This is a genomic window from Aeromonas sp. R4-3, from assembly GCF_040908275.1.
GTDB lineage: Bacteria > Pseudomonadota > Gammaproteobacteria > Enterobacterales > Aeromonadaceae > Aeromonas > Aeromonas rivipollensis.
On sequence record NZ_JBFODK010000051.1, the window covers coordinates 1 to 56,556 of the forward strand.

A 56,556-nucleotide genomic window follows, 5' to 3' on the forward strand; every position below is an offset into this window, starting at 1 on the left:
GGTCAGCCTCTCGACTTGCCGCTGCGAGAGGACTTGCCGGGTCGCTTTTTTACGATGGAGACGCCGTAGTCATTCTTCAGTACATCGACGACGGCCTCAAAGAACTGGGCTTTCTGGCTCATCAGCGCCAGCTGCTGCTCGAGCTCCTTGATGCGCTGTTCGGGCGTCTGGTTGTCGGGGTCTGGCATGGTGATGCTCCTGCCGGCGCGCACAGAAGCCCCCTGGCTCCAGTCCTGCCGACCATGTTTACGCAACCATACCAGAACGGTGGAGCGACCCTGAATGCCATAACGGGCCTGAGCCTGTTTGTAGGTGAGCTCGCCTTTTTCAATCTGCTCGACCACGGCTAATTTAAAAGTCAGCGAGTAATCGCGCTGTGTCCGTTTCACACCTTGTCCCATCGGGCTCTCCATTTATTGGGGGGAAAGGTGTAAACCATATTCAGGACGGGACACATATAAAGAAAAGGGGACGGCGTTTGCCGTCCCCTCAAGTCATCTCGTCCAGTCCCTGAACTGCCATGCTCCCTGCAATCCTTGACTCTATCCTTTCCTTTGGAATTTCCCCTTCCCATTCCATTGGGGTGTCCTGTGGCCATCCTAGCCTGGCAATCACTCCTGATTGCTTCACCGTCTCCATCCTGGAGGTGTCCATTACCACATCCCGTGGTGTTCCTTTCATCATCCTGACAGATAACCATCCGGGTCATCTCGCTTCATCCTGAAGCTGTTCCTGCCGCTCCTGCGGGGTTCCTATCATCCTTAAGAGTGACTATCCGTGCCACTCAGCCTCATCCCGAGGTGTCCTGCGACCGCATCCTGCGGTTGTCCTGTCATTCCTTGTGATAACCATCCGGGTTATCAACCTCATCCTGAGGTGTCCTGCCACATCCTGCGGCTTTTCCTATTTATGCGCTGTTCCTGCATCCTGCCGAACCAGCCGTCCTTGTGAGACCCATACTAAGGCAATCATGGGCAGGAACAAGGCATGAGAGGCCATCAGATAGCGTCGGATGATGAATAGGCATCCACTGCCAATCTGATTTTATGATATTTATCAGTACGTTATTTAGTTTCTCAGGAAAGCATGAGGCTCTCGGGATGGCTTCACGTACGGCTCGACACTGAGGGGTCTTACAGGAGGAATGGCGGATCTCTCACAACCAAAAACAGGGAGGAAAACGATGGTACAGAAGGTTCAATCAGGGATGTAAGAGTTAAAAATTAATTGAATAATTATGTGTTAAAAACAGACAGAAGCCGAGCTCATGCTCGGCTTCTTATCATCTATCCGATTGTGCTCAGCTGACCCGGGTACCCGGTGTCGGATATGCCTTGCGCAGGGACTCCGGGGCCAATACTTCCAGGTTGCCACTCATGTTGTTCAACCAGGAGCGGAACTCGGGCGTATCCTGGACCTCGGTCTCCACCACCACGCTGCGCTTGTCGTAGCGGGTCATGCGCGGGTTGTGTCCCGGGATCTGCCCATCTATCAGGGTGGGGCAGTTGGCATCGATGCGTCCGACGAAGCGGATCGGGCCGCTGACGTCCTGATAGCCCTGGTCGCGGATCAGCTTCTGGACGTTGAAATCCTTCGGCTGGGTGGCGCTGAAGTTGGTCAGTTCCACGTTCTTGATGTGATCGAACGGGATGCCATAGACCTTGGGATCCAGCTCGGACAGGGTGCAGAGCAGGATGGGGCCATCGGGCTGGTTCAGGATCCCGAGCGGATTGATGCGGTCATAGCAGAGCCACACTGTGCGCTCCTTGATGACACGCTGGATCTCGGCGCTGAACTTGCGACCACGCCAGAGGGCGTCACGGATCAGGGTGCTGCGGCGGATCTCCGGGTTGCCGGCAAAGGGGCGCGGCGACTGATGCACGCTCTCGAGCCAGCGTTCCGCCAGCTCGCTTTGGCTGTCGCGGATCACCTGGCTGGCCTTGTCGACCAGGGGGTTCAATTCGGTCAATACACTCGCCGGTAGCAGTTGGCTCGCCTGATCACTCCAGGTTTTCAGGGCCACCGCCAGGGAGAGCGGCATGATGTTGGCAAAGTCGTTGAGACCATGGCGCTCGAAGCACCAGCCATGTGGTTTGCTGCGCTCATCCGAGGTGAGGTCGAACAGTCCCATGCCGGACATCTCTTCCAGGTCCCGTTGCACGGTACGCAGACTGACGTGAATGCCTTCCTCTTCCAGTTTTACCTGGAGTTGGCTGGCGGTCAGCTTGTAAGGGCGGTGCGGGATGCAACGCGCCAAGGTCAGTTGTCGTAACAGCTTCTTACTCATGGTGCATGCCTTCACTGGTTTAGCGTTGAGTGTATCCTAGCCATGGTATGCGACAGTCTATGTCGCAAGTTTTGCTGCGACAACTGTCGCCATTTTCATACATAACAATATAAGTAATTGATAAATATCGTTAAACAAAATATGAGTGGAGCTTTTTGGAGCCTTATTTTGCCAAAATAAAGTGCTCTTCATATTTCCCGGTTGTCACGACAGGGGAGAAATGTGTAGGGAGCCAAGGGAGAGGGGGGCGTTCGGCAGGGGGAAAGAGGTGAGGGGCTGGCCCCTCACCGGCAAAGAGAACGTTCAGGCCAGCCAGGACCAGGCCGACTTGGTGATGGCGGCGCCAATCATGTAACCAAATACCGCGAGGGCGGCAACCCCGGCGACCAGCTTCTGGCCTTGGGCAGGGCGCTTGAGCGCCATGACGCCGAGACCTATGTAGAGCACCAGTGCGATCAGCTTGGCCATCAGCCAGGGTTGCTGGCCCGGGCTCATCTGCAGGGTGACCGCCAGCAGCACGCCAAACAGCAGCAACAAGGTGTCGTTGATATGGGGCAACACCTTGAGCCACTTCTGTTGCAAGCGCCCGCTGCCAGCCAGTGCCAGGCTCCAGCGGTAGATGAAGAGCAGCAGGCTGACCATGGCCAGGGTCATGTGCAGGTGTTTGAGCATGGGGTAATAGGCAATCATATTGCTTCCTTGTCGTTGTCGGGCAGACCGCTGTTCCAGTTGTGAGCGTGGGTACGCTCCTGTCCTTCCTCGTCGTCTTGCAGCAGATCGGAGAGGATCTCGCGGTATTGCAGGCTCTTGTTGATATAGGTGTGCTCGTCATCCAGGTAGTTGACCTGTTCCCGCAGCAGCCGGTTGTCATACTGCTTGAACACCTGACCCGCACGCCAGGCCTGGTTGGCCCGAAATCCGAGCTGGGTCAGGGCCTCTACCCCCAGATCCACGGCCGATCCCAGGGTTTCACGGTGCACGCTGTCGACTCCGTGCCGGAGGATTTCGTGGGCATGGGGCCTGTCCTGGGCGCGGGCCAGTATCTTGAGGTGCGGGAAGTGTTTCTTCACCATCTCGATCACCTCGAGGGAGGTCGCCGGATCGTTGATGGAGAGCACCAGCAGCTTGGCCTTGTGGGCCCCGGCGGCATGGAGCAGGTCGAGCCGGCTGGCATCGCCGTAGAATACCTGATAGCCGTACTTGCGCAGCATTTCTATCTGGCTGGCGTCCTGCTCGAGTATGGTGGTGCCTATGCCGTGGCCGTGCAGCAGGCGCCCCACTATCTGACCGAAGCGGCCGAAGCCGGCGATGATGACGGGGTGCTCGACCAGTTCGGGTTGCTCGTGTTCGGGCTGGTCGGCCTGGTTGCGGTAGTCGAACCAGGGCTGGATCACCCGATCATTGAGGATCAGCAGGAGCGGCGTCAGCGCCATGGAGAGCGCCACCACCAGAGTCAACAGCGAGATGGTGTCACCGGGCAGCACCTTGTTCTGGGCGGCGAACGAGAACAGCACGAAGGCGAACTCCCCCCCTTGTGCCAGCGCCAGGGCGAAGGTCCAGCGCTGGCTCGGCGAGATGTGAATGATCAGGCCGAGCACCATCAGCACCCCCCATTTCAGGAGCATCAGCCCTATCACCAGGGATGGAATGAGCAGGGGATGGGCGGCAAAGAGGCCAAAATCGATGCCAGCCCCCACCGACATGAAGAAGAGGCCGAGCAGCAGCCCCTTGAACGGCTCTATGTCCGCCTCCAGCTCGTGGCGATACTCGCTGTCGGCGAGTACCACACCAGCGAGGAAGGAGCCAAGGGCGGGGGAGAGCCCCACCGACTCCATCAACACGGCGATGGCGATCACCAGCAGCAGGGCGGCGGCGACGAAGATCTCCCGCATGTGGGACTGGGCTATGGCACGGAACACCGGCCGCATCAGGTAGTGGCCGCCCAGCACTATGCCGGCGATGGCGGCGACCACCAGCAGGCCGTGCTGCCAGCCCGCCAGATCCGGATTGCCGTTGCTGGCGACCGGCGCTATGGCGAGCAGCGGCAGGATCGCCAGTATAGGGATGACGGCGATGTCCTGGAACAGCAGCACCGCGAAGGCGGATCGCCCGCTCTCGCTCTGCATCAGTTTGCGCTCCTGCAGGCTCTGCAGCACTATGGCGGTGGAGGAGAGCGCCAGAATGAGGCCGATGGCGAGCCCCTGCTGCCAGGGCAGACCAAGGAGATAGCCCACCCCAGTCAGCGCGGCGGTAGTGAGCAGCACCTGCAGGCCACCGGTGCCGAGGATGGGCCCCTTCAGCTGCCACAAGAGGGCAGGGCGCAGCTCGAGGCCGACCAGAAACAGCATCAGCACCACCCCGAACTCGGCGAAGTGCATCACGTCCTTCTGCTCCCCCACTAGCCCCAGCAGGAAGGGGCCTATGATGATGCCCGCCAGCAGGTAACCGAGCACTGAACCCAGCCCCCAGCGCTTGGCCAGCGGCACCGCTATCACCGCCGCCGAGAGATAGATCAAGGCGTCAAACAACAATCCGTGCCCCATCAGCCGGCCCTCCGTTCGTCTCTGTTCGTCAGGGCCGGCTGCGCAAGCCCGATGAAAATCCAGCCTGTCGTCATGACAACTCCCCCAGCAGATCCCGCAGATAGGTGCTGCCCGCGAGCTGGGCCGGGGTGAGCCGCTCATCGCGCAGGGCGCAGATCAGCTGGCGGTAATCCTGGCCACAGCGGCGCAGCGCCTCCGGATCCTTGAGCTTGTGGAAGGAGTGCAGCACGAAGGGGGGCAGCCACTGCATGCCGCACAGCTGCGCCGTCTGCTGGAACGGCAGCAGGAAGTCGAGCAGCGGGCGCTGGTTGTAGCCCTCGCTGCAATATGATTCGGGAGCGCCCCCCGTGGTGATGGCAGAGAGCCACTGCTTGCCGCTGAGGGCGTGGGCCTCTGGACCGTAGGCGTAGCCGTACTCCAGCACCAGATCCATCCACTCCTTCATGATGGCCGGGCAGGAGTACCAGTAGAAGGGGTGCTGGAAGACGATGATGTCGTGCTCTGACAGCAGGGCCTGCTCCCGCTTCACGTCGATGAACATGTCCGGGTAGTGGTGGTAGAGGTCGTGCAGGGTGATGCCCTCCAGGCCGTCGAGTGCCTGCAGCAGCTGCCTGTTGGCCCTGGAACTCTGCAGGGCCGGGTGTGAAAAGATGATCAGAATGCGTTTCATGGGGTCCTAGCCTGAAGAGGGGCCTGGTGCCGATAAAAAAGGGCGGTGAGTTGCGACGTTACCAAGAAGCACCCCGGCTCGCCAGTTCCGGGATCAGGTCGCGCAGCGCCGGATTCAGGGTCTGGTGGGCGGGATAACAGAGCCCGATGCGGCGAAACATCCGGGGTCCGTTCACCGCCACTGTGCGCAGACCCGGTTCATCTTCCACCAGACCGTCGGGCAGGAAGCTGATGCCCACCCCCGCCAGCACCAGCGCCATCACCAGCCCCTTGCTCTCGGCCTTGGCCACCAGATTGAGAGTGAGCCGGTCACAGGCCAGCAGGCCTATGGTCTGCTGATGAGCCTCGCAGGGAGGACATTCAATAAAATCATAGTGTTGTAGCTCTGCCAGCGCGAGCCTCTCGCGACCGGCAAGGGGATGGCCGACCGGGACGCAGAGCACATAGTCCTCCTCCCAGAGCGGCAGGAAGATCTCGTCCTCCCGGCGCAGGGCATCCAGGGTCAGCCGGCAGTCGGCAGGGGTGCCGTAGTCGGAGAGGGTGAGATCCAGCTCCGGCAGCACGCCTTGCACCCGTTGCAGCAGCCCGGCCACCCGGCGGCGGCTCAAGTCTGGCATGATGGCGATGTTGAGCCTGGCGCGCGTCGCTTTCTGGCGAAACAGGGTCGGCAGGCGGCGCGCCTCCTCCACCAGCTTGACCGCGTGGGGATAGAGATAGTGGGCCGGGTCCTTGGCCTCAACCCCCTTCTTGCCTCTGATGAAGAGGCTGTCACCTAGGGCCTCCTCCAGCTGGCGCAGACCCGCCGAGAGGGAGGGCTGACTGACGTGGCAGCGTGCCGCCGCCGCCGTGATGTTCTTCTCTTCATAGATGGCGATGAAGAAGCGCAGCAATCTCAGGTCCAGCATAAAACCAACCATAGTTTTTTCAGATGATAACCAGCGGAAAACAATATTTATCACCGATAGATGTGGCGACTATAGTGATTGAGTCCTGTGCTGGCCAGCCCTTGTTTGGCTCAGTTCCTCAATGAATCAGAAGGAAATACCCATGTCCAAGTCCCTCGTCGTGATCACCGGTGCCTCCGCCGGGATAGGTGCCGCCATCGCCCGCGCTTTCTCTGCTGCCGGTCACCCTCTGTTGCTGCTGGCCCGTCGGGTCGAGCCCATGCAGGCGTTGAACCTGCCCGATACGCTCTGTGTCGGGGTCGACGTCACCGACACCGCCGCCATGAAGGCAGCCGTCCAGCAGGCGGAAGCCAGATTCGGCCCTGTGGGCTGCCTGGTCAACAACGCGGGCGTCATGCTGCTGGGTCAGGCCGACGTGCAGGATCCCGCCGAGTGGCAGCAGATGCTCAACATCAATGTGATGGGGGTGCTGAACGGCGTGCATGCCGTGCTGGCCGGGATGAAGGCGCGCCGCAGCGGTACCATCATCAACATCAGCTCCATCGCCGGTCGCAAGACCTTCCCGAACCATGCCGCCTACTGCGCCACCAAGTTCGCTGTGCACGCCCTGACCGAGAACATCCGGGAAGAGGTGGCAGACGTCGGCGTGCGCATGGTGACCATAGCCCCGGGGGCGGTGGAAACCGAGTTGCTCAGCCACACCACGGACGAGAGTATCAAGGCCGGCTACCACGGCTGGAAAGAGGAGATGGGAGGCGTCATCGCCCCCGAGGTGATCGCCGAGGCTGTGCTCTATGCCTGGAGCCAGCCTGCCAACGTCTGTGTGCGCGAGATCGTGCTGGCAGCCACCCGCCAGCAACCCTGATGACCATGACGGCGGGGAGGGCTTGACCCTCCCCCTGGGCCAAGGGTTACCATAGGCCCTCTTCGATCACTGAGTCATCCCATGGTCCTGACCCGTCGCCAACTCGCTCGCGCCCGCCGCTGGCTCCCCCTGTGGAGTCTGCTGATGGTGCTGATGTCGTTTGGCAGCCGGGCGGCGACCGATCTCTGTACCCTGACTCCCCATTGCAGCCAGAGCGAACGCACCCTGGAAAAAGCCATGCCTTGCGGCAGCTTCACCTCGGCGCTCGCCATGACGGTGCTCACCGGCGACAGCCTGAAGGTGGCCTGGCTTGAGCCCGACATGCCTGCGTTCATTTCCCCCTCCCTCTTCATGCCGGAGGCGCCGCTGGAGCGGCTCGAGCGTCCTCCCCGTCATCCCGGTTGAGTCGAGTTCCCCTTTTTTTTGGGTATTTCTTCTTATCTGAGGTGAGTCATGTACAAGTCCCTGCTACTGGCCGTGCTGGCCGGTACTCTCAGCTTCTCCGCCCTCGCGGCCGAGCAGATGACAGTCTACAAGTCCCAGTATTGCGGCTGCTGCAAGACCTGGATCAAGCACATGGAAGAGAACGGCTTTGCGGTCAAGGTCGTCGAAACCGAGCAGCTCGATCCCATCAAGCAGCAGTACGGCATCACACCGCAGCTGGCTTCCTGCCACACCGGGGTGGTGAACGGCTATGTGGTGGAGGGACATGTGCCCGCCGCCGACGTGCAGAAGCTGCTCAAGGAAAAACCGGCGATCCGCGGCCTGACCATTCCGGGCATGCCCCAGAGTGCGCCGGGCATGGATATTCCGGGTCAGCCCTACCAGGTGCTGAGCATCAGCGAGGAGGGCGCGACCAAGGTCTGGTCGAGCTATCCCGGCTGACGAACACTGGTCATGAGCCGGCACCACTCCATCATGTGAGGCACACCTGAGCGAATCCGTGCCGCTCATGGCCAGAGCAGGAGGGCCACCCTTGTGAGAGGGTGGCCCTTTTTCATGGTTTGGTGCCGAATGTCCGGGGATCACTTGCAACCCAGGGCGACAAGGGGCAGATTGATCGCCAATTTATTTTCTCAGGGGCGATGTTCCGGTTTGCCTGCCTTGTTTCCGCACCGGCGGAGTGAGCGGCGGCGGCTTGATCGTCAATTCATGGCGCTCCCCGCGAGCCTGCCTGCCCTGTTACAGCGCAAAGGATGCGACATGTTCATCTTTCCCCGAGGGTTGCTGCTGCTGGCTTGTCTGGTTGCCGTGCCCTGTACCCATGCCAATGAAGAGCCCGTCATGCCGACAAGCGAAACTCCCATCCTGCCTCCTGTGGCCCCCAAGCACCCCCATACCCTGAAAAAGCACGGGGACGTCCGGATCGACAACTACTACTGGCTGCGTGACGACGAACGGCAGAAGCCCGAGGTGCTGGATTATCTCAAGGCCGAAAACGCCTACACCGAGGCCATGCTCAAGCCAGTCCAGCCGCTGCGCGACCAGCTCTACAAGGAGATGGTGGCCCGCATTCCCCAGCAGGACGAGTCGGTGCCCTATGTGAAGAACGGCTACCGCTACCAGACCCGCTATGAGCCGGGCAAGGAGTACGCCATCTACTCCCGCACCAGGGTGGGGGAGAAGGATGCCAGCCTGATGCTGGACAGCAACCAGCGCGCCGAAGGCCACGAGTTCTATTCGCTGGGGGCCCTGGAGGTGAGCCGCAACAACCGCTGGCTGGCAGTGGCGGAAGACTTCCTCTCCCGCCGTCAGTACCAGATCCAGTTCCTCGATCTGGAGAGCGGCACCTGGGCGACAGACAAGCTGGAGAACACCTCGGGCAACCTGGTGTGGGCCAACGACAGCAAGACGGTGTTCTATGTGCGCAAGCACCCCAAGACACTGCTGCCCTATCAGGTCTATCGCCACGAGCTGGGCAGCGACCCCGCCAAGGACCAGCTGGTCTACGAGGAGAAGGATGACAGCTTCTACGTCAGCCTCTATGCCACCACCTCGGAAGACTTCATCGTCATCGCCCTCTCCAGCACCACCACCAGCGAGGCGCGCCTCATCGACGCCAACACGCCGGTCCAGGCGCCGCGCCTGTTCCTGCCCCGTCAGGTGGATCACGAATACAGCCTGGATCACTACCGCGGCCGCTTCTATGTGCGCTCCAACAAGGACGGCAAGAACTTCGGCCTCTACGAGACCAGGGAGAGCCCGGTGGATCGCTGGAAGGCGGTGATAACCCCCAATCCGGACGTGCTGCTGGAGAGCTATGCCCTGTTCAGGGACTGGCTGGTGCTGGAGGAGCGCAGCAAGGGGCTGACCCGGCTGCGCCAGCTCAACTGGCAGAGCGGCGAGCAGAAAGAGATCGCCTTCGACGATCCGGCCTATGTCACCTGGCTCGCCTACAACCCGGAGCCGGAGACCAGCGCCCTGCGTTACGGCTACTCCTCCATGACCACGCCGTCCTCCACCTATGAGCTGAACCTGGACAGCGGCAAGCGCACCCTGCTCAAGCAGCAGCCAGTGGCGGGTTTCAAGGCCGACAAGTATGCCAGCGAGCGGGTCTGGGTGACCGCCCGAGACGGGGTGGCGGTGCCTGTCTCCCTGGTCTATCGCAAGGATCTGTTCAAGAAGGAGGGCAAGAACCCCCTGCTGGTCTATGGCTACGGCTCCTACGGCGCCAGCATGGATCCCGACTTCAGCAGCTCGCGCCTGAGCCTGCTGGACAGGGGCTTCGTCTACGCCATCGCCCATGTCCGGGGCGGCGAGGAGCTGGGGCGCCCCTGGTATGAAGATGGCAAGCTGCTGAAAAAACAGAATACCTTCCACGACTTCATCGACGTGACCGAGGCGCTGGTGGCCCAGGGCTATGGCGCCAGGGACCAGGTCTACGCCATGGGGGGCAGCGCCGGCGGCCTGCTGATGGGGGCCGTCATCAACCAGGCGCCAGAGCTCTATCGCGGCGTGGTCGCTCAGGTGCCCTTCGTCGACGTGGTCACCACCATGCTGGACGAGTCCATCCCCCTCACCACGGGGGAGTACGACGAGTGGGGCAACCCGAACCAGAAGCGCTACTACGACTACATGAAGAGCTACAGCCCCTACGATCAGGTCAAGGCGCAAGCCTACCCCAACCTGCTGGTCACCACGGGTCTGCACGACTCCCAGGTGCAGTATTGGGAGCCCGCCAAGTGGGTCGCCAAGCTGCGGGAGCTGAAGACGGACGACAACCAGCTGCTGCTCAGCACCGACATGGATGCCGGTCACGGCGGCAAGTCGGGGCGTTTCAAGGCCTACGAAGACATAGCCCTGGAATTCGCCTTTATCCTGGAGCTGGCCAAACCGAAGGCATGAGGCGGTGGATGAGCCGTTGTGACCGGCCGCAGGCAAGTCGGGCTGTTGCAAGGCCTACGAGGACATAGCCCTGGAGTTCGCCTTTATCCTGGAGCTGGCCAAGCCGAAGGCATAAGGCGGTGGATGAGCCGTTGTGACCGGCCACAGGCAAGTCGGGCTGTTGCAAGGCCTACGAGGACATAGCTCTGGAGTTTGCCTTTATTCTGGAGCTGGCCAAGCCGAAGGCATAAGGCCGGGTTAACCGCTTGTTGCTGAACCGCGATCCGGGCGCCAGGGATGGCGCCAATTCGCAGATGAGATCAGGCCGGCGAGGGCAACCCGCCGGCCTGTGTCTTGCTCCCTATCCTGACCCTGTCTCGGGCCGCCCTCAGCCAGATGGCAGCCCTTGCCAGTCAAGGGCCACAAAGGAATCCACTCCCTCCATTTCCCCGCTGCCTGCGCACACAAAACCAATTAATCCACGACCGATGAATTGATGATCCAGTTCAAATTTCTCGCTATTTAAATCCACCGTTTTGCCATTTTGTTTGATTTATGTTGGCACTCTGTGCCTAATCAAGGGATTACAACTTTTGATTCGGCTATTTTGTGGTCGAATCACCCTCAGTCGGCATGACGCTGATTATCTCACCGCAGGATGATGGTGGCTTCTGGAAGGGCGTTCGCCGCTCGACCATTTCCTCGTACGAGGCTGTATAGGCAGACCCAGTCTTGATGCGGGTCCGTCTCATATTCACCCGGGAATCGGGTGGGATAAATCAATGAAAAGGATGAAGAACATGAAAGGATTATCCTTGGCGTGCGCCCTGTCGGCGGCTCTGGTCGGTGCTACTTTCGGTGGTCCGGTGCAAGCGCAGGAGCGCTTCGTGACCATAGGCACAGGCGGTCAGACCGGCGTCTACTACGTGGCGGGCCAGTCCATCTGTCGTTTCCTCAATCGCGGCGCCGCCGATCACCAGATCAAGTGCAACGCGCCGGCCAGTGGCGGTGGCGTGGCCAACGTCAACGGCATCCGCAGCGGTGAGTTCAACTTCGGCATCATGCAGTCCGACCACCAGTACAAGGCGATGAAGGGGCTGCCCCCCTTCCAGGCCGAAGGGGCCATGGATGACATGCGCGCCGTCTTCTCCCTGCAGAGCGAGGTGTTCACCATCCTGGCTCGCCGCGACGCCAAGATCGCCAGCTTCGACGACCTGAAGGGCAAGCGCGTCAACATCGGCAACCCGGGCTCCGGCCAGCGCGACACCATGGAAGAGATCATGGCGGTCAAGGGCTGGAAGAAGGGCGACTTCGGCCTGGTCTCCGAGCTGAAACCAGCGGAGCAGGCCTCCGCCCTGGGTGACAACAACATCGACGCCATGAGCTACTTCGTCGGCCACCCGAACGGTGCCATCCAGGAAGCCTCCACCACCACGGACGCCGTGCTGGTGCCGGTGACCGGCGCCGACATCGACAAGCTGCTGGCCGAGAAGAGCTACTACACCAAGGCCGAGATCCCGGGCGGCATCTACAAGGGCAGCGACCAGCCGACCCCGTCCATCGGTGGCAAGGCGGTGCTCTCCACCAGTGCCAAGGCCGATCCTGAAGTGGTCTACCAGCTGGTGAAATCGGTGTTCGACAACCTGGATCGCTTCAAGCGTCTGCACCCGGCCTTCGCCGATCTGAAAGAGGCCGACATGATCAAGGTGGGTCTCTCCGCGCCCCTGCATGAAGGCGCCGCACGTTACTACAAAGAGCGTGGCTGGCTCTGATTGAAGGCCTGCCGGCCTTCCATCGTTCTCTTCGACACCCGCCCGCCACACCGGCAGCGGGTGTCGTGTCGTTGTACTCGCAGGCAAAAGTTAACCCTATGCAAGAAAAACAACTCTCTACCGAGGAACTGATCGCCCAGGACGTGGGCGCCCGGCTGCCGCTCGGCCTCATGGGCTGGCTGATCACCGGGCTGGCGCTGGCCTGGTCCCTGTTCCAGCTCTGGATCGCCTCTCCGCTGCCCTTTATGCTGGGATTTGGCGTCCTCAATGACACCGAAACCCGCGCCATTCACCTCACCTTCGCCCTGCTGCTGGCCTATCTGGTGTTCCCGGCCTTCCGGCGCTCCCCCCGAGACAGGGTGCCGCTCGGCGATATCGCCCTCGGCCTGATCGCCGCCGGTGCCGCCGCCTATCTGTTCGTCATGTATGAGGCCCTGGCCCAGCGCCCCGGCAACCTCACCACGGCCGATCTGGTCACCGCCTGCATCGGCATACCGCTGCTGCTGGAGGCTACTCGCCGCGCCCTGGGCCCGGCCCTGGCGGTGATCGCCCTGGTGTTTCTCGCCTACAGCCTGGCCGGCCCCTGGATGCCGGGGCTGCTGGCGCACCGCGGGGTGAGTTTCACCGCCCTGGCGAACCACCAGTGGATCACCACTGAGGGGGTGTTCGGCATCGCCCTCGGGGTCTCCACCAGCTTCGTGTTCCTGTTCGTGCTGTTCGGCGCCCTGCTGGAGCGGGCCGGTGCCGGTCACTACTTCATCCAGCTCGCCTTCAGCCTGCTCGGCCACCTGCGCGGCGGCCCGGCCAAGGCGGCCGTGGTGGCCTCGGCCCTGACCGGGGTCATCTCCGGCTCCTCCATCGCCAACGTGGTGACCACGGGCACCTTCACCATCCCCATGATGAAGCGGGTCGGCTTCTCCAAGGAGAAGGCAGGGGCGGTCGAGGTGGCCTCCTCGGTCAACGGCCAGATCATGCCCCCCGTGATGGGGGCGGCGGCCTTCCTGATGGTGGAGTACGTGGGCATTCCCTACGTGGAGATCATCAAGCACGCCTTCCTGCCGGCGGCCATCTCCTACATAGCGCTGCTCTACATAGTCCACCTGGAAGCGCTCAAGCTCGGCATGCAGCCCATCGGCGGCCATCAACCCAAGCCCTGGCTGCGCCGTCTGACCGGCTTCGCCTTCGGTGCCACCCTCATCAGCGGCCTGTCGATGGCGGTCTACTATGGTCTGGGCTGGCTCAAGCCGGCGCTGGGGGACTACGCCCTGCCGGGGATCTCCCTGTTGCTGGCGGCCGTCTATCTGGGTCTGCTGAAGATAGCGGCCAGCAATGCGCCGCTGCCTGCCGAGGATCCGGAGCAGCCCCTCACCGAGCTGCCGAACACCCGCGCCGTGCTGCTCTCCGGCCTGCACTTCCTGCTGCCCGTGGTGGTACTGGTGTGGTGCCTGATGGTGGAGCGCCTCTCCCCCGGGCTGTCGGCCTTCTGGGGCACCGTCATGCTGGTGATCATCCTGCTGACCCAGCGGCCGCTGCTCAACTGGCTGCGTACCGACGGCAAGCATGACTACGGCTCGGCCCGCGACGGTCTGGTGGACTTGAAGGAGGGCCTGGTGGCCGGTGCCCGCAACATGATCGGCATCGGCATCGCCACCGCCACCGCCGGTATCATAGTCGGTGCCGTCTCCCAGACCGGGGTCGGCCTGGTGCTGGCGGATCTGGTGGAGATGCTCTCCATGGGCAACCTGCTGCTGATGCTGCTCCTCACCGCCCTGCTGAGTCTGATCCTCGGCATGGGGCTGCCCACCACAGCCAACTACATAGTGGTCTCCAGCCTGCTGGCTCCCGTGGTGGTGACGCTAGGGCAGCAGAACGGCCTCATAGTGCCGCTCATCGCCGTGCACCTGTTCGTCTTCTATTTCGGCATCATGGCGGACGTGACCCCGCCGGTGGGGCTGGCCTCGTTCGCGGCGGCCGCCGTCTCCAAGGGGGATCCCATCAAGACCGGGATCACCGCCTTCTACTACAGCCTGCGCACCGCGGCGCTGCCCTTCCTGTTCATCTTCAACACGGATCTGCTGCTAATCGATGTGGACTTCGCCCACGGCGTGCTGATCTTCGTGGTGGCCACGGTCGCCATGCTGATCTTCGCCGCCGCCACCCAGGGCTGGTTCCTGGTGAAGAGCCGCTGGTACGAGAACGTGCTGCTGTTGCTGGTGGCCTTCACCCTGTTCCGTCCCGGTTTCTGGATGGACATGGTGCACGATCCCTATCGTGAGACTCCTCCCGCCCAGCTGGCCCAGACCCTGGGCGAGGTGGAAGCGGAGAGCACGCTGCGACTGCGGATCCAGGGGGAGGATGCGGTGGGCAAGCTGCGTCAATCCACAGTGCTGCTGGCGGTACCGGCCGGTACCGATGGCGAAGCGCGATTGGCCAGCCTGGGGCTGGCCCTGTACGAGCAGGACGGCAAGACCCTGATCGACAACGTCACCTTCGGCAGTCCGGCGGCGGCGGCCGGCATGGAGTTTGACCAGGAGATCCTCTCCGTCAAGGCGCCGACCGAGCGCTGGCACAAGGAGCTGATGTGGATCCCGGGCTTCCTGCTGTTCGGGGCCGTGGTCTGGCTGCAACGGCGACGGGCCATCCGCTCATAGACACCACCAATAAAAACGGCGCCTCGATGGCGCCGTTTTCAATACCGGGCAGGCTAGTTTGACTGGGTCTGCTTCTGCTTTTGCAGCTGATCCAGGGTCTGTTGTTCCTGCGGGCTCAGACCAAGCTGTTCGCACGCTTGTTCGAAGCTGATCCCCAGGTGGCACATCATGATGTCGATGGCAGGCAGGTAGTTGGTCATTGCGTCTTCCATGGTGATCTTCCAGAGCTGTCTCTTATGCCCGAGCCGCGAGCAGGGGGCAATTAGACTTTAGGTGTAGGGTGTCATCTGCTTCACACCCCTGCCACTGGGCGGGGGAATTTGCTACTCTTGCGGGCACTAAAGAGGTTGCCGTGTGACCGCGAGCAATCGGTGAGGAGCAGGGCATGTTATTGAGTTTCTTGATCATCGCATCTGGCTGGTGGCACATCCGCGCGGCTTATGGCTCAGACTCCCGTCAGTTCTACATCAGCAAACCGCTGACCATGCTGTTCATCATCGCCCTGGCCTTTGGCTACCAGAGCGATGACCACAACGGTTCCCACGCCTGGATCCTGCTCGGCCTCTGCCTGTCGCTGGCCGGGGACGTGCTGCTGATGCTGCCACGGGATCGCTTCATCCAGGGACTGGCGGCATTTTTTGTCGCGCACCTCTGCTACATAGTGGGTTTCGCCCAGGGCCCCCTGGTGCTCAAGCTGGTGGATGGCCTGCTGCTGTTGCTGGTGGCCGGCATGGTGTTCGGCCTGCTGTGGGGCAAGCTCGGGGAGATGAAGATCCCTGTGTTCTGCTACATGCTGGTGATCATCGCCATGGCCTGGGTCGCCGCCGGCGCCTGGCACGCCTCTCTCACCGCAGGTTCTGCTGCGGCCCTGGTGGGGGCGCTGATGTTCCTCTTCTCCGACAGCATGCTGGCGCTAGATCGCTTCCGCCGCCCCTTCCCCCATGCCACGGCCTGGATCATGAGCAGCTACTTCGCCGCCCAGTTCCTGATCGCCGCCTCCCTGGCGGGATGAGCAGGCTTCGTCGACCATAAGAAAACGGGCCTAGCGGCCCGTTTCTGATTTCTGGCTTACGCCTCCAGCGGCTCGGCGTCCGCGGCCCTGGGGGCCGGTTGCCTGAGCAGCAGCATCAGGGCGCTGGCGATGAGCAGGAAGATACCCATCACGTAGAACACCTGGTTGTAGGCCATGATGGCGGCCTCCCGGTTGATGGTATTGGACAGCATGGCCCTGGCCTGCTGCTGGGCGAGCGCGGGATCCGAGCCCTGGGCCATCATGGTCTGGGCCAGCTGCAGCAGGTAGCTCTGCCCCTCTATGCTGGTGGCGGCCAGGGTGCTGCCTATCTGGCTGGCATGGATGCGGGTGTCGTTGTCGATCAGGGTGGCTATGATGGCGATGCCGAAGGCCCCCCCGAGGTTGCGCAGCACGTTGAGCAGGGTGGAGGAGGAGGGGATCTCCTCCGGGGTCAGGCTGGCGGTGGCTACCAGAGAGAGGGGCACCATGATGAAGGGCTGACCCAGGGCCCGCACTATCAGCGACTGGATCAGCTGGGGGCCGGCGTAGTCGGCGCTCATGTTGACGTTCATGAAACAGCTGATGGCAAACACCAGGAAGCCGAAGCTCACCAGGTAGCGCGGATCTATCCGGATGACCAGCCTGGGCACCAGGGGCAGCACCAGCAACTGGGGCAGCCCCATCCACATCAGCACCTCGCCAATCTCCAGGGCGTTGTAGTTGTGGATCTGCGCCATGTAGAGCGGCAGCACATAGATGGACCCCATCAGCGCCATGCCGAGCACCAGGTAGGCGAAGCAGGCCAGGGCGAAGCGCGGGCTGTGCAGCAGCCGCAGATTGACCAGGGGATGGCGGCGCAGCAGCTGGCTGATGACGAAGAACACCAGGGCCACCACTGAGATGACGGTGAGCCGCACTATGAAGCTGGAACCGAACCAGTCCTCTCTGTTGCCCTCCTCCAGCACCACCTCCAGCAGACCCAGCCCCACCGCCATGGTGAGGATGCCGACCAGATCCACCCGTTTTATCACCTCCCAGTCCACCGGCTTCCTGTCCAGACCGTGGGCCAGCATGGCCATCACCAGCAGGCCGGGAGGCACGTTCAGATAGAAGATGTAGTGCCAGGAGAGCTGCTCCGTCAGCCAGCCCCCGAGGGTCGGACCTATGGCGGGGGCGAAGGTGGCACAGAGGCCGAACAGCGCCATGCCGGTGGCCCGCTTGTGCAGCGGCAGCAGGCTGACGATGAGGGAGAAGGCCATGGGGATCAGGGCCCCGCCGGTGAAGCCCTGCAATGCCCGGAAGACGATCATGCTGGTGAGGTTCCAGCTGAACGAGCAGAGCACGGAGGCGACGATGAAGGCCCCCGTGGTCCACAGCAGGTAGCGGCGCACGCTCAGCCCCCGGCTCAGCCAGCCGCTCAGGGGGATGGCGATCATCTCCGCCACCAGATAGGAGGTGGAGATCCAGGAGCTCTCGCTCAGGGTGGCCGAGAGGGCCCCCTGAATGTCCTTCAGGGAGGCGTTGGTGATCTGGATGTCGAGTATGGCCATGAAGGCGCCGATGAGGCCCCCCATGACCGCGATCCAGTTGCGACGTGGAATGGGTTCCATCAGTTGGCGGCGACCATGGGCTCAGGATTGCGGGTGTCTACTGTCACCTCGGTGGAGAGGGTAGATTGATCGGCACGCAGCTTGCCTGCCAGTGCGTCTGGCTCGGGATCACGGGTATCCACTATCACTTCGCTGGAGAGGCCAGGACGCAACTTGCCTGCCAGTGCGCCCGGCTCGGGGATGCGGATCTTGACCGGCACCCGCTGCACTATCTTGGTGAAGTTGCCGGTGGCGTTCTCCGGCGGCAGCAGGGCGAACTTGGCGCCGGTGGCGGGGGCCAGGCTGTCGATGATCCCCTCGACCGGCTGATCCGGATAGGCATCCAGGATCACCTCCACGCGCTGACCCGGTTGCATGTGCTGCAGCTGGGTCTCTTTGAAGTTTGCCTCGACCCACACCTGTTGCAGCGGTACCAGGCTGGCCACCTGCATGCCGGACTGCACATAGAGCCCTTCCCGCAGGCTGCGCTTGCCGATGATGCCGTCCGCCGGGGCCCGCAGCTCTGTGTAGCCGAGCTCCAGCCTGGCCTGTTCGAGCTGGGCTTCACTCAGTGCCAGCCTGGCCTGGTTCTGCTTGGCTTCGGCGTCCAGCACCAGCAGGCGCTCGCGAGCGGCCTGCAGGGCGGCTCTGGCCTCCTGCTCCTGGGCCTGATTGACCTGCAGACCGGCGCGCACCTCGTCCAGGCTGTCCTGGGAGCTGTAGTTGCGCTGATTGAGCTGGCTGACCCGGCGCACCTGCTGCTGGGCCCGCACCTGCTCGGCATTGGCCGAGGCGACCCTGGCCTCGGCCTGACGGATCAGGCTCAGCTGCTGGGTTCGGGTGGCGGCCAGGTTCTCCGCGGTCGCCTGATTGAGGTGCAGATCGGCCTCGGCCTCGAGCACCCGGGTTCTGTACTCCCTGTCGTCCAGTCTGGCGATGAGCTGGCCGGCCTTGACCTCCTGGTTGTCGGTCACCTGCACCTCGCTGATATAGCCGGGCAGCTTGGAGCCGATGCCGGTCACCTCGCTCTGCAGATAGGCGTTGTCGGTGCTCTCGAAATGGCGGCCGTGCAGATACCAGTAGGCGGCAAACAGCATGCCGAGCAGGGCCAGCAGCAGGGCTGCCAGCAGAGGGATCTTCTTGTGTTGACTCATGATTTTTGCTTTTCCTGAACTGTGGCGGGCAGGCTAACATCGGCAGACTGTTTCGATTAGTATCCATTCATGAGATATACAGTTTCACTGGTGAGACAATGGACTTGAACGCAGCCTTGATTCTGGTGCGCATCGTCGACAAAGGCTCCTTTACCGCCGCCGCCCAAGAGCTGGGCATGACCAAGGCGACGGTGAGCCGTCGCATCGCCGAACTGGAGCAGCACCTCGGCGTGCGGCTGCTCTATCGCTCCACCCGCCAGCTCACCCTGACCGAGGCCGGCGAGCAGTATTACCTGCGTTGCAGCAAGGCGGTGGAGGAGCTGGCCCAGGCCGAGCTGATGCTGAGTGCCAGCCAGCAGGAGGTGACCGGCACCCTCAAGCTGGCGGTTCCCATCGAGACGGGGCAGCTGGTGGTGGGTCGGCTGGTGGCTCACTTTCTGCAAGCCTATCCGGGGCTGCGGGTGGATCTGGAGCTGACCAACCGCATAGTGGATCCCATCAGCGAGGGGCTGGATGCCATAGTGCGGATCGGCGACATGAGCGACTCCAACCTGGCGGCCCGGCGCCTGTGGAGCACCGGGCGCCTGCTCTGCGCCAGCCCGGATTATCTGGCCCGCAGCCCGGCGATCACCCGACCCGAGGATCTGGTGCGCCATGAAAGGGTCGCGGTGAGCAGCGGTTTTCTCGCCTCCCACTGGTGTTTTGAACGGGATGGCCGGGAAGTGCTGGTGGATCCGCCGTCCCGTTTCCAGGTCAACAACATCACCTGTGCCAGAGAAGCGGCGAAGGCCGGGCTGGGGCTCGCCTCCCTGCCCGCCATGTTGTGCCATGATGAGCTGGCCGACGGCTCTCTGGTGGCCCTGCTGCCGGACTGGCAGCAGCCCAAGGTGCCCATCTATCTGCTGTTTCCCGAGCGGCGGCTGATGCCGCGCAAGTTGAGGGTGTTTATCGATTTTCTGGTGGCCAACGGCCCGACTTACGGCATCGACAACCTGCTGTGAGCGGCAAGGGGTCATGCGGAGGAAGTGTGATGGTCCTTGGGCCGGCGTCGCCGGTGCATCGACCAGGGGTTGCGAGGAGAGGATATATGGAGCAGTGGATTAACTTGTATCGGGCCTCCCACTCGCTGGAGGCGCATGCCTTGAAAGGGGCGCTGGAAGTCGAAGGGGTGCGGGTGCGGCTCAGCGGGGAGGGGCTCTCGGGGGCGCTAGGGGAGTTGCCCGTGGATCTGCTGCAGGTCACCCTGATGGTGTGCGAGCAGGATCGTCGGCGGGCAGGCAGGATCATAGAGCGCTACCAGCAGCGCCAGGGCAATGGTTGGCTGTGCGGCCAGTGCGGGGAGGAGAACGGCGCCAACTTCGATATCTGCTGGCGCTGCCATCACGATCCCCAGGATCACTGAGATCTTTCCCTCCCGTCACCCTCAGCGCAGGGTGAAGTCGATGTCCTCCCCCGCGCTGGCATCGTGATAGATCGCCAGATCCAGCTCCTTCTCGCTGCGGGCGATCAGCACCGACACCAGGATGTCGCCGGAGACGTTGACAGTGGTACGGGCCATGTCGAGGATCCTGTCTATCCCGGCAATCAGCGCCACCCCTTCCAGCGGCAATCCCACCGCGGTCAGCGTCAGGGTCAGCAGCATGAGCCCTGTGCCCGGCGTGCCGGCCGTGCCTATGCTGGCCAGGGTGGCGATGCTGATGATGGTCAGGTAATCCACCACGTGCAGATCCACCCCGAATGCCTGGGCCACGAACAGCGCCGTCACCCCCTGATAGAGGGCGGTGCCATCCATGTTGATGGTGGCGCCAATCGGCAGCACCTTGGCGGTGATGGCGGGGGAGACCCCCAGCCGGCGCTCGGCGCAGGCCAGGCTGATGGGCAGGGTGCTGCTGCTTGAGCTGCTGGTGAAGGCCACCGCCTGGGCGTCGACGATGCTCTTGAAGTAGTGCAGCGGATTGAGGCGGGCCAGCAGGATCAGCAGGCTGCTGTAGACCCCGAGCACGTGCAGCAGGCAGCCGAGGTAGACGGCGCCTATCACCTTGAGCAGGGGCAGCAGCAGGCTCACCCCGTATTTGCCCGTCATCCAGGCCATCAGGGCGCAGACGCCATAGGGGGCCAGCGCCATCACCATCTGGGTCAGCTTGAACATCCCCTCCGCCAGGGAGGTGAAGAACAGAATGGCAGGGCGACCGCGTCGTCTGCTGGCATTGAGGGCCAGGGCGAGGGCCACCGCAAAGACGATCACCTGCAATATCTTGCCATCCACCATGGCCTGTACCGGGTTGTGGGGAACCAGATGGCTCAGCACGCTGGCCAGGGTCGGCTGCACCATCACACCGGTCCGTTCGTAGGGGCCCATGTTGGCGCCCATGCCGGGTTCCAGCAGCCAGCCCATTACCAGGCCGATGCAGATGGCGACGGCGGTGGAGCAGAGGTAGAGACCTATGGCCTTGCTGCCGATCCTGTCCAGGGTCTTGCCCTTGAGCAGGGCGGTGAGGCCGGCGATGACGGAGCAGAAGATGAGGGGCACCATCAGCATCTGTATGGTGTTCACGAACAGGACGCCGATGGGCTTGAGCAGCATTGCCTGCTCGCTGAAGCAGAGTCCTAGCCCGATCCCGGTCAGCATGCCGAGCAGTGTCTTCAACCAGAGCGGGCGGCGGGTCCAGATCCGCCAGGGCTTGAAGACCAATCCATGGAACAGCATGACGCCAATGTCCTTATTTTCTGTCTGCGATGGCAAAGGGGCGCTAGTGTAGCCATCCCCCGATCAGGTTGCCACATTATCGACAAAGCGACGCTCGCGGCCAGCCCGGGGGAGCTAAAAAAGGCGTTTTGTTGGCTTATATCAAGATCGGTGGCCGGGGTTCAGGCTCTAATGGACATCTGACATGATGATTAAAGAGGCTTGAGATGTCCCAGTCGATACACGGTCACGAAGTGATGGAGATGATGCTGGAAGAGGGTGGCCATTTTACCCGGGCCAGCCTCAGGGAGGCGATTGAGGCGCGCTTTGGCGCCGATGCCCGCTTCCATACCTGCAGCGCGAGCGAGATGGATGCAGAGGCGCTGATCAGCCTGCTGGCCAAACGCGGCAAGTTCATCGAGTCAGAGCAGGGCTTCCAGACCCGGGCCGACAAGATCTGCAACCACGGCTGATCCCGCGGCGAGCGTACCGAGGCGCTCGCCGAATCCCGCCTCCTTTGTTATATTTCGCCCTCTCCCCCCTCTGTTAAAGGCTTGGCCTGGGCAACGCCCGGGAACCTGTATGGATACTTTCTCCGCTGCCGTCATGTTGTTTCTGATCATGGATCCGCTGGGCAACCTGCCGGTCTTCCTCTCCATACTGCGTCATGTCGATCCCAAGCGGCGGCGCAAGGTGATGATGCGCGAGCTGCTGTTCTCCTTAGCCATCATGCTGGGCTTCCTGTTTGCCGGTCAGCAGATCCTGAGCTTCCTGAACCTGCGCCAGGAGGCGGTCAGCATCGCCGGGGGCATCATATTGTTCCTCATTGCCATCAAGATGATATTCCCGAGTCCGGGGGGCGTGACCGGGCTGGCGGCGGGGGAGGAACCCTTCCTGGTGCCCATGGCCATCCCCATGATAGCGGGCCCCTCCATCCTGGCCTCCCTGCTGCTGCTGGCGAACCAGGAGCCGACCCGGATGGCGGACTGGTCTCTGGCCCTGCTGATGGCCTGGGGTGCCAGCGCCGTGATCCTGATGTTCTACGAGCTGTTCAACAAGCTGCTGGGTGAGCGAGGACTCACCGCCGTGGAGCGGCTGATGGGCATGCTGCTGGTGATGATCTCGGTGCAGATGCTGCTGGATGGTGTGCACCACTATCTGGCGGTGACGGGCAAGGGGTAAAAAGAGAGGGGCTGCCAGGCAGCCCCTTTCTTATTGTGCGTCCATGACGGCCAGCGCCTCGTCCGGGCGGGACGGGTCTCCGGCCGGGGCCTCCAGCTTGCCCATGATGAGGGTGAGCAATGTCTCCCGCAGCCAGCGGTGCCCCGGATCCTCCTCGTGGCGCTGATGCCAGATGAGCAGGTGGGAGATGCTGTCCAGGGCGATGGGCAGCGGCAGCGGCACCAGCGGATAGACCTGGGTCGCGTGGCGGGCATAGAGCCGGGAGAGTGTCACTATCATGTCCGAGTGCATGCCCATGCGCAGCGCCGCCTCGAAGGAGGGCACAGTCGCCTCGATCCGGCGGTAGAGATCCTGCTCCGCCAGCTTGTGATCCAGCATCCAGCGATCCCGCCCCTCGCAATAGGTCTGCACATGGGGGTAGGCCAGGTAGCGGGGGAGATCCCACTCGGGTTCGCGCAGGGCCGGGTGATCCCGCTGCACCAGGCAGGTGAGGTCATCGATGGCGAGCAGTCGCTGGCAGATGGCGTTGGGCAGGGTATCCAGCCTGAAATCCGAGTTGATGCAGTTCTCCCGCACAGTGAAGGCGATGTCCACCTGACCCTGGCTCATCTCGGTCAGGCTGTGCTCTGTCCACTCCTCGTAACGCAGCCGGATCCCCGGTGCCTTGCGCTTGAGCTCGCTCAGGTAGAGCGGCGCGAACAGGGTGAAGGCGCTGTCCATGCTGGCGATGACGAACTCCCGCTCTGTGCTGGCGGGATCGAAGGCGGGGGGCTGGATCAGGTTGTCCAGCGACAGCAGTATGGGTTGCAACTGCAACTGCAGATCGAGGGCGCGCGGGGTGGGATCCAGCCCGTAGGCGGAGCGGACGAACAGGGGATCGTCGAAGGTCTCCCGCAGGCGACCCAGGGCCTTGCTGACGGCGGACTGACTCAGATGCAGGCGGCGGGCGGCCCGGCTGCCATTGCGCTCTTCCAGCAAGACTTGCAGGATAATCAACAAATTAAGATCTATGCGCCCGAGCTGTTCCAGCAACATGATATGAATCCTCTTCAATTCTTAGATGAATTTATACCATTTGTTTTCATATCTTGGCGACCCTATGCTCGACCTGTCTCTCGCCTTCATGGCGACTGGTACAGGATGTAGCGGTTGAGGGGACAAGTAGCACCGACTCATACGGCGGCCAAAGGTCGCCGTATCTTTTTATGTTTTTTGACGATTTTCCTGCCAACTTGCGCCTGCCTTGATTTTGCCCAACAATCGTTGCGCCTTCTTTTGATACAAACAACGGGTATCTATCTGTCAGGAGTCGCCCTATGGGACTTGGTGGAATTCATATCTGGCATCTGTTGATCCTGCTGGTGGTGGTCGTCGTGGTGTTTGGCAGCAAACGCCTGGCCGGTGCTGGTGAGGATCTGGGCACCGCCATCAGGGATTTTCGTAAAGCCTTGCGTGACGATGAAGTACATCCGAAATGAGTAGGAGTGGAAGTATGTCTGTAGACGAAAAAGTGGAATTGAATGAAACCTGCGACAGCTGCGGCTGTTTCGCCGAGATCGGCACCATCATAGGTGAAGGCGACGATGTGATGGAGCTGGTGATCGAGGCCGCGGCAGAAGCCGACGCCCGCGCCAAGCTGGCGGCCTATGAGGCGCTGGCCAAGCAGGTGACCGCCGAAGCCGTGATCGACAGCGAACTGACCCAGGGCGCCGACGGCGTGATCCTGAAGGCCCGCCTGCAATTCACCTGCACCGCCGAGAAGCTGATTTTCGAGATGCGTGCCCGCTCTATCTGAGCCCCCCGATGAGACGGCAGGCTTGCCTGCCGTATTGCTTTGCCCCTCGCCTTTTCCCTCTCTTTGCGTTGTATAGTGAGTTATCCCACGGACGATCCGGTTTCAGTCCGGCACCAATAGTTCCGCTGCAGGAAGGTGCCATGATGGCACCCCGTCATGAGTCCCGCGTGTCGGGCCTTGTCCTGCCGAGAATCTCAAGGCGCGAGTCGACCAACAGAAGGTGGCTACCTCATGATGCGATGGATTTGGGCCCTGCTGGTCCTCTGTTCTCTCCCTCTGCTGGCGGCGGATCTCGGTTCCCAGCCTGGTGATGCCCCTTCGCGCGCCGCGGACGTCAAGCCCAAGCTCCTGCCCCAACCTGGGGATCTCGAACACATACTGCAAAAGAAGGAGCTCAGGGCCCTGGTGGTCTATGAACGGGGCTTCTTCTTCTTCGACAAGGGGGCCCAGTACGGCATCCTGGTCAATCAACTGCAAGGCTTCGAGCGCTGGCTGAACCAGACCTATCTCCCCAAGGAGAAGCTCAAGCTCAAGATCATCTATATCCCGGTGCGTCAGGACAAGCTGCTGGACTACCTCACCGAGGGGCGGGGGGATCTGGTGGCGGCCAACCTGACGGTGACGCCGACCCGGCGCGAGCAGGTCACCTTCTCCCAGCCGCTCATCTCGCCCATCGAGGAGTGGGTGGTGAGCCAGCGGGAGCTGACGGGTTTCAACCGCATCACTCAGCTCTCCGGTCGGCGGATCTGGGTGCGGGCCAGCTCCAGCTATTACGAGAGCCTGCATCAGCTCAACTGGCTGTTCCGCGAGCTGGGGTTACCCCCCGTCTACATAGAGACAGTGCCTGAGTACCTGCAGGACGGGGATCTGCTGGAGATGGTGGCCGCCGGCATCATACCGCTGACCGTCACCGACAGTTTCAAGGGGCGGATCTGGCTCGACATGATAGGGGGCCTCAAGGCCCACAAGCTGATCCCGCTGCGGGACAAGGGGCGCAGCGCCTGGGCACTGCGCAACAACAGCCCCGAGCTGCTCAAGGCGGTGAATGCCTATATCTCGGAGTCGAGCAAACGCACCCTCTACAGCGACATGACCCTGCGTCGCCTGCTGGCCCAGAGTGACAAGATGAGCAACATACTGGCGCCGGATCCCCTGGGGCGGCTGTCGACCATCCGCAAGGTACTGGAAACCCAGGCCGACAAATATGAGCTCGACTGGCTGATGCTGGCGGCGCTGGCTTACAAGGAGTCGGGGCTCAATCCCAATGTCCGCTCCAACCGCGGGGCTGTCGGCATCATGCAACTGCTGCCGAGCACGGGGGGCGAGGTGGGGATCCGCGGCGCCAGGCTCACCAGCCTGGAAGGCAGTGTGGAGGCGGCCTGCCGTTACATGCGGCTCATTCTCGATACCTACTTCAACGATCCCGGGATGGACAGGCTCAACCGTCACCTGTTCGCCCTGGCGGCCTACAATGCGGGCCCTAACCGGGTGCAGGCGCTGCAGGCCAAGGCCAGGGAGAGGGGGCTGGATCCGAACGTCTGGTTTGGCAACGTGGAGCAGCTGGTGGCCAACGAGGTCGGCCAGGGCCCCATCAACTACGTCGGCACCATCTACAAATACTACGTGGCCTACCGCTTCAGCCTGCCTCAGGTGGAGGGCAAGACAGAGGCCATGGAGGCGGTCCAGCCCTGAGTGCTCAGTGCCGGTCGGGCAGGCCATCCTCGGGGGCAAGGGGGAGGGCCTCCCAGCCCTGATCCCTGTGCTGCTGGTACCAGGGGGTCAGCAGCCTGGCGGGAGTGGGATCAGGCTGACTGGCCTGGGGTCTCTGGCTGAGGCTGGGGTGGTCGCGCACTTCCATCATCGGCTCCTTGACACGCCGCAATCGGGGCTGTTGTCTGGGTTATGCCACCGTCTCATGACAAGGAGATGACCCTTGATCCCCGCCGAATTTGCCCTGCTCGACGATCCCGGCGCCGCCCTCAAGGCCCGCTGCCAGCTGATCCGCGGCGCCCGCAGCCGGATCCAGGCCCAGTATTACAGCTGGGAGGAGGACAGCAGCGGCAAGCTGTTGCTGTCCGAGTTGCTCCATGCGGCGCGGCGCGGGGTCCGGGTCCAGCTGCTCATCGACGATCTCTATGCCGGCGACAACCGCTTCCTGGAGGTGGTGGCGGCAGAGCCCGGCATCGAGGTGCGGCTGTTCAATCCGTTCTGGCTCAGGGGTTGGCGCCCCCTGACCCTGCTGCTGGAAGGCCTGCTCAGCTTCCGGCGCATCAACCACCGCATGCACAACAAGCTGCTGCTGGTGGATGGCCACGAGGCGGTGATCGGTGGCCGCAACATCGGCGATCCTTACTTCGGGCTGGGGGCCCCCCCTCACTTCGTCGATCTGGATCTGGTCTGCCGCGGCCCCCTCTGCCGCCAGGCCGAGCAGGGCTTCGAGCTGTTCTGGCGCAGCCGCTGGAGCCACCCCATCCGGCGCCTGTTGCGGCGCCCCCTGCTGCCCGCCGAGATCCGCGCGGTGAACGACTTCCTGCTGACCCTGACCGACCCGGCGGTGGCCATGGTCTACGATCTGCCCGCCAGCCTGTTTGATGACGCGCCTCTCCCCCTGCGTTGGCATCCTGGGGTCGGGGAGTGCTGGTTTGACAGGCCCGGCAAGGGGCTTATCTCCCGGCCGACCACGGCGCCCCGGCTGGGACGCAAGCTGGCTGGCAACCAGGGGACGCTGCGGTTGGTGAGTCCTTACCTGATCCTGACCCGGAGCCTGCGCCGCCATCTCAAGCGGCTGCGTCAGGCCGAGGTCGGCATCGAGATCCTGACCAACTCCCTGGCCAGCACAGACGTGCCCCTGGTGTATGGCGCCTATCGGCGCCACCGCCCCTGGCTGGAGCGGCAGGGCATAGTGCTGGCCGAGCTGTCGGATGAGGGGCGCAGTCTGCACGCCAAGCTGATCCTGATGGGGGAGGAGGAGGCGCTGCTCGGCAGCTTCAATCTGGATCCCCGCTCCCTGATGCTCAACACCGAGCTGATGCTGCACCTGAGCTGCCCGGCGCTCTGTGCCGAGCTGCGGCACTGGCTCTGCGGTTGGCAACGGGCGGCGGTCCATCCTGTGGTGGCGCCCCCCTCGACGCTGCGGCGCCTGCTGGCGCGACTGAGCGACTGGCTGCCGCTGCGCCCCTGGCTGTGAGTGGGGCCCAGCTTGTGCGAGATCTCGCAAAGCCTTGTGCGCCTTCGAGGATAACGTTTGCCATCCAAAGCCGGATTGAGATTTTATCGTATTGTTTTTAATCACTTTATGTCGATAGGCGATACCTGATGCAGCGCCCTCGCTTGCATACAGGGCCGCATATAACGGTTTTTTATTTTATTTAACTGCGTAGTATTTCGGTTGCAAGGACAAACACGGCGGCTGGTCTGCCGTGTGGGTGAGGGCAGCAAGGGAGTGGGTCGGCCAGCGTGTTCTGGCTGGCAGTGCGGATCGGGAGCGGAAACCCGTGACGCGCATCAGCCCCGTTATTGCCGGATCCCAATATGGAACATGCTATTTGCGAGGGGGTGACATGCGAATGTCGCCCCATTTTTTTATGCCAAAAGATCGCCAGACGCCCATGAAAAGACCGCCAGCGGGCGGTCTTGGGCAATCAGGTCTGTCGGTCAGCCGCCTCAGGCGATGCCGGCCAGCAGGCGACTCCAGTTGCGCTTGGCAACGAGGAAGCCATCCCGCAGGTTGCGATACTCCAGCTGCAGCTTGAGCCTGTCGTAGCGGGCCAGCGCCTTGCGCTTGCGCTGTTCCAGCAACAGCTTGCGGCTGGCGTAGTAGTGCTGGATCTGCAGGCTCAGCTTGTCGTACTCCTCCTGCAGCAGCGCCTGCCACAGCTCCCTGTCCTCTGCCTTGCGCAGCCTGGCCTGGGCGCGTTTGAGCTGCATCTCCAGCCTGGCCTGCTCGATCCGCTCCTCAGGACAGGATCTGAGATCCCCGGCCAGCCCGCACCAGGCTGCGGTGCGGATCAGCCACTTGGTGGGGTCGAACTGCCACCAGTGGATGCCGTTGCGGTAGTCGTTCTCGAACAGGTGATGGAAGTTGTGATACCCCTCGCCGAAGGTGAAGAAGGCCAGGATGCCGTTGTCCCGCGCACTGTTGCGATCGGTGAAGGGCTGGCTGCCCCAGATGTGGGCCAGGGAGTTGATGAAGAAGGTGGTGTGGTGGGTCATCACCATGCGCAGCACCCCCGCCAGCAGCAGCATGCCGAGCAGATCCCCATGGATCAGGCCGAGCAGCAGCGGGATGCCGATGTTGGTGGCCAGGGTCAAGGCCAGATAGTGCCTGTGCTGGAAGGCGACCACGGCGTTGTTCTGCAGATCCCGCACATTGCTGTAATCGTGGTAGATCTCGCGCTGGTATTCCCGCAGCATCCAGCCGATGTGGGAGTACCAGAAGCCGCGGCCCGCGCTGTAGGGATCCTTCTGGTTGTCATCCACGTGGCGGTGGTGACGGCGGTGATCGGACGACCAGTGGAGTGCCGAGTTTTGCAGGGCGAGGGCGCCGCCTATGGCGAAGATCCATTGCAGGGCAGGGTGTGCCTTGTAGGCCTTGTGGGACCAGAGTCGGTGATAACCGGCGGTGATGGAGATGCCGCAGTAGCAGAACAGCAGCAGGAAGCAGCCCCACTGCCAGAGGTCATAGCCATGGGTCAGGCCGTACCAGGGTACCGCAATCAGTGCCGTCAGCCCGGAGAGGGCGAACAGCAGGGTGTTGGTCATGATGATCGGGGGGCGGTCCATTTCACTCGGCTCCATTCAGCGAACAGCTGTCCACTATTCTCCATTGAGCCGGAATGCGGGTCAATGGTAAAAAAGTCGGAGACAAACCTGATCCAGGCCCCGCCTTCGGGTTATCATCTGGCCTCGCTAATCTCAAGGTGACTGTTTTCGTGGGTATTCGCGCGCAACAAAAAGAAAAGACCCGGCGTACGCTGATCGAAGCGGCGTTCAGTCAACTCTGTGCCAACCGCAGCTTCTCCAACCTCAGTCTGCGGGAAGTGGCCAGGGAGGCGGGCATAGCGCCGACCTCCTTCTATCGTCATTTTCGCGACATGGAAGAGCTGGGGCTGACCCTGGTGGACGAGGGCGGCCTGACCCTGCGCCAGCTGATGCGCCAGGCGCGCCAGCGCATCGCCGGTGGTGGCAGCGTTATCAGCACCTCGGTGCAGACCTTCATGGAATTCGTCGAAAACAACCCGAACATCTTCCGGCTGCTGCTCCGTGAGCGCTCCGGCACCTCTGCGGCCTTCCGTCAGGCGGTGGCCCGCGAGATCCAGCACTTCATCGCCGAGCTGACCGATTATCTGGAGGCGACCACGCAGGCGCCACGGGAAGAGGCCTACATCCAGGCCGAAGCCATGGTCACCATAGTTTTCAGCGCCGGTGCCGACGCCCTCGACATGACCCCCGAGGAGTGCCGGGCCCTGTCGGAGCGTACCATCAGCCAGTTGCGGATGATCGCCATGGGCGCCGAGGTCCAGAACCGCAAGCGCCGCGAATCTCTCTCTTAAGTCAAGGATGGACAGTCCCATGCATGAATCGAACGCGATCCCGAAGAAGCCCCTGTTGCTGGCCCTGCTCATCGGCATCTGCGGTGATGCCTTCCTGTCGGTGTTGACCGAGTCGGTCGTGCCCTTCTCCTTCTTCCCCCTGATCGCCCTGCTGCTGGCGGCCTACCAGCTCTATCAGCACTATCGCCACGAGCCCATAGTCGGCAATACCCCCAGCTGCATCCTGCTCTGCTTCTTCATCGGGGCGTTCGGGCACACGGCGCTGCTCAAGGTGCAGTACCCCGAGCTTGGCAGCAACTTCTTCTCCCTGATCGCCATGCTGCTGCTGCTCGCCGTGCTCTCCATCAAGCTCGGCATCAGCCTGGGGAAAAAAGTGAAGGAGTGACAGGTCACTCCTTCAGGTTCGATCTGGCGGTCTCGGGTCAGTCAGCCCGGGGTGGGTTTTCTCCCCTCTGTCTGGCGTCTATGATGGCCTGCAGCTTGGCGCGGATCTCCATCATGCCGAACACGCCGAAGATCAGCACCTGGGTGAACTCGAGGCGGGTGATGGCAAAGTAGGGCTTGCAGGCGGCCTTGATCATGCTGGCCTGTACCCAGTGCATCAGTATCACTATGACGCCGCACACCGGCAGAAAACCGTTCAGTTTGCCCGGCAGTGTGCCGAGCAGGGCGAGCACCACGCCGAGCCAGAAGAACAGCAGCACGCCCATCGCCAATAGATTAAACACCCGCTTCATCGCTTATCTCCCGTACATAGAGTTGATAGCAGACCTGACCGGCCTGCTTGTCCTTGAGTTGTTGCTGTTGTCCAAGTTGACAGGGAGTGGCAATCGTTCATTTCCTCTCCCGCCTGGCATTCAAACCGCAGTGTTCTCCTTGGTATCCCGCAGATAGAGCTGGTAGCAGACCTGACCCGCTTGTTTGTCCTTGAGTTGCTGCCAGCTGGCAGGCAGGGGGAGATCGCTCATCTCCTTTTCCCGTTCAAGATAGATGAGGGCATCCGGCGCCAGCCAGCCGCGCTGCTCCAGCAGCTCGCACACCTGGGGCAGCAGTTCACGGCGAAACGGCGGATCCAGGAACACCAGATCGAAGGGGGTGGCCGGGCCTTGCAGCCAGCTCACCGCATCGGCCTGGATCACCTCGCCCTGCTGACTGCCGAGGGCGGCCAGGTTCTTCCTGAGCTGATCGGCGGCTCCCTTGTCCATCTCGACCAGAGTCACCTTTTCGGCGTAGCGCGACAGCGCCTCCAGCCCCAGGCCGCCGCTGCCGGCAAACAGGTCGAGGCAGCGGGCACCGCGGACATGGGGGGCCAGCCAGTTGAAGATGGTCTCCTTGACGCGATCCGTGGTGGGTCTGAGTCCGTCCACATCCCTGACCGGCAGTTTGCGGCCCTTCCACTGGCCGCTGATGATTCTTACCACGCCCGCTCGCCCCTGGGGGGCTGGGCTCTTGCTCGGGCTGTTACGGCTGGATTTCACTCTGGGCATCGCGTTTCGTCGTCAGAAAATAAAGTGGTAGTATAAGGCGGTTCATTTTTATGCCGACCCGCCGAGGGACGGCTATCTTAGCAGTCAGCCAACGAAGTGAGTATTTTTTAGATGGCAAAAGGTTTGTTTTCCTGGCTGGGTTTCGGCCGCAAGAAAGAAGAGGCTGAGGCCGTCCAATCACAGGCCCCTGACGCCACCCCGGCTGTCGCCGAGTCCGAGGCCACCGTTGCCCCCGCTCCCGTCGCTGATGTTTCCCTGACCGAGGCCCCTGCTGTACCGCACGAGGCGCCCCTGGCGGCCCCTGACGAAGGCCCTCTGGTGGTGGAGGAACCTGCCTCCGAACTCGAGCCCGTCATCGTCAATGAGGCGCTGATCGCCGCCGAAGCCGAGGCCCAAGCCGCGGAAGCCGCCAGTGTCGCCGCTGAAGCACAAGCCGCCGAAGCCGCCCGCATTGCCGCCGAGGCACAAGCCGCAGAAGCCGCCCGTATTGCCGCCGAGGCGCAGGCTGCCGAAGCCGCCCGTGTTGCTGCCGAGGCACAAGCCGCCGAAGCCGCCCGCGTTGCCGCCGAGGCCCGCGCTGCGGAAGAAGCTCGCATTGCCGCCGAAGCCCGTGCTGCGGAAGAGGCGCGTATTGCTGCGGAAGCCGCCCGTGTTGCCGCCGAGGCACAAGCCGCCGAAGCCGCTCGCATTGCCGCCGAGGCAGAGGCTGCGGAAGCTGCCCGTATTGCTGCCGAGGCCCAGGCTGCGGAAGCCGCCCGCATTGCCGCCGAGGCAGAAGCTGCCGAAGCCGCCCGTGTTGCCGCCGAGGCACAGGCTGCCGAGGAAGCCCGTATCGCCAAAGAGGCCCAGCGAGCGGAAGATCTGCGCCTGGTGGCCGCGATGGAGGCTGAGGCCGCCGCGCTGGCCGCCCTGCCATTGGCAGCCAAGGTGGACGACGATACTCAGGACAAGCCGCAGCGGGAGGGCTTCTTTGCTCGCCTCAAGCGCAGCCTGGTGCGCACCAAGGAGAATATCGGCTCCGGTTTCTTCGGCCTGTTCCGCGGCAAGAAGATCGATGACGAGCTGTTCGAGGAGCTGGAGACTCAGTTGCTGACCGCCGATCTCGGCGTGGATACCACCAGCCGTATCATCGAAGGCCTGGTGCAGCACGCGGATCGCAAGCAGCTCAAGGATGCCGAGGCGCTCTACGGTCTGCTCAAGCAGGACATGGGGGCCATGCTGACTCAGGTCGAGCAGCCGCTGGTGATCGACACCAGCAAGAAGCCTTACGTGATCCTGATGGTCGGTGTGAACGGCGTCGGCAAGACCACCACCATCGGCAAGCTGGCCAAGCAGTTCCAGGCCGACGGCAAGAGCGTCATGCTGGCGGCGGGGGATACCTTCCGTGCCGCCGCGGTCGAGCAGCTGCAGGTGTGGGGTCAGCGCAACAACATTCCGGTGATCGCCCAGCACACAGGTGCCGACTCCGCCTCCGTCATCTATGACGCCATCGAGGCCGCCCGCTCCCGTGGGGCTGACGTACTGATTGCCGACACCGCCGGTCGCTTGCAAAACAAGAGCAACCTGATGGAAGAGCTCAAGAAGGTGGTGCGGGTGATGAAGAAGCTGGATGAAGAGGCGCCCCACGAGATCATGCTGACTCTGGATGCGGGCACAGGCCAGAACGCCCTGAGCCAGGCCAAGCTGTTCAGCGAGGCGGTGGGCCTGACCGGCATCACCCTCACCAAGCTGGATGGGACCGCCAAGGGCGGCGTCATCTTCGCGGTGGCCGACAAATTCCAGATCCCGATCCGCTATATAGGGGTGGGCGAGGGGATCGACGATCTGCGTCCCTTCGTTGCCAACGACTTTATCGAGGCGCTCTTCAGCCGCGATGAATGAGTTCGGCCACGAAGAGTCAGCTCAGCCGTGATGAGCAAGTGTTCCATGCCCCGACTCAGGTCGGGGCTTGTCACTGTCAGGGTATGATTCGTTTCGACCAGGCCGCCAAGGTGCGTGGCTGCGGATCGGCCATTTCATCAAGGGCTTATGTCGCCGCGAAGAGTCAGTGTGCCATGCTTCGATCCCGGTCGGGGTATGTCACTGTCAGGGTATGATTTGTATCGACAAGACTGACAAGGTGTATTGCTGCGGATCAGCTATTTCATCAAGGCTAGTGTCGCCGCGAGGAGCCAGCGTGCCATGCTTCGATCCCGGTCGGGGTTGGTCAATCTCAGGGAACCGTTATGATTCGTTTTGACAAGGTCAGCAAGGTATACAGCGGTGGCCATCAGGCGCTGCAGAAGGTCAGCTTCCACCTGCGCAAGGGGGAGATGGCCTTCCTGACCGGCCATTCGGGGGCGGGCAAGAGTACCCTCCTCAAGCTCATCAGCGTGATGGAGCGGCCGACCGATGGTCGCGTCTTCTTCCATGGCGATGACGTCAGCCAGATCCAGCGCAGCCAGATCCCTTATGTGCGCCGCCAGATCGGGATGATCTTTCAGGATCACCGGTTGCTGATGGACAGAACCGTGTTCGACAACGTGGCCCTGCCCCTGGTGATCGATGGCTACAGCCATGCCGACATCAACAAGCGGGTGGCGGCGGCGCTGGACAAGGTCGGCCTGCTCGGCAAGGAGCGTTACCAGCCGCGCATGCTCTCCGGTGGTGAGCAGCAGCGGGTCGGCATCGCCCGCGCCATCGTCAACAAGCCGCCCCTGCTGCTGGCGGATGAGCCGACCGGCAACCTGGATCCCCAGCTCTCCATGGACATCATGCGACTGTTCGAGGAGTTCAATCGCTTCGGGGTTTCGGTGCTGATTGCCACTCACGATCTGGGGCTGATCGCCCGCATGCGCTATCGCACCCTGACCCTGAAGGCCGGGCGCATGTATTCCCAAGAGCAGGAGGAAAGCTGATGGCCATAGTTCGTCATAAACAGCCCCCTCTGTGCCCTCTGATGATGGTCACTCGGATGGATCAGGTCGCCGATATTCGACAGGGGAGGGAGTTCTGATGGCTATTGTTCGTCATAAACAGCCGCCGCTGCGCCGTCTGATGATGTACGGCGTGGATCACGTGCGTCAGGCCTTTGCCAGTCTGGGAGAGCTGTGGCGCAACCCGCTCGCCTCCCTGATGACGCTGGCGGTGCTTGGGGTCAGTCTGGCGCTGCCCTCCTGCTTCCACGTGCTGCTGAAAAACGCCGAAGTGGTGGAAGGGAGCTGGCAGACCAGCTCCCAGATCTCCCTCTACCTGCGCAAGGATCTGCCGGAGCAGAGCATCCTCGACATGAAGCAGCGGATCCTGCTCTATCCCGAGGTGGAGTCCGTCACCTACATGAACCGGGACGAGGCGCTCAAGGAGTTTCGCGAGATCTCCGGCTTCGGCGATGCTCTCGACTACCTCGACAGCAACCCGCTGCCGCCTGTGCTGAGCGTGATCCCGGATCCGCGCTGGCAGAATCCGGAAGGGGCCGCCGAGCTGCTCGCCAAGCTGGAGAACGAGCCTGGCATCGAGCAGGGCAAGCTGGATCTGCAGTGGCTGACCCGGCTGCAGGGGATCATGAATCTGCTGCGCCACACCATCACCGGCATCGCCGTGCTGCTGCTCTCCGCCGTGCTGCTGATCGTCGGCAACACCCTTCGCCTGAACATACTCAACCAGAGATCCGAGATCGAAGTGCTCAAGCTGGTGGGGGCGACCGACGCCTTCATTCACCGTCCTTTCCTCTACACCGGTATCTGGTTCGGGGTCATCGGCGGCATGCTGGCCTGGTGGCTGACCGAGGTCATGGTGATCTGGAGCGAGGGGGTGGTGAAGGAGCTGGCGGGGCTTTACAACAGCAACTTCCGGCTGGTGGGGATGGGGGCGTTCGACGGCTTCAACCTCATACTGCTCGGTGCTCTGCTGGGGCTGATTGCGTCCTGGTTCTCGGTGCACAGACACATTCGCGACATAGAACCATCCTGATTAATTTGTCAGCATTTTAAAGCGCTGGATTTTGCGAACTGGATCAAGTAAAAGAGTGGCCCGTTTCTGGCACGGGCCACTTTCTCAGAGTAATCTGAATGAGGCCTGCACCAAGGATCATATTTGGATCCTGTGAACCTTTTGATTTATAAACAGTCTATCTAGTGCAACAGAATTTATACGGGTGTGGCCCCTCTGCCTTGCTCGTCTGACTTGGCAAGCATGTGAAGGTTGCGAGCTCCGCAACAATGGACTTAGCATGCTACTTTTCAGGGGTCCTTCACTGTGACCCCTTTTTTTTGACCGTTCATTTATGATTCATCCCGTCAGCCTAAGATAGCCCGGGTTCATGCTGGGGCCGATGTTTGACTTATGTTTGATGTGGGCCGCAGAATGACCCCCGGTCGGTAGACAGGCCCTCTCAGGGTGTTAGACTGATTCGATTGAAAAGTAAGAGGTAGAACATGGGAACTTCATTGCAACGCACTATGGCTCTGATTCCGCAAGGTAGTCTGGAAGGCTATATCCAAGCCGTCAACTCGATCCCCGTGCTGAGCGCGGAGGAAGAGCGTGAACTGGCGATGCGTTTGCAGCAGGGTGGCGATCTCGAGGCTGCCCGTCAGCTGGTCATGTCGCATCTGCGTTTTGTCGTTCACGTGGCCAAGAGCTACTCCGGCTATGGCCTGCCTCAGGCCGATCTGGTGCAGGAAGGCAATATAGGCCTGATGAAGGCGGTCAAGCGCTTCGACCCGAGCGTCGGGGTGCGCCTGGTCTCCTTCGCCGTGCACTGGATCAAGGCCGAGATCCACGAATATGTGCTGCGCAACTGGCGCATGGTCAAGGTGGCCACCACCAAGGCCCAGCGCAAGCTGTTCTTCAACCTGCGCAAGTCCAAGAAGCGTCTTGGCTGGCTGAATCACGAAGAGGTGCAGGCCGTTGCCGCGGATCTCGGGGTTTCTGCCGCGGACGTTACCGAGATGGAAGCGCGCATGAGCAACTACGATCAGGCCTTCGATCTGGTCGGTGACGATGAGGATGAAGGTGGCTTCGCCCCCGTCCATTATCTGGAAGACAAGTCTTCCGATCTGGCCGCCACCATAGAAAACGACAACTGGGACAGCCACGCCACCCGTCGCCTGAGTGCGGCCATGGCCACCCTGGACGAGCGCAGCCAGCACATCATCCGCGCCCGCTGGCTGGATGAGGAGAGCAAGACCACCTTGCAGGAGCTGGCCGACAACTACGGTGTATCCGCCGAGCGTGTGCGTCAGCTTGAGAAGAACGCGCTCAAGAAGCTGAAGGATGCGATGGCCGCCTGAGGACATTCGCCGAGCCTGTGAACCGCTCAAGAAACTGAAAGACGCCATGGATGCCTGAGGGCATTCTCTTGTAGAAAACAGGGCCTGATGGCCCTGTTTTTGTTTCATCGGGATCTGGTCGGCCTTGCCTTGGTTACCCTTGTGTATGGTATGTTGCCGCCACTGCCACAGTTAGGGAGAGCAGAAGTGAAACTGTTGAACGACCTGTTTACCAATAACCGCGAGTGGGCGGAACGGATCAAGGCCGAAGATCCCGATTTCTTCGCTACCCTCTCCGCCCAGCAGGCGCCCGAGTACCTCTGGATCGGCTGCTCCGACAGCCGGGTTCCCGCCAACCAGCTGATGGGCCTGCTGCCGGGGGATGTCTTCGTCCACCGCAACGTCGCCAATCTGGTGGTACACACCGATTTCAACTGCCTCTCGGTGCTGCAATACGCGGTGGAGGTGCTCAAGGTGAAGCACATCATCGTCTGCGGCCACTACGGTTGCGGCGGCGTCAAGGCGGCGATGCAGAACCAGGAGCTGGGCCTCATCGACAACTGGCTGCGCAACATCAAGGATGTCTATTTCAAGTACGGCGAGCAGCTCGAAGCCATCGAGGATGAGCACGAGCGCTTCGACTACCTGTGCGAGCTGAACGTGGCCGAGCAGGTCGCCAACGTCTGCCACACCACCATCATCCAGAATGCCTGGCGCAAGGGGCAGGAGCTGGCGGTGCACGGCTGGATCTACGGCATCAAGGACGGTCTGCTGCACGATCTCGATCTCTGCATCAGCGGCCCGGATCAGATCCCGGACGTCTACCGTGCCTGGCCGGACATGCGTCCGCCTCACCGTCGTCGCTGAGGAACCCATTGGTGGCACCCGCCCTCTATCTGCAGATCAAACAGCATATCCTGGACGGGATCCGCGAACGCCACTATCAGGCAGGCGACAGGATCCCGACCGAGGCCGCCCTGTGCGAGCAGTTTGCCGTGAGCCGGATGACGGTCAACAAGGCGCTGCGTGAACTGGTGGCCGAGGGCTGGCTCAATCGCACCGCCGGCTCCGGCAGCTTCGTGGCGGACAGGCGTGCCGAGTCGCCGCTGCTGGCCATTCGCAACATAGCCGACGAGATCGCCGAGCGGGGCAGCCAGTACAGCGCCCGGGTGATCCGCCTGCAGCGCCAGGCTGCGGACGAGAAGGTGGCGGTGCGACTGGGTTTGCGGGTCGGGGCGCCCACCTTCCACAGCCTCATCGTCCATCAGGCAGATGGGGAGCCGCTGCAACTGGAGGAGCGTTTCGTCGATGCCGAGCGCCTGCCCGGCTATGGCGAGCAGGACTTCACGAAACAGACGCCGAACAGCTATCTGATGGAAGTCTGCCCCCTCTCCGAGATGGAGCACGTGGTGGAGGCTGTGCTGCCGAGCGCCGGCGAGGCGGGCTTGCTGCAGGTGAGGGTTGATACCCCCTGCCTGCTGCTGCATCGACGCACCTGGTCGGATGGCTTCCTGGTCTCCTACGCCAGGCTGCTTTCGCCAGGCTCCCGCTACAAGCTGAGCTCCAAGACCCGATTGACTTGATTGTATATACATATCTTGTTTTAAAAGCCCACCCATTGGTGGGCTTTTTTGTGCTTAAACTCTAATGAAACCGCTGTTATCAAGATGTGAACTTGATCCTTTCTTTCTCGTCAGAGATCGGCTATAAATTATTGTATATACATTTCGAGGTCGGTATGAACAAGGAACTGTTGAACTGCGAGCGGGTCTGGCTCAACGTGACACCCGCCACCCTGCGCTCCGATCTGGCGGACTACGGTCTGCTGGAACCCCATGCCCTCGGCGTGCATGAAGGCAGGATCCACGCCCTGGTCCCCATGCAGGATCTCAAGGGACCCTATCCCGCCCACTGGCGTGACATGAAGGGCAGGCTGGTGACTCCTGGCCTCATCGATTGCCACACCCACCTCATCTTTGCCGGCAGCCGGGCCGAGGAGTTCGAGCTGCGCCAGCAGGGCGTGCCCTACAGCGACATCGCCCGCAAGGGGGGTGGCATACTCTCCACCGTACGGGCCACCCGCGCGGCCAGCGAGGATCAGCTCTATGAGCTGGCGGTGCCGAGGATCAAGTCCCTGATCCGGGAAGGGGTCACCACAGTGGAGATCAAGTCCGGCTATGGCCTCACCCTGGCGGACGAGCTCAAGATGCTGCGGGTCGCCCGCCGGCTGGGGGAGGCGCTGCCCATCCGGGTCAAGACTACCCTGCTGGCCGCCCATGCGGTGCCACCGGAGTACCGCGACGATCCCGACTCCTGGGTCGAGACCATCTGCCAGGAGATCATCCCGGCGGCCGCCGAGGCGGGTCTGGCGGATGCGGTGGATGTCTTCTGCGAGCACATCGGCTTCTCCCTGGCCCAGACAGAGCAGGTCTATCTGGCGGCGGATCAATACAATCTCGCGGTGAAGGGGCACATGGAGCAGCTCTCCAACCTGGGGGGCAGCACGCTCGCCGCCAACTTCGGTGCCCTCTCGGTGGATCATCTGGAGTATCTGGATCAGGACGGGATCCAGGCGCTGGCCCACCGTGGCGTGGTCGCCACCCTGCTGCCCACCGCCTTCTACTTCCTCAAAGAGACCAAGTTGCCGCCGGTCGCCGCCCTGCGCAAGGCGGGGGTGCCCATGGCGGTCTCCTCCGACATCAACCCGGGCACAGCCCCCATCGTCTCCCTTCGCATGGCCATGAACATGGCCTGCACCCTGTTCGGCCTGACCCCGGTCGAGGCCATGGCCGGGGTGACCCGCCACGCCGCCCGGGCGCTCGGCGAGCAGGAGCGTCTGGGGCAGCTGAGAGTGGGCATGCAGGCCGATTTTCTGGTCTGGAATTGCGCCCATCCTTCCGAGATCAGCTACCTGATCGGGGTCGATCAGCTGGTCAGCCGGGTTCTCAACGGTGAGGAGACGCTCCATGGATAAGTTCAACGCGGCCGACATGTCGGTCTGGCAGGGGCGCCAGGATCCGGAAGATGGTGAACTGGCCCTGCGCTGGCACAACAAGGTGCAACCCTGGCAAGCGGACAGCGAGCCCGGCGTGGTGCTGCTCGGTTTTGCCTGTGACGAGGGAGTGCGCCGCAACAAGGGGCGGGTCGGCGCCGCCGCTGCCCCGCTGGCGGTTCGCAAGCTGCTCGCCAACACCGCCTGGCACCTGGACCAACCTGTCCATGACGGCGGCGATCTGGCCTGCGAGGACGGCGATCTCGATGCCGCCCACGGCAGGCTGGCCGAGCGGGTCGCCCGTGCGCTGGATCTGGGTCACTTCCCGCTGGTGCTGGGGGGTGGCCACGAGGTGGCCTTCGGCAGCTGGAGCGGCCTCAATCGCTATCTGGGTGGCAAGGGCCGGATCGGCATCATCAACTTCGATGCCCACTTCGATCTGCGTATGAAGCAGGAGCAGGCAAGCTCGGGCACCCCCTTCTTCCAGATAGCCGAGCAGTGCGCGGCCCAGGGCACGCCCTTTACTTACGCCTGCCTCGGGGTGGCCGAGACCGCCAACACGGCGGCGCTCTTTGCCCGCGCCGAGACGCTGGGGGTCTGGTATGTGCTGGACGAGGAGATGACCCAGGCCGAGCTGCCGGTGTTGCTGGCGGGGCTGGACGCCTTTATCGCCCGCTGCGATCACCTCTATCTCACCATAGATCTGGACGTGCTGCCCGCCAACCTGATGCCGGGGGTGAGCGCCCCCGCCGCCCGCGGCGTCGAGCTGGCAGTCATCGAACCCCTGATCGCCCATATCCGGGCCAGCGGCAAGCTCAGGCTTGCCGATCTGGCCGAGTACAACCCGAGTCTGGATCTGGACAACCGCAGCGCCCGCGTGGCCGCCCGGCTGGTCCATCAACTAACCAAGTAGCCGGCCGACTCGCCAGGGGGCACAGTGCCCCCGCATGGCGGCTGCATTGATAAACAAGGAGTGTCTATGTCTGTGCAACACCAGGATCCCCGTCACGACCCGAGCCGGGTCATCCGTGCCCCCCGCGGCACCGAGCTGACCGCCAAGAGCTGGCTGACCGAGGCGCCCCTGCGGATGCTGATGAACAACCTGGATCCGGAAGTGGCCGAGCATCCCCAGTCCCTGGTGGTCTATGGCGGTATAGGCCGCGCCGCCCGCAACTGGGCCTGCTACGACAAGATAGTCGAGGTGCTGACCCGTCTCGAGGAAGACCAGACCCTGTTGGTGCAATCCGGCAAGCCGGTCGGGGTGTTCCAGACCCACAAGGACGCGCCCCGGGTGCTGATCGCCAACTCCAACCTGGTGCCTCATTGGGCCAACTGGGAGCACTTCAACGAGCTCGATAGGAAGGGCCTGATGATGTACGGCCAGATGACGGCCGGCTCCTGGATCTACATAGGCACCCAGGGGATAGTGCAGGGCACCTACGAGACCTTCTTCGCGGTGGCGAACCAGCACTTCAACGGCGAGCCGAAAGGACGCTGGATCCTCACCGGCGGCCTGGGTGGCATGGGCGGTGCCCAGCCCCTGGCCGCCACCATGGCCGGTTTCTCCATGATTGCCGTGGAGTGCGACGAGACCCGCATCGATTTCCGCTTGAAGACCCGCTACGTCGACAAGAAGGCCCACAGCCTGGATGAGGCGCTGGCCATGGTCGAGGAAGCCAAACGTAGCGGCAGCGCCGTCTCCGTCGGCCTGCTCGGCAACGCCGCCGACGTGTTCGCCGAACTGGTGGCCCGTGGCATCACCCCGGACGTGGTGACCGACCAGACCTCGGCCCACGATCCCATCCACGGCTACCTGCCCCAGGGCTGGAGCTTGCCTAAGTGGCGTGAGCTGCAAAAATCCGCCCCCCAGGAGGTGAACCAGGCGGCTCGTCACTCCATGGCGCGCCAGGTGGAAGCCATGCTGACCCTGCAAGCCCGTGGTGCGGCCACGCTGGATTACGGCAACAACATCCGCCAGATGGCGCTGGAAGAAGGGGTCAAGAATGCCTTCGACTTCCCGGGCTTCGTACCGGCCTATATACGCCCGCTGTTCTGCGAGGGCATAGGTCCCTTCCGCTGGGTGGCCCTGTCCGGGGATCCGGAAGACATCTACAAGACGGATCAGAAGGTCAAAGAGTTGATCCCGGACGATCCCCACCTGCACAACTGGCTCGACATGGCCCGCGAGCGCATCGCCTTCCAGGGCCTGCCGGCGCGGATCTGCTGGGTCGGGGTCAAGGATCGGGTGCGCCTGGGCCAGGCCTTCAACGAGATGGTGAAGAATGGCGAGCTGAAAGCGCCCGTGGTCATAGGTCGCGACCACTTGGACTCCGGCTCTGTGGCGAGCCCGAACCGGGAGACCGAATCCATGATGGATGGCTCCGATGCCGTCTCCGACTGGCCGCTGCTCAACGCCCTGCTGAACACCGCAGGTGGCGCGACCTGGGTCTCCCTGCACCACGGTGGTGGGGTCGGCATGGGCTTCTCCCAGCACTCCGGGGTGGTGATCGTCTGTGACGGCAGCGATGACGCCGCCAGGCGGGTCGGCCGCGTGCTGCGCAACGATCCAGCCACCGGGGTGATGCGCCACGCGGACGCGGGCTACGAGATTGCCATCAACTGCGCCCAAGAGGCGAAACTGGATCTGCCGATGCTGAACACAGCTGGCAAAGGGGTGAAATAAGATGTTTGAACTCAATCTGCAACCGGGCAAGCTCTGCCTCGCCACCCTGCGCCGCGTCAGCCGCGAGCCTGTCCATGTCAGCCTGGACTCGTCCGCCCTGCCTGGGATCCACGCCTCCGCAGCCGTGGTCACCAAGGTGATAGAGCAAAACCGCGTGGTGTACGGCATCAACACCGGCTTTGGCCTGCTGGCCAACACCCGCATCCCGGTGGAACAGCTGGATGAACTGCAGCGATCCATAGTGCTCTCTCATGCAGCTGGGATTGGCGAGTATATGGATGACGCCACTGTGCGGCTGATGATGGTGCTCAAGGTCAACTCGCTGGCGCGGGGCTTCTCCGGCATCCGCCTGACGGTGCTCGAGGCCCTGATGACCCTCATCAACGCCGAAGTCTATCCTGTGGTGCCGAAGAAGGGCTCCGTCGGCGCTTCTGGCGACCTGGCGCCCCTGGCCCATATGAGCTGCCTGCTGATAGGTGAAGGCAAGGCCCGCCACAAGGGCGAGCTGATCGACGCCGCCACTGCGCTCAAGATTGCGGGCTTGGAGCCCATCGCCCTGGCACCCAAAGAGGGGCTGGCGCTGCTCAACGGCACCCAGGCCAGCACGGCGTTCGCGCTGGAGGGGCTGTTCCACGCCGAGGATCTGTTCGCCGGCGCCATCACCATAGGTGCCATGAGCGTGGAGGCGGCTCTGGGCAGTCGCCGTCCGTTCGATGCCCGCATCCATGAGGTGCGCGGTCAGCGCGGCCAGATCGATGCCGCCGCCTGCTACCGCCACCTGCTGGTGGATGGCAGCGAGATCGGCATGTCCCACCACAACTGCGAGAAGGTGCAGGACCCCTACTCACTGCGCTGCCAGCCCCAGGTGATGGGGGCCTGTCTGGCCCAGATCCGCCACGCGGCCGAGGTGCTGGTGTGCGAGGCCAATGCGGTCTCCGACAACCCCCTGGTGTTTGCCGAGGATGAGGAGATCCTCTCCGGCGGCAACTTCCACGCCGAGCCGGTGGCCTTTGCCGCTGACAACCTGGCCCTGGCCATCGCCGAAATCGGGTCGCTGTCCGAGCGTCGCATGGCGCTGCTGATCGATTCCCGCATGTCGGGCCTGCCGGCCTTCCTGGTCAACAACGGCGGCGTCAACTCCGGCTTTATGATCGCCCAGGTCACCTCGGCGGCGCTCGCCTCCGAGAACAAGAGCCTGGCTCACCCGGCCTCGGTGGACAGCTTGCCCACCTCCGCCAACCAGGAGGATCACGTCTCCATGGCCACCTTCGCCGCGCGCCGGCTGACGGACATGGCGGAGAACACCCGCGGCATACTGGCGGTCGAGCTGCTGGCCGCCGCCCAGGGGCTGGATTTCCGGGCCCCGCTGCGCAGCACAGAGCTCATCGAGCTGGCCAAGGGACGACTGCGTGAAGAGGTCAGCTTCTACGACAAGGACAGGTACTTCTCGCCGGATATCGAGGCCGCCGCCGCCCTGCTGGGGCGAGCCAGCTACAACGATCTGATCCCGGCCGGGGTGCTGCCGAGCCTCTAAGCCGCCAGCCTGCACATAACAAAAGACCGCCCCTCTGGGCGGTCTTTGCGTTTCTGGAGCTGGCTGGGTGCGGCTATTCGTGCTCGAACATCAGGAACAGATAAACGACGAACAACACCAGGTGGGTGGCGCCATGGAGCACATTGGTGCGGCCACTGCTGAAGGTCACTTTACAGACCATGAGAGTGGTGATGAGCAGCACCATGTCGGCGGCGGAGAGGCCGAGGCGCACCTCCTGCCCGAGCAGGGAGCCGATGAACAGCACAGAGGGGACCGTCAGGGCTATGGTGGCCAGCACGGAACCGAAGTAGAGGTTCATGGCGCGCTGCAACTGGTTGTTGAAGGCGGCCTTGATGGCGCCGACAGCCTCAGGCGCGAGCACTATACAGGCCACGATGAAGCCGCCCAGGGCCGCCGGGGCCTCCAGCACATGGACCCCGTAGTTGATGGGGATCGCCAGCGTCTTGGCCAGCAGGATCACCACCACCAGGTAGGCGAGCAGCAGCAGGGTGTGATAGACGTTGCTGCGTAGTATGCCGTGGTGTTCCTCGTGGTCCTCGTGGTCGCTGTCGACGAAGAAGTGGCTGTGGCTGCGGGTCTGGATCAGCAGGAAGACGCCGTAGAGCAGCACCGAGATGATGATCAGCATCCAGGACATGGCGCTGGACATGCTGCCCAGGGTGCCGCCTCGGGTGAAGTTTGGCAGCACCAGGCAGAGCAGGGCCAGGGGAATGATGGCGACCAGGTAGGATTTGACCCCGTCCAGATTGAAGTTCTGGGTGTGATAGCGCCAGCCGCCAAACAGCAGGGTGAAGCCCACCAGGCCGTTGGTCACCAGCATCACCACGGCGAACATGGTGTCGCGGGCCATGGTGGGGTTCGGGTCGCCGGTCAGCATCACGGAGGAGATCATCACTACCTCGAGGGAGATGACCGACAGGGTCAGGATCAGGGTGCCGAAAGGTTCACCCAACTTGATGGCCAGGGCGTCGGAGTGACGCACGACGGAGAAGATGGCCCAGGTGACGATGGCGAGCAGGGCCAGTGACACCGGCAGGTAAACCGCAAGGGGGGTTGCTTCTGTCAGCAGGTCGCTGCCCAGGGTCTTGAAGAAGAGCAGGGTCAGCAGGCCAACGGGCAGGGCAATCTCTTGCCGGATAAAGGACTTCATAGGCAGTGGTTCTCATCTCGGGGCGGCCGTGGCCGACGGGTAGGGAGACAACAGGTCGCGCCACAGGGGTGGCGCGCCAGTCCATGATAAAGGGAGTTGTCCCGTCAGAGGAGAATCATTTTGTTGCAAGAGATGAGGATCCCCGGGCGGGGACCCTGATGTTTCTCTCTTACTGCCCGCCGGGCTGGCTCTGCCGCCATGCCAGCAGCCAGATCTTCAACTTGGTCAGGGCCATGGGTTTGGCATAGACATAGCCCTGGATCAGGTGGACTCCATGGCGGTGCAGGTAGTCGACCTGCTCCAGAGTCTCGACCCCCTCGGCTATCATCTCCATGTTGGATTCATGGCCGAAGGCGATGATGGAGTCCAGCAGGGTGCGCTTGAGATCGTCAGTGCCTATGGTGTCGACGAACATCTTGTCGATCTTGATCTGGCGGATGCCGAGGCGCTGCAGGTAGGCGAAACCGCCATAACCTGTGCCGAAGTCATCCAGCTTGAAGTGATATCCCTTCTCCTGGAGCTGCGCTATCTCCCCCATGGCCGCCTTGATATCGGTGATCGGCTTGCGCTCGGTCAGCTCGAAGGTGAGTCTGGCCGGGGAGGGCCAGTCGTGGCGCTGCAACAGGGGCCGCAGATTGGGTTGCTCCAGGTGGGCGGCCACTATGTTGACGCTGACCCACTGGGTCGGCTCCAGCCAGGGCAGATCCGCGATGACCCTCTCCAGCAGTTGCTCCGTCATGGGCAGGATCAGCCCCTGCTCCTCCGCATAGTCGATGAAGGTGCCTGGGGGCACCAGCTCCCGACCCCGCTGCCAGCGCAGCAGCGCCTCGAAACCGACCACCTTTTTGCTGCGACTGTCCACTATGGGTTGATAGAAGGGGACGAACTCGCGCCGCACCAGGGCTGCCTGCAGCAGCCCCTTGAGGGAGCGGCGGTAGTTGCGCAGCACCCAGTAGGCGGCGACCAGCAGGAGTCCCAGCGCGCCGCCATACAAGAGGCCATAGTGGCGGGCCTGCCGCTTCGCATACTCCTCCAGCGCCTTGCCCGCCCACAGGGTCTGCCTGATCTGGGGATCCGGATCGAAGAAGCTCAGGCTCTGGTTGCCAGGCTCCTGCTTGATGGACTTGTCGCCACGGGGGAAGAAGGTGGTGACCTTGCCCGGACTCTGCTGGCCAAACTCGAGATAGAAGCAGCCCGGACAGGGGGATTGCAGCTGATCGTGGCTCCAGCTGTTGTTCAGCACCCAATAGGCGACATTGCCACCCTTCCTGTAATAGGCGACGACCTCCTGCTCGGTGTTGAAGCGGGGCTGGGTGGCCGCGAGACCAAACTGCTCCTGCTCGGGATAGGGGGGCAGCTCGACAGTGGCCAGGGGGAAATCCTCCCCCAGACTGGAACAACCGCCGCCGGAGGCGAGCTTGAGCCCCTGTAGCCGGATGTGGCGGCTGTAGAAACGGGGATCCCGCAGCAGGGCCATGTCTGCGGGGCCGCAATCGAAGGCGAACCTGGAGAGCTGGGAGCGAATGCTCTGATCCAGCGCCTCGTGGCGCTCCGCCAGCGCGGCCTCTATCTGCGCCTTCTTCTGTTGCAGCAGCTGGTGGGCCAGGGGGTTGCCCAGCAGCTGGCTGAGGGGCAGGCTCGCCAGCACGGGCAGGCAGAGCAGCAGCAGACTGATCCAGAAGGGAGAGGCTCGTCGCAAGGGGTACCTGCCTGATGGGTGCATGGGATACAAATGGATGGCAACATCATAGCATTAGCTGCATCAATTTGAGTTGTATCGGTCACACTTGGAACAACATTCATAATTCATTGATAAACAACAATATGACAAAACGAGTGGTGAAGATTCAATCGCTGACCTGTCATAAATGACAATTGTCCAGCTTATCTGAAATGGCTAGAGTAGCGGTGCGGTTTGACTCACCGTGTGTTCAATACTCCTGTATCTATTTTTGTCAGTAGCACAGAGTGTTAGTTTTGATATGAGTGTTTCTTTTGGTCCCCGCAGTGGGACCATTTTTCTGTCCGCTGCCCAGCTGGCGGCCCGATTTTCCCCTCCCCCGAGTCTTTTCCCTCACAAGCGGCCCGCCCCCGGGCATGAAGGGCCCTGACGCTTATTTGCAGAAGCGGGATCTTCAACCGTAGGCGGGGTTTGGCCAAGGCTGATACCATGAGGCCTTATGGATGCTGTCGGCTACGGAAAGGCACATGAAACTGACCACTCAACTCGTCTCTTTTATTACGCTGTGCGTGATCTCGGCCATGGCCGTGGTGATGCTCGGCGGGGTATTCAGTTTCCGCCAGATGGGGATGGAGCTGCAGCAAAACCGGGTCGACTCCCTGGTGGAGATCATCGACAAGCAGCTGGGGGTGACCGACGATCAGCAGGCCCTTGCCCGCTGGCTGCCCTCCCTGCTGCGGGCCTCCCACGTGGTCGAGCTGGAGATCCGCCAGGACAGTCAGCGGGTCTACTGGTTTCGCGATGTGCAGCAGCAGACGGACGAGAGTCTGCTGATCCCCTACAGCAAGGCCATTCCCAATCAGGCCGGCATGCAGGCCGAGTTCAAGCTGGACAGGCCCTTCAAGGAGTTCGAGTACTCCATGCAGGCCATGTTCGGCATCTCCCTCGGGGTCTTCATAATGGTGTTCGGCCTCTGGTACTCCATCCGCTGGCTGCGCCAGCAACTGCGCGGTGCCGAGCTGCTGGCGGAGCGGGCCCAGTTGATCCTGGATGGCAAGCTGACCAAGCTGGCCCATGATCCCGCCGACGAGTGGCCCGCCTCCGCCAGCCTGGCCCTCACCCATCTGCTGGCCGAACTGGCCGATGCCCGCAAGGAGCGCAGCCGGTTCGACAACTTCATCCGCAGCAACGCCTTCGTCGACAAGACGACCGGCATAGGCAACCGCCTCTTCTTCGACAACCGGCTGGAAAACGCCATCATGGAGGCGAGCGTGATCAGCGGCGGTGTCCTGCTGATCGAGCTGGCGGGCCTGGAGGAGCTGGATCCCGAGCTGAACGGACGCCCGAGCCAGGATCTGCTGATGGAGGCGAGCGCCTCCATCGGTACCTTCGTGCGCAAGCACAGCGGCGCCCTGCAGGCCCGCTACGCCGGCCAGGTCTTTGCCGTGCTGCTGCCCAGCATGTCAGAGAGCGAGATGGTGGACGGCGCCAGCCAGCTGCTCAAGAGCCTGCAACGGCTGCACTGGCCAGAGTCGGTCAATCTGGAGACGGCCGTCTACCTCGGCGCCGTCTGTTATCAGGCTGAGGACTCCCTGCTCAAGGTGCAGGAAGAGGCGGAGCTGGCCCTCAAGAGCGCGCGGCTGCAGGGCCACAGCGGCTGGTTCCTCTACGAGAAGTCCCTGGACGAGGAGGCGAGCAACAAGGGGACTGTGCGCTGGCGTACCCTGATCAACCGCCGCATCGAGGAGCAGGGGATCTCCTTCTATCTGCAATCTGTGCAGCAGGAGCGAGATCAGGTGGTGCTGCAACAGGAGCTGCTGATCCGCCTCCATGACGAGCAGGGGCGGGAGTTGCAGGCGGGGGTCTTCATGCCCATGGCGGAGAAGGCCGGTCTGCTGTTGCCGCTGGACCGGCTGGTGGTCACCCAGACCCTTCGCCTGCTGCGCCAGCGACCGGAGTCGAGTTGCCCCGTCAGTCTGTCCCTCAGTGCCCAGAACCTGCTCAACCGGGAGTTCCAGCGGGAGCTCTTCTTTGAGCTGTTCCAGCTGCCGCGCAGCATCAATGAGGGGCTGATACTGCAACTGTCCGAGTCCCAGGTGACCCGTCACTACGAGGCGCTCAAGCGGCCACTGCGGGCGCTGCGCATGCTGGGGTGCCGACTGGCCATAGATCACGCGGGCCAGGATGTGGTGAGCACCCAGTACATCAAGGAGTTCGAGATCCACTTCCTCAAGCTGCACCCCAGCCTGGTGCGGGAGATCCACCTTCGTCAGGTCAACCAGATGGCGGTGCGCAGCCTGGTGGGGGGCTGTGCCAATACCCAGGCCCGGGTGATTGCGGTGGGGGTGGAGAGCGGCGACGAGTGGAAGATGCTGCGCCACCTCGGCGTGCACGCGGGCCAGGGGCCCTGGTTCGCCGAACCAGAGCGGCTGGTTATGCCCACATGACGGAACCTGTCCGCCGCTAGGGGCCTGACTTCCTGCCTGCGGGGCAGCCCCAGCCCCAAGGGCGATCGAATGGCCCTGGCTTACAGCCTGCCCTGCTCCCTGAGACCCGCCAGCCCCTGCAGGCCGCCGGTGTGGATGAAGACCACCTGGCTGCCGCGGGGGATCCGGCCCGCGGCCAGCTCCCGAAACAGCCCCCACATCGCCTTGCCACTGTAGATGGGCTCCAGCGGCAGGCCGGTATGGGCGCTGAATGCCTGCACCCATTGCCACAGGGCCGGGCTGAACCTGGCGTAACCGCCGTCGTGGTGCTCCTGGGCTATCCGCCAGCGGTCGGTCGTGGCCGCCGCCGGGTTGAGCCGACACACCTCATCGTGGAGGAAGGCGCCCCCCTTGAGTACGGCAATGGCGAGGATCTGCTCTCTTTCCCGCTTGCCCGCGATGAGCCCCGCCAGGGTGCCGCCGCTGGCGCAGGGCAGCACCCAGAGATCCGGCGAGAAGGGCACCTCGGCCACCAGCTCGGCCACCCCGGGGATGGCGAGCGGGCTGCTGCCCCCTTCCGGCACTATCAGGGTGTCCGGCGCCTCGAACTGGGCCAGCCAGTCCGGATCCTGGCGCCGCCGATAGCTCTGGCGGTCGACAAAAACGAGATCCATTCCCCAGCCTTTGGCCGCACTCAGGGTTGCGTTGCTGACGGTGTCGGCTTCACCGCGTATGATGCCCGTGGTGCGCAACCCGGACCTGAGTCCGGCCGCTGCCAGGGCGTGGATGTGATTGGAGTAGGCCCCCCCAAACGACAGCAGGTGGGTCTTGCCCTGCGCCTGCGCCTGCTGCAGGTGGTACTTGAGCTTGCGCCACTTGTTGCCGGAGAGGGTCGGGTGGATCAGATCATCCCGCTTGCACCAGAGCCGCACGCCCTGGGCATCCAGCAGAGGGTGGTGGACGGGGTGCAGGGGGGAGGGGAGCCGAGCGGGGGCCAGGATGGCATCCCCTAAGGGCGCCCTCTTGGCGGTCAATGCATCGTTTGTCATAAATATGGAGGCTAATGGCCTGTTTATGTTAAGGTTTAGTCCGTTTCATGCGGTCAGGTCCAGGTCTCGATGAAGTCACTTTTCCGACGTTCGCCCCCCAGCCTTCAGGTGGGACTCCTGCTGGCCAGCGATCGCATCCTGCTGGCTTGTGTGGAACCCGTCCCCATTTTTACCAGTCGCGCCATCAATGGCCCTAACGACTGGCCCAAGGCCATGGGGGAGCTGTTTGCCCAGCATGGCCTGGCCAAGTCTAAGGTGCGGGTGGCCCTGGCCGCCAGCCTTTATCAGCAGATCCAGATCGACAAGCCCGCCGTGCCCGACGCCGAGATGGCGGGGGCCCTGCCCTGGGCCATCAAGGATTTCGTCAACGAACCCGTGTTGCAGCTCGCCATGGATTATGTGGATCTGCCGACTCCCCCTGCGGGCCGGCCCAGGATCAACGTGATCTGCGTTCCCAAGAGCCGGGTGCAGCAGCTGGCGGATGCGGTCAACGGCGTAGCGACCCTGGAGGCCATCGTCAGCGACGAGCTGGCCATGACGGCCCTCTACGAGGCGGACCAGACGGTGCGCATGCTGCTCTGGCAGCCCAGGGGGCAGGAGTTGCAACTGCTGGTCTTTTATCGGGGAGGTCTCTGCTTCTCGCGCCCGCTGCGCGGCTTTGTCGGCCTCACCGGGGCCCATGAGCCCGATCAGGGGATGCTCGACGGGCTGACGCTGGAGATCCAGCGCTCCCTCGACTACCTGGCGGGCCAGCTCAAGCTGCCTGAGCCGGGCCAGATGCAGCTCGCCATCGGCTCCCCCTTCATCGGCACCCTGGTGCGCCACCTGGAGCAGGCGTTCGGCTTCCCTGTGTCCGCCATGGCCAACAAGGCGGTGCTGGCCGGGGTCGAGTATCTCTCCGCTTACGGCGCCGCCCTTGGCAGGAGCGAAGGATGAAACACCATATCAACCTCTATGGCGCCGAATTCAGGCCAAGGCGCCTGTGGGCCAGCCTCAATCAGATGGCCCTGGTCTGGGGCGGCTGCCTGCTGCTGCTGATTGCGGCCACCTTTTTCTATGGCTGGCAACAGAAGGGCGTCGACCGTGAGCTGGCCCAGGTACGTGCGCTGCTCGATGTGCAGCGCAGTGAGGCATCACGGCTCGATGCCGCGCTGGCGCGCCATCAGGCGGACGGTCAGCTGCAACAGCAGTTGGTCAACAAGCGGGAGGAGCTGGCCGCCAAGCAGGCGCTGATACGCCAGCTCGGCAGCCTCTCCCTGCAAAAATCCCAGGGCTACGCCAGCGTGATGGCGGATCTGGCCCGTCTGCGGGATGCCCGCCTCTCCCTGCAACGGATCGAGATAAGTGACGGGCACATCAACCTCTCCGGGGTGGCCGAGCGCAGTCAGGATGTGCCTGCCTGGGTGAACCGCTTCAAGCAGACCCCGTCCCTGGCGGGCAAGCAGTTTGGCGAGCTGACCCTGAGCCGGGACAAGGCAGGCCAGCTGGCCTTCCAGCTCAGCGGCATAGCACGGGAGACCCCATGATGGAGATGACGGCACAGTGGCGGGCCTGGGCACAGCGCGTGGCCGCCCTCAGCCTGCGGGAGCGGGTCTTGATCCTGCTGACGGGCACCATACTGCTGGGGGCGGCCGGGATCTACGGCTGGCTGGATGCCGCCGACACCCGGCTGAGCCAGGAGCGGCAGGCGCTGACGGCGGCGCAGCGGGATCTGGAGATCCTGACCCTGGAGAACCAGGGCAAGCAGGCCCGGCTGGGGCGGGATCCCAACGCCCAGGTGCGTCAGCAGCTGGCTGGCGTGGAGGCGTCCCTCGGTCGGCTGGATGCCGAGCTCAAGGCCCAGACGGTGGATCTGATCCCGGCCCACGAGATGCCAGCCGTGCTGGAAGCCTTGTTGTCTCGCTCCGCCAACCTGCATATGCTGGCGCTCACTTCCCTCAAGCCCGAGCCGCTGATGGCCGGCGAGCAGAAGGCCAACCTGTTCAAGCACGGGATCCGGCTCCAGCTGGAGGGGGGCTATTTCGATGTCTACCAGTACCTGAAGGCGCTGGAAGCACTGCCCCGCCACTTCTACTGGAAAGGGTTCGACTATAGGGTGGTCGAGCACCCCAAGGCGGCGGTGGAGATGGAGATCTACACCCTGAGCACCAGCAAGGAGTTCATTCGTGGCTAAGTGGCTGACATTGTTGTGCTGCCTGCTGGGCCCGCTGGCCCAGGCTGAGGTGTTGCAGGATCCGACCGCCCCTCTGGCCGGCAGTGGCGCGGCGGCGAGCCCGAGCAAGGGGGCCGGTCTGCCCAGGTTGCAGAGCGTCATCCTGGGTAACGGCCCGGCGCTGGCGGTGCTCAACGGTCAGAGCTATCGGGTGGGCCAGCGGATAGACGGTTTCCTGCTGGTGGGCATCAGCGCCGATGCCGTGGTACTGGAGAAGGCAGGCAAGCGTCAGACACTGACCCTGTTTGGCAGCAAGATCCGGATGTGAAGTCGGTTCCGCGCGGGATGCTGCGGGCCAGGTTTGTCGAGTTTCATTGCGAGTCAGGTGCACCAATAACATGAAAAAACACCATTTCTGTCTGCTTCCCCTCGCATTGGCGGTGGCGGCTTGTACCAGCTATCAGCACCCAGAACCGGTGCAGGCCAAAGACGCCCTCAAGCAGGCCATGAAGGAGCAGACCCCGACCGCGCCGCTGACCACTTTGCCTCCCTCGGTGCAGAGCGAACTGCTGCAGCTCAATCGCCCCCAGCAGCCCCTGGCTGTTCCGGAGAAACGGCTGCGCATCGCGGCCCATGACGTCGATGCGGTGGAGTTCTTCGGCTCCCTGTTCAAGGGCTCCCGCTACAGCGTCGCCGTCCATCCCGGGGTGGCCGGTGCCATCTCGGTGGAATTGAAAGACGTGACCCTGCAGGAGGCGCTGGCCACGGTCGGCGACATGTACGGCTTCGACGTGCAGCGCAAGGGCAATGTGTTTCACGTCTATCCGGCGGGCCTTCGCACCGAGACAATCCCGGTCAACTACCTGATGATGGCCCGCCGCGGCCTCTCCCGAACCTCGGTCAGTACCGGCGGGGTGACGGCCAACGACAACAACAATAACGGCAACAACAACTTCGACAGCAGCGGCAACAATAACAACGGCAACAACAACCTCGGCTCCTCCAACGGGGACAACGGCAACAGCAACAACAGCAACGGCACCCGGATCGAGACGGACAGCAACAACGACTACTGGAGCGATCTGCGGGACGCCCTGCAGACCCTGATCGGCACAGGCGAGGGCCGGGCCGTCATCACCAGCCCCCAGGCGGGTCTGGTCACTGTGCGTGCCTATCCGAAGGAGCTGAAAGCGGTGCGCGAGTTCCTGGATCAGTCCGGTGAACACCTCAAGCGCCAGGTGGTGCTGGAGGCGCGGATCCTGGAAGTGGCCCTCAACGAGGGGTACGAACAGGGGGTGGACTGGAGCGGTCTCTCCGCCAGCTGGGACGGCAACAAGGGCATCACGGGGGGCGGCTCCCTGCTCGACAGCCCCATCGCCTCTACCCCCAACCAGATCTTCAGGGCCCTGGGGGGCGGCGCCGGTTTCACCATCTCCGATGGCAACTTCAATGTGGCGGTCAGCCTGCTCAAGACCCAGGGGGACGTGAACACCCTCTCGAGCCCGCGGGTCACCGCCACCAACAACCAGAAGGCGGTGATCAAGGTGGGGACGGACGAATACTTCGTCACCAACGCCTCGACCACCACCACCACCTCGGGCAACTCGGCGCCCATAGTGACGCCGAACGTGGAGTTGACCCCCTTCTTCTCCGGCATAGCGCTGGACGTGACCCCGCAGATCGACGAGGCCGGCCGGGTGCTGCTGCACATCCACCCCTCCGTCATCGACACCGAGGAGCAGAGCAAGACCATCAACGTCGGCACTGCGGATCCCCTGGTGCTGCCGCTCGCCAAGAGCTCCATTCGTGAATCGGATACCGTGGTGCAGGCCAACAACGGCGACATCATCGTCATCGGCGGCCTGATGAAGACCGACAAGCAGGAGATCGTCAGCAAGGTGCCGCTGCTGGGGGACATTCCCTGGGTTGGCGAGGCCTTTACCAACCGCCGGGAGAGCACCAAGAAGGTGGAGCTGGTGATCCTGCTCAAGCCGACAGTGGTGGAGAAAGACACCTGGCAGAAGGAGCTGCAACGCTCCTCCGAGCTGCTCGACAAATGGTATCCGCCCAAGGGCTAAGCCATGATGCTGAATCGGTCTATTCCCGGTGTTTCCCTGCCGCGAGCCTCTGAGCTCTGCCTGGGGGGGCGTCCTCATGTACCTGAACCATGTTGTTTGGCAGGTGTTCTCCTTCGGCCTGATCGGCGTTGGCCGTGACGGGGACTGGGAGGGGATATGTACCTGAACCATTTCGGTTTGCAGGAGGCGCCCTTTGGCCTGACCCCGAATACCGGCTTCTACTACGGCCTGCCTCCCCACGAGGAGGCCATGCAGGTGCTGAACTGGGCGCTGGCACAGGGGGAGGGTTTCATCAAGGTGACCGGCGAGGTGGGCACCGGCAAGACACTGCTCTGCCGCAAGCTGCTGAGCGAGCTCGGCTCAGAGGCGTGCCCGGTGCGCCTGGCCTGGCTGCCCAATCCCCACCTCACCCCGGGGGAACTGCGCACCGCCCTGGCCCTGGAGCTGGGACTGGCGGTGCAGGGGGGCAGCGAGCTGGATCTCACGGATCGCATCCATCGCCACCTCATCGCCCTGCACCAGCAGGGGAGCCGGGTGGTGGTGCTGATCGACGAGGCGCAGGCCCTGCCGGACGAGACCCTGGAGGCCATCCGGCTGTTCGGCAACCTGGAGACAGAGTCCAGCAAGCTGCTGCAAATAGTGCTGTTCGGCCAACCCGAGCTGGATGTCCGGCTGGCCAGACCCCACTTGCGCCAGTTGCGCCAGCGCATCGGCTTCTCCTACTGCCTGCGCCCCTTGCGGTGTGACGAAACCCGGGCCTATCTGGAGCACAGGCTGCACGTCTCGGGTTATCGCGGGGCGACGCTGTTTGGCGGCCTGGCCCTGCGCCTGCTGTGGCGGGCGTCCCGCGGCATTCCAAGGCTCATCAACGTGCTGGCCCAGAAGTGCCTGATGCTGGCCTACGGCCGCGGGACGCGGCGGATCGACAGCGCCCTGGTGCGCCTCGCCATTCGCGATACCGATGACGCCCGCGGTGGCTCATTCGTGCGCTGGTGGCCCCTGTTGTTGTTGCTGGGCACTGCCCTGGCTTATGGAGTCTGGTCATGAGCGTGATCAATCAGATGCTCAAAGATCTGGAGCAGCGCCAGCCAGGATCCGATGGCGCCGCCGTCTATGTGGCGCCGGCGCGTCAGCAGGGGTGGTGGATGCTGGTGCTGACCCTGCTCTGCACCCTGGCGCTGGCCATCCTCGGCTGGCGCACCTGGATCTACTGGCAGCAGAGCCAGCGCACGGCGCAGCCGACGGTTCAACTGACGACCGAGCTCGCCCCGGCGAGTCAGGCGCAGACGCCGCCTGCCTCTTCTGCCACCGAGGTGGTCGCCGCGCCCGCCGAGCCCCAGGGGGCTGCCTCCGTGGCGGTCGCTCTGGATGCCGCCCCAGTGGCCGCAATGGCAAGGGTCAGCGCGCCTGCCGGGGGGGCAGAGGGATCTTCCGCGACCGAGGCGTTCGCCGACGAGGCCCCGGCGTCAGAATCCCTGGCCGAGACGCCACCGGAGGATGAGGTCACGCCGAGCGACGAAGAGTTGCAGCCGGATCTCTATGCCGAGCTGGCCGCAGAGCAGGAGGCGGCCCCCCAGGAGGTGGCCGCCCCGCCCCGCAAACCCGGCGTGCTGAAGATAGAGACGGTGGATCTCTCCGAGCCCGAGCTGGCGGCCCTGGCCGAGCGCAAGGCGACTACCGCCATGGCCAAGGGCCAGATGCGGGAGGCCCAGGACAACTATTACCAGGTGCTGGTCCATGATCCGCACAATCAGGGGGCTCGCGAGCAGCTCGCGGGCCTGCTCTACGGCGAGGGTCGGCTGACCGAGGCCAGCCAGGTGCTGGAAGAGGGGTTGAGGCTGGATCCGGCGCAGGCCGACCTGCGGCTGCTGCTGGCCCGGGTGGCCATCAGCGGCGGGGATCGCCAGAAGGCGCTGGATTGGCTCACCGGCTATCAGCCGGATCTTGCCGCCAATCTGGACTATTACGCCACCTGGGCGGGGCTAGCCCAGGAGCTGGGTCAGCCCGCCCAGGCGTCCGAGCTCTACGTCAAGCTGCTGCGCCAGCAGCCGGATCAGGGGCGCTGGTGGCT

Annotated in this window: 51 protein-coding genes and 2 pseudogenes (1 of these 53 only partly in view); 35 read left to right on the plus strand and 18 right to left on the minus strand. The window is 63.0% G+C overall.

Annotated features, from left to right (window positions below):
* The 6 genes and pseudogenes from AB5Y91_RS15115 to AB5Y91_RS15140 form a co-directional block, all read right to left on the minus strand.
* Nucleotides 1-401: pseudogene (locus AB5Y91_RS15115) on the minus strand (IS3 family transposase); the annotation flags it as partial.
* Nucleotides 402-1,300: 899 nt separating this feature from the next.
* Complete coding sequence (locus AB5Y91_RS15120) at nt 1,301-2,287, minus strand: YafY family protein (protein ID WP_025325391.1); 987 nt, start codon at nt 2,285-2,287, stop codon at nt 1,301-1,303.
* 303 nt (nt 2,288-2,590) lie between these two features.
* The gene (locus AB5Y91_RS15125; protein ID WP_163155519.1) at nt 2,591-2,977 is read right to left on the minus strand and encodes a SirB2 family protein; all 387 of its coding nucleotides are present in this window, start codon (nt 2,975-2,977) and stop codon (nt 2,591-2,593) included.
* Entirely contained in the window at nt 2,974-4,830 is a 1,857-nt protein-coding gene (kefC, locus tag AB5Y91_RS15130; protein WP_368170162.1) for a glutathione-regulated potassium-efflux system protein KefC, read from the minus strand. Before kefC ends, AB5Y91_RS15125 begins: the two co-directional genes overlap by 4 nt.
* 70 nt (nt 4,831-4,900) lie before the next feature.
* Nucleotides 4,901-5,500: an NAD(P)H-dependent oxidoreductase gene (locus AB5Y91_RS15135; protein ID WP_111910799.1), complete on the minus strand. Its 600-nt coding sequence runs from the start codon at nt 5,498-5,500 to the stop codon at nt 4,901-4,903.
* Nucleotides 5,501-5,558: 58 nt separating this feature from the next.
* Nucleotides 5,559-6,404 carry a LysR family transcriptional regulator gene (locus tag AB5Y91_RS15140; protein ID WP_167402188.1) on the minus strand — a complete coding sequence of 282 codons (846 nt, stop codon included), beginning with the start codon at nt 6,402-6,404 and terminating at the stop codon, nt 5,559-5,561.
* 142 nt (nt 6,405-6,546) lie between these two features.
* Here AB5Y91_RS15140 and AB5Y91_RS15145 point away from each other — a divergent pair, with 142 nt between their 5' ends.
* The 6 genes from AB5Y91_RS15145 to AB5Y91_RS15170 all read left to right on the plus strand — a co-directional run bounded on the left by AB5Y91_RS15145 (nt 6,547) and on the right by AB5Y91_RS15170 (nt 15,016).
* Complete coding sequence (locus AB5Y91_RS15145; RefSeq protein ID WP_106885228.1) at nt 6,547-7,269, plus strand: SDR family oxidoreductase; 723 nt, start codon at nt 6,547-6,549, stop codon at nt 7,267-7,269.
* A gap of 81 nt (nt 7,270-7,350) precedes the next feature.
* Entirely contained in the window at nt 7,351-7,674 is a 324-nt protein-coding gene (locus tag AB5Y91_RS15150; RefSeq protein WP_106885227.1) for a hypothetical protein, read from the plus strand.
* A gap of 48 nt (nt 7,675-7,722) precedes the next feature.
* Nucleotides 7,723-8,154, plus strand: coding sequence for a DUF411 domain-containing protein (locus AB5Y91_RS15155; RefSeq protein ID WP_368170163.1), 432 nt, complete (start codon nt 7,723-7,725; stop codon nt 8,152-8,154).
* Between the two features lie 318 nt (nt 8,155-8,472).
* On the plus strand, nt 8,473-10,614 hold the full coding sequence (locus AB5Y91_RS15160) for a S9 family peptidase (RefSeq protein WP_368170164.1): 2,142 nt from the start codon (nt 8,473-8,475) through the stop codon (nt 10,612-10,614).
* Between the two features lie 779 nt (nt 10,615-11,393).
* The gene (locus AB5Y91_RS15165) at nt 11,394-12,365 is read left to right on the plus strand and encodes a TAXI family TRAP transporter solute-binding subunit (RefSeq protein WP_106887813.1); all 972 of its coding nucleotides are present in this window, start codon (nt 11,394-11,396) and stop codon (nt 12,363-12,365) included.
* Nucleotides 12,366-12,463: 98 nt separating this feature from the next.
* Complete coding sequence (locus AB5Y91_RS15170) at nt 12,464-15,016, plus strand: TRAP transporter permease (protein WP_368170165.1); 2,553 nt, start codon at nt 12,464-12,466, stop codon at nt 15,014-15,016.
* A 53-nt stretch (nt 15,017-15,069) separates the two neighbouring features.
* Here the strand turns inward: AB5Y91_RS15170 and AB5Y91_RS15175 are convergent, their stop codons facing one another.
* Nucleotides 15,070-15,228, minus strand: coding sequence for a hypothetical protein (locus tag AB5Y91_RS15175; RefSeq protein WP_005332188.1), 159 nt, complete (start codon nt 15,226-15,228; stop codon nt 15,070-15,072).
* Between the two features lie 173 nt (nt 15,229-15,401).
* On the opposite strand from AB5Y91_RS15175, the gene AB5Y91_RS15180 reads away from it, so the two are divergent.
* Nucleotides 15,402-16,028 (plus strand): lysoplasmalogenase, encoded by a 627-nt coding sequence (locus tag AB5Y91_RS15180; RefSeq protein WP_025325402.1) that lies wholly within the window; start codon nt 15,402-15,404, stop codon nt 16,026-16,028.
* 56 nt (nt 16,029-16,084) lie between these two features.
* Here the strand turns inward: AB5Y91_RS15180 and AB5Y91_RS15185 are convergent, their stop codons facing one another.
* Nucleotides 16,085-17,638, minus strand: a complete 1,554-nt coding sequence (locus tag AB5Y91_RS15185; RefSeq protein WP_368170166.1) for a DHA2 family efflux MFS transporter permease subunit — start codon at nt 17,636-17,638, stop codon at nt 16,085-16,087.
* A 98-nt stretch (nt 17,639-17,736) separates the two neighbouring features.
* A pseudogene (locus AB5Y91_RS15190) lies at nt 17,737-18,771 on the minus strand (HlyD family secretion protein); the annotation flags it as partial.
* A gap of 98 nt (nt 18,772-18,869) precedes the next feature.
* Between AB5Y91_RS15190 and AB5Y91_RS15195 the strand changes: the two are divergent.
* Complete coding sequence (locus tag AB5Y91_RS15195; protein ID WP_025325405.1) at nt 18,870-19,772, plus strand: LysR family transcriptional regulator; 903 nt, start codon at nt 18,870-18,872, stop codon at nt 19,770-19,772.
* 86 nt (nt 19,773-19,858) lie between these two features.
* Nucleotides 19,859-20,173 (plus strand): DUF2007 domain-containing protein, encoded by a 315-nt coding sequence (locus tag AB5Y91_RS15200; protein WP_025325406.1) that lies wholly within the window; start codon nt 19,859-19,861, stop codon nt 20,171-20,173.
* Between the two features lie 21 nt (nt 20,174-20,194).
* Here the strand turns inward: AB5Y91_RS15200 and AB5Y91_RS15205 are convergent, their stop codons facing one another.
* A complete protein-coding gene (locus AB5Y91_RS15205; RefSeq protein WP_368170167.1) occupies nt 20,195-21,478 on the minus strand; it encodes a dicarboxylate/amino acid:cation symporter in 1,284 nt (427 codons plus the stop codon).
* Nucleotides 21,479-21,684: 206 nt separating this feature from the next.
* Here AB5Y91_RS15205 and AB5Y91_RS15210 point away from each other — a divergent pair, with 206 nt between their 5' ends.
* Nucleotides 21,685-21,930 carry a YecH family metal-binding protein gene (locus AB5Y91_RS15210; RefSeq protein ID WP_025325408.1) on the plus strand — a complete coding sequence of 82 codons (246 nt, stop codon included), beginning with the start codon at nt 21,685-21,687 and terminating at the stop codon, nt 21,928-21,930.
* A 109-nt stretch (nt 21,931-22,039) separates the two neighbouring features.
* Nucleotides 22,040-22,639 carry a YhgN family NAAT transporter gene (locus tag AB5Y91_RS15215; RefSeq protein ID WP_163155507.1) on the plus strand — a complete coding sequence of 200 codons (600 nt, stop codon included), beginning with the start codon at nt 22,040-22,042 and terminating at the stop codon, nt 22,637-22,639.
* Nucleotides 22,640-22,669: 30 nt separating this feature from the next.
* Here AB5Y91_RS15215 and AB5Y91_RS15220 read toward each other — a convergent pair whose 3' ends face one another.
* Nucleotides 22,670-23,674: a LysR substrate-binding domain-containing protein gene (locus AB5Y91_RS15220; protein ID WP_368170168.1), complete on the minus strand. Its 1,005-nt coding sequence runs from the start codon at nt 23,672-23,674 to the stop codon at nt 22,670-22,672.
* Nucleotides 23,675-23,955: 281 nt separating this feature from the next.
* Between AB5Y91_RS15220 and tatA the strand changes: the two genes are divergently transcribed.
* From tatA to AB5Y91_RS15235, 3 genes are all read left to right on the plus strand, one after another.
* Nucleotides 23,956-24,117: a twin-arginine translocase TatA/TatE family subunit gene (gene tatA, locus AB5Y91_RS15225; RefSeq protein ID WP_005323446.1), complete on the plus strand. Its 162-nt coding sequence runs from the start codon at nt 23,956-23,958 to the stop codon at nt 24,115-24,117.
* Between the two features lie 14 nt (nt 24,118-24,131).
* On the plus strand, nt 24,132-24,434 hold the full coding sequence (locus AB5Y91_RS15230; RefSeq protein WP_042650556.1) for a YfcZ/YiiS family protein: 303 nt from the start codon (nt 24,132-24,134) through the stop codon (nt 24,432-24,434).
* A 231-nt stretch (nt 24,435-24,665) separates the two neighbouring features.
* A complete protein-coding gene (locus tag AB5Y91_RS15235) occupies nt 24,666-26,126 on the plus strand; it encodes a lytic transglycosylase F (RefSeq protein ID WP_163137361.1) in 1,461 nt (486 codons plus the stop codon).
* A gap of 4 nt (nt 26,127-26,130) precedes the next feature.
* Here AB5Y91_RS15235 and AB5Y91_RS15240 read toward each other — a convergent pair whose 3' ends face one another.
* Nucleotides 26,131-26,292, minus strand: a complete 162-nt coding sequence (locus AB5Y91_RS15240; RefSeq protein ID WP_368170169.1) for a hypothetical protein — start codon at nt 26,290-26,292, stop codon at nt 26,131-26,133.
* Nucleotides 26,293-26,367: 75 nt separating this feature from the next.
* Here AB5Y91_RS15240 and AB5Y91_RS15245 point away from each other — a divergent pair, with 75 nt between their 5' ends.
* Nucleotides 26,368-27,621, plus strand: coding sequence for a phospholipase D family protein (locus tag AB5Y91_RS15245; protein WP_368170170.1), 1,254 nt, complete (start codon nt 26,368-26,370; stop codon nt 27,619-27,621).
* Between the two features lie 476 nt (nt 27,622-28,097).
* Here the strand turns inward: AB5Y91_RS15245 and AB5Y91_RS15250 are convergent, their stop codons facing one another.
* Nucleotides 28,098-29,216, minus strand: coding sequence for a fatty acid desaturase (locus tag AB5Y91_RS15250; RefSeq protein ID WP_106885215.1), 1,119 nt, complete (start codon nt 29,214-29,216; stop codon nt 28,098-28,100).
* Nucleotides 29,217-29,365: 149 nt separating this feature from the next.
* Here AB5Y91_RS15250 and fabR point away from each other — a divergent pair, with 149 nt between their 5' ends.
* Nucleotides 29,366-29,986 (plus strand): HTH-type transcriptional repressor FabR, encoded by a 621-nt coding sequence (fabR, locus tag AB5Y91_RS15255; RefSeq protein ID WP_025325415.1) that lies wholly within the window; start codon nt 29,366-29,368, stop codon nt 29,984-29,986.
* Nucleotides 29,987-30,005: 19 nt separating this feature from the next.
* Entirely contained in the window at nt 30,006-30,371 is a 366-nt protein-coding gene (locus AB5Y91_RS15260) for a YijD family membrane protein (protein ID WP_111910783.1), read from the plus strand.
* Nucleotides 30,372-30,408: 37 nt separating this feature from the next.
* Here the strand turns inward: AB5Y91_RS15260 and AB5Y91_RS15265 are convergent, their stop codons facing one another.
* On the minus strand, nt 30,409-30,723 hold the full coding sequence (locus AB5Y91_RS15265; protein ID WP_202047782.1) for a DUF1145 domain-containing protein: 315 nt from the start codon (nt 30,721-30,723) through the stop codon (nt 30,409-30,411).
* Nucleotides 30,724-30,843: 120 nt separating this feature from the next.
* Nucleotides 30,844-31,473 (minus strand): 16S rRNA (guanine(966)-N(2))-methyltransferase RsmD, encoded by a 630-nt coding sequence (rsmD, locus tag AB5Y91_RS15270; protein ID WP_368170171.1) that lies wholly within the window; start codon nt 31,471-31,473, stop codon nt 30,844-30,846.
* Between the two features lie 111 nt (nt 31,474-31,584).
* Here rsmD and ftsY point away from each other — a divergent pair, with 111 nt between their 5' ends.
* From ftsY to hutH, 10 genes are all read left to right on the plus strand, one after another.
* Entirely contained in the window at nt 31,585-33,354 is a 1,770-nt protein-coding gene (ftsY, locus tag AB5Y91_RS15275) for a signal recognition particle-docking protein FtsY (protein ID WP_368170172.1), read from the plus strand.
* 344 nt (nt 33,355-33,698) lie between these two features.
* Nucleotides 33,699-34,370, plus strand: coding sequence for a cell division ATP-binding protein FtsE (gene ftsE / locus AB5Y91_RS15280; protein WP_106885210.1), 672 nt, complete (start codon nt 33,699-33,701; stop codon nt 34,368-34,370).
* 97 nt (nt 34,371-34,467) lie between these two features.
* Nucleotides 34,468-35,421 (plus strand): permease-like cell division protein FtsX, encoded by a 954-nt coding sequence (gene ftsX / locus AB5Y91_RS15285; RefSeq protein ID WP_005323432.1) that lies wholly within the window; start codon nt 34,468-34,470, stop codon nt 35,419-35,421.
* A 464-nt stretch (nt 35,422-35,885) separates the two neighbouring features.
* Nucleotides 35,886-36,740 (plus strand): RNA polymerase sigma factor RpoH, encoded by an 855-nt coding sequence (rpoH, locus tag AB5Y91_RS15290; RefSeq protein ID WP_025325421.1) that lies wholly within the window; start codon nt 35,886-35,888, stop codon nt 36,738-36,740.
* 186 nt (nt 36,741-36,926) lie between these two features.
* On the plus strand, nt 36,927-37,586 hold the full coding sequence (gene can, locus AB5Y91_RS15295; protein ID WP_025325422.1) for a carbonate dehydratase: 660 nt from the start codon (nt 36,927-36,929) through the stop codon (nt 37,584-37,586).
* An 11-nt stretch (nt 37,587-37,597) separates the two neighbouring features.
* Nucleotides 37,598-38,302, plus strand: a complete 705-nt coding sequence (gene hutC, locus AB5Y91_RS15300; RefSeq protein WP_106887812.1) for a histidine utilization repressor — start codon at nt 37,598-37,600, stop codon at nt 38,300-38,302.
* A 155-nt stretch (nt 38,303-38,457) separates the two neighbouring features.
* On the plus strand, nt 38,458-39,693 hold the full coding sequence (gene hutI, locus AB5Y91_RS15305; protein ID WP_368170173.1) for an imidazolonepropionase: 1,236 nt from the start codon (nt 38,458-38,460) through the stop codon (nt 39,691-39,693).
* A complete protein-coding gene (gene hutG, locus AB5Y91_RS15310; RefSeq protein ID WP_368170174.1) occupies nt 39,686-40,624 on the plus strand; it encodes a formimidoylglutamase in 939 nt (312 codons plus the stop codon). The genes hutI and hutG overlap by 8 nt, the downstream gene beginning before the upstream one ends.
* 66 nt (nt 40,625-40,690) lie before the next feature.
* Complete coding sequence (gene hutU / locus AB5Y91_RS15315; protein ID WP_368170175.1) at nt 40,691-42,394, plus strand: urocanate hydratase; 1,704 nt, start codon at nt 40,691-40,693, stop codon at nt 42,392-42,394.
* 1 nt (nt 42,395) lies between these two features.
* The gene (gene hutH, locus AB5Y91_RS15320) at nt 42,396-43,928 is read left to right on the plus strand and encodes a histidine ammonia-lyase (RefSeq protein WP_368170176.1); all 1,533 of its coding nucleotides are present in this window, start codon (nt 42,396-42,398) and stop codon (nt 43,926-43,928) included.
* 73 nt (nt 43,929-44,001) lie between these two features.
* Here hutH and AB5Y91_RS15325 read toward each other — a convergent pair whose 3' ends face one another.
* Nucleotides 44,002-45,099 (minus strand): calcium:proton antiporter, encoded by a 1,098-nt coding sequence (locus tag AB5Y91_RS15325; protein ID WP_163137290.1) that lies wholly within the window; start codon nt 45,097-45,099, stop codon nt 44,002-44,004.
* Nucleotides 45,100-45,268: 169 nt separating this feature from the next.
* The gene (locus AB5Y91_RS15330; RefSeq protein WP_162627245.1) at nt 45,269-46,798 is read right to left on the minus strand and encodes an EAL domain-containing protein; all 1,530 of its coding nucleotides are present in this window, start codon (nt 46,796-46,798) and stop codon (nt 45,269-45,271) included.
* Nucleotides 46,799-47,307: 509 nt separating this feature from the next.
* Here AB5Y91_RS15330 and AB5Y91_RS15335 point away from each other — a divergent pair.
* Nucleotides 47,308-49,227 (plus strand): EAL domain-containing protein, encoded by a 1,920-nt coding sequence (locus AB5Y91_RS15335; protein ID WP_368170177.1) that lies wholly within the window; start codon nt 47,308-47,310, stop codon nt 49,225-49,227.
* A gap of 80 nt (nt 49,228-49,307) precedes the next feature.
* Here the strand turns inward: AB5Y91_RS15335 and AB5Y91_RS15340 are convergent, their stop codons facing one another.
* A complete protein-coding gene (locus tag AB5Y91_RS15340) occupies nt 49,308-50,255 on the minus strand; it encodes a 1-aminocyclopropane-1-carboxylate deaminase/D-cysteine desulfhydrase (RefSeq protein WP_368170178.1) in 948 nt (315 codons plus the stop codon).
* A gap of 69 nt (nt 50,256-50,324) precedes the next feature.
* Between AB5Y91_RS15340 and AB5Y91_RS15345 the strand changes: the two genes are divergently transcribed.
* The 7 genes from AB5Y91_RS15345 to AB5Y91_RS15375 all read left to right on the plus strand — a co-directional run.
* The gene (locus AB5Y91_RS15345) at nt 50,325-51,191 is read left to right on the plus strand and encodes an MSHA biogenesis protein MshI (protein WP_368170179.1); all 867 of its coding nucleotides are present in this window, start codon (nt 50,325-50,327) and stop codon (nt 51,189-51,191) included.
* On the plus strand, nt 51,188-51,781 hold the full coding sequence (locus AB5Y91_RS15350) for a PilN domain-containing protein (protein ID WP_368170180.1): 594 nt from the start codon (nt 51,188-51,190) through the stop codon (nt 51,779-51,781). The genes AB5Y91_RS15345 and AB5Y91_RS15350 overlap by 4 nt, the downstream gene beginning before the upstream one ends.
* Nucleotides 51,781-52,428: an MSHA biogenesis protein MshJ gene (locus tag AB5Y91_RS15355; RefSeq protein ID WP_106887810.1), complete on the plus strand. Its 648-nt coding sequence runs from the start codon at nt 51,781-51,783 to the stop codon at nt 52,426-52,428. The genes AB5Y91_RS15350 and AB5Y91_RS15355 overlap by 1 nt, the downstream gene beginning before the upstream one ends.
* A complete protein-coding gene (locus tag AB5Y91_RS15360; RefSeq protein WP_043129479.1) occupies nt 52,421-52,735 on the plus strand; it encodes an MSHA biogenesis protein MshK in 315 nt (104 codons plus the stop codon). Before AB5Y91_RS15355 ends, AB5Y91_RS15360 begins: the two co-directional genes overlap by 8 nt.
* A gap of 70 nt (nt 52,736-52,805) precedes the next feature.
* Nucleotides 52,806-54,485, plus strand: coding sequence for a pilus (MSHA type) biogenesis protein MshL (gene mshL / locus AB5Y91_RS15365; protein ID WP_106885199.1), 1,680 nt, complete (start codon nt 52,806-52,808; stop codon nt 54,483-54,485).
* Between the two features lie 156 nt (nt 54,486-54,641).
* Nucleotides 54,642-55,532: an ExeA family protein gene (locus tag AB5Y91_RS15370; protein ID WP_139744575.1), complete on the plus strand. Its 891-nt coding sequence runs from the start codon at nt 54,642-54,644 to the stop codon at nt 55,530-55,532.
* Nucleotides 55,529-56,556, plus strand: partial view of a tetratricopeptide repeat protein gene (locus AB5Y91_RS15375; protein ID WP_368170181.1) — the 5' portion only. Its footprint extends 139 nt past the window's final position; only the first 1,028 of its 1,167 coding nucleotides appear in the window; its start codon is at nt 55,529-55,531; its stop codon lies off the right edge, out of view. The genes AB5Y91_RS15370 and AB5Y91_RS15375 overlap by 4 nt, the downstream gene beginning before the upstream one ends.

Bases quoted from the DNA above. Each gene is read 5' to 3' on its own strand.
- AB5Y91_RS15165 (WP_106887813.1), top strand. From the start codon at position 11,394: ATGAAAGGATTATCCTTGGCGTGCGCCCTGTCGGCGGCTCTGGTCGGT.
- AB5Y91_RS15180 (WP_025325402.1), top strand. From the start codon at position 15,402: ATGTTATTGAGTTTCTTGATCATCGCATCTGGCTGGTGGCACATCCGC.
- hutG (WP_368170174.1), top strand. From the start codon at position 39,686: ATGGATAAGTTCAACGCGGCCGACATGTCGGTCTGGCAGGGGCGCCAG.
- hutI (WP_368170173.1), top strand. From the start codon at position 38,458: ATGAACAAGGAACTGTTGAACTGCGAGCGGGTCTGGCTCAACGTGACA.
- AB5Y91_RS15250 (WP_106885215.1), bottom strand. From the start codon at position 29,216: ATGGACCGCCCCCCGATCATCATGACCAACACCCTGCTGTTCGCCCTC.
- AB5Y91_RS15235 (WP_163137361.1), top strand. From the start codon at position 24,666: ATGATGCGATGGATTTGGGCCCTGCTGGTCCTCTGTTCTCTCCCTCTG.
- AB5Y91_RS15230 (WP_042650556.1), top strand. From the start codon at position 24,132: ATGTCTGTAGACGAAAAAGTGGAATTGAATGAAACCTGCGACAGCTGC.
- AB5Y91_RS15340 (WP_368170178.1), bottom strand. From the start codon at position 50,255: ATGACAAACGATGCATTGACCGCCAAGAGGGCGCCCTTAGGGGATGCC.
- AB5Y91_RS15350 (WP_368170180.1), top strand. From the start codon at position 51,188: ATGAAACACCATATCAACCTCTATGGCGCCGAATTCAGGCCAAGGCGC.
- AB5Y91_RS15155 (WP_368170163.1), top strand. From the start codon at position 7,723: ATGTACAAGTCCCTGCTACTGGCCGTGCTGGCCGGTACTCTCAGCTTC.
- AB5Y91_RS15345 (WP_368170179.1), top strand. From the start codon at position 50,325: ATGAAGTCACTTTTCCGACGTTCGCCCCCCAGCCTTCAGGTGGGACTC.
- AB5Y91_RS15185 (WP_368170166.1), bottom strand. From the start codon at position 17,638: ATGGAACCCATTCCACGTCGCAACTGGATCGCGGTCATGGGGGGCCTC.
- AB5Y91_RS15215 (WP_163155507.1), top strand. From the start codon at position 22,040: ATGGATACTTTCTCCGCTGCCGTCATGTTGTTTCTGATCATGGATCCG.
- AB5Y91_RS15205 (WP_368170167.1), bottom strand. From the start codon at position 21,478: ATGCTGTTCCATGGATTGGTCTTCAAGCCCTGGCGGATCTGGACCCGC.
- ftsX (WP_005323432.1), top strand. From the start codon at position 34,468: ATGGCTATTGTTCGTCATAAACAGCCGCCGCTGCGCCGTCTGATGATG.
- AB5Y91_RS15240 (WP_368170169.1), bottom strand. From the start codon at position 26,292: ATGGAAGTGCGCGACCACCCCAGCCTCAGCCAGAGACCCCAGGCCAGT.
- ftsE (WP_106885210.1), top strand. From the start codon at position 33,699: ATGATTCGTTTTGACAAGGTCAGCAAGGTATACAGCGGTGGCCATCAG.
- rsmD (WP_368170171.1), bottom strand. From the start codon at position 31,473: ATGCCCAGAGTGAAATCCAGCCGTAACAGCCCGAGCAAGAGCCCAGCC.
- AB5Y91_RS15355 (WP_106887810.1), top strand. From the start codon at position 51,781: ATGGAGATGACGGCACAGTGGCGGGCCTGGGCACAGCGCGTGGCCGCC.
- hutH (WP_368170176.1), top strand. From the start codon at position 42,396: ATGTTTGAACTCAATCTGCAACCGGGCAAGCTCTGCCTCGCCACCCTG.
- AB5Y91_RS15370 (WP_139744575.1), top strand. From the start codon at position 54,642: ATGTACCTGAACCATTTCGGTTTGCAGGAGGCGCCCTTTGGCCTGACC.
- rpoH (WP_025325421.1), top strand. From the start codon at position 35,886: ATGGGAACTTCATTGCAACGCACTATGGCTCTGATTCCGCAAGGTAGT.
- AB5Y91_RS15160 (WP_368170164.1), top strand. From the start codon at position 8,473: ATGTTCATCTTTCCCCGAGGGTTGCTGCTGCTGGCTTGTCTGGTTGCC.
- hutU (WP_368170175.1), top strand. From the start codon at position 40,691: ATGTCTGTGCAACACCAGGATCCCCGTCACGACCCGAGCCGGGTCATC.
- AB5Y91_RS15140 (WP_167402188.1), bottom strand. From the start codon at position 6,404: ATGCTGGACCTGAGATTGCTGCGCTTCTTCATCGCCATCTATGAAGAG.
- AB5Y91_RS15135 (WP_111910799.1), bottom strand. From the start codon at position 5,500: ATGAAACGCATTCTGATCATCTTTTCACACCCGGCCCTGCAGAGTTCC.
- AB5Y91_RS15195 (WP_025325405.1), top strand. From the start codon at position 18,870: ATGGACTTGAACGCAGCCTTGATTCTGGTGCGCATCGTCGACAAAGGC.
- AB5Y91_RS15145 (WP_106885228.1), top strand. From the start codon at position 6,547: ATGTCCAAGTCCCTCGTCGTGATCACCGGTGCCTCCGCCGGGATAGGT.
- AB5Y91_RS15210 (WP_025325408.1), top strand. From the start codon at position 21,685: ATGTCCCAGTCGATACACGGTCACGAAGTGATGGAGATGATGCTGGAA.
- AB5Y91_RS15150 (WP_106885227.1), top strand. From the start codon at position 7,351: ATGGTCCTGACCCGTCGCCAACTCGCTCGCGCCCGCCGCTGGCTCCCC.
- kefC (WP_368170162.1), bottom strand. From the start codon at position 4,830: ATGGGGCACGGATTGTTGTTTGACGCCTTGATCTATCTCTCGGCGGCG.
- AB5Y91_RS15175 (WP_005332188.1), bottom strand. From the start codon at position 15,228: ATGGAAGACGCAATGACCAACTACCTGCCTGCCATCGACATCATGATG.
- ftsY (WP_368170172.1), top strand. From the start codon at position 31,585: ATGGCAAAAGGTTTGTTTTCCTGGCTGGGTTTCGGCCGCAAGAAAGAA.
- AB5Y91_RS15335 (WP_368170177.1), top strand. From the start codon at position 47,308: ATGAAACTGACCACTCAACTCGTCTCTTTTATTACGCTGTGCGTGATC.
- AB5Y91_RS15265 (WP_202047782.1), bottom strand. From the start codon at position 30,723: ATGAAGCGGGTGTTTAATCTATTGGCGATGGGCGTGCTGCTGTTCTTC.
- AB5Y91_RS15120 (WP_025325391.1), bottom strand. From the start codon at position 2,287: ATGAGTAAGAAGCTGTTACGACAACTGACCTTGGCGCGTTGCATCCCG.
- AB5Y91_RS15220 (WP_368170168.1), bottom strand. From the start codon at position 23,674: ATGTTGCTGGAACAGCTCGGGCGCATAGATCTTAATTTGTTGATTATC.
- mshL (WP_106885199.1), top strand. From the start codon at position 52,806: ATGAAAAAACACCATTTCTGTCTGCTTCCCCTCGCATTGGCGGTGGCG.
- AB5Y91_RS15170 (WP_368170165.1), top strand. From the start codon at position 12,464: ATGCAAGAAAAACAACTCTCTACCGAGGAACTGATCGCCCAGGACGTG.
- AB5Y91_RS15260 (WP_111910783.1), top strand. From the start codon at position 30,006: ATGCATGAATCGAACGCGATCCCGAAGAAGCCCCTGTTGCTGGCCCTG.
- AB5Y91_RS15325 (WP_163137290.1), bottom strand. From the start codon at position 45,099: ATGAAGTCCTTTATCCGGCAAGAGATTGCCCTGCCCGTTGGCCTGCTG.
- AB5Y91_RS15125 (WP_163155519.1), bottom strand. From the start codon at position 2,977: ATGATTGCCTATTACCCCATGCTCAAACACCTGCACATGACCCTGGCC.
- tatA (WP_005323446.1), top strand. From the start codon at position 23,956: ATGGGACTTGGTGGAATTCATATCTGGCATCTGTTGATCCTGCTGGTG.
- AB5Y91_RS15200 (WP_025325406.1), top strand. From the start codon at position 19,859: ATGGAGCAGTGGATTAACTTGTATCGGGCCTCCCACTCGCTGGAGGCG.